Annotated in this window: 57 protein-coding genes (2 of these 57 cut by a window edge); 21 read left to right on the top strand and 36 right to left on the bottom strand. The window is 34.6% G+C overall.

Features of this window, described 5'->3' with window-relative positions:
• Together B6C84_RS01810 and folA are read left to right on the top strand one after the other, a co-directional pair.
• Nucleotides 1-803 carry the 3' portion of an MJ1255/VC2487 family glycosyltransferase gene (locus B6C84_RS01810; RefSeq protein ID WP_165754924.1) on the top strand. Its footprint begins 262 nt before the window's first position, so the window shows 803 of its 1065 coding nt (coding positions 263-1065); the start codon falls outside the window, past its left edge; its stop codon occupies nt 801-803.
• Nucleotides 804-813: 10 nt separating this feature from the next.
• Complete coding sequence (gene folA / locus B6C84_RS01805; protein ID WP_086320777.1) at nt 814-1314, top strand: type 3 dihydrofolate reductase; 501 nt, start codon at nt 814-816, stop codon at nt 1312-1314.
• A gap of 45 nt (nt 1315-1359) precedes the next feature.
• Here folA and relA read toward each other — a convergent pair whose 3' ends face one another.
• The 7 genes from relA to trmB all read right to left on the bottom strand — a co-directional run bounded on the left by relA (nt 1360) and on the right by trmB (nt 9965).
• The gene (gene relA / locus B6C84_RS01800) at nt 1360-3618 is read right to left on the bottom strand and encodes a GTP diphosphokinase (RefSeq protein ID WP_086320776.1); all 2259 of its coding nucleotides are present in this window, start codon (nt 3616-3618) and stop codon (nt 1360-1362) included.
• 5 nt (nt 3619-3623) lie between these two features.
• Entirely contained in the window at nt 3624-4955 is a 1332-nt protein-coding gene (gene rlmD / locus B6C84_RS01795; RefSeq protein WP_086320775.1) for a 23S rRNA (uracil(1939)-C(5))-methyltransferase RlmD, read from the bottom strand.
• A 15-nt stretch (nt 4956-4970) separates the two neighbouring features.
• Nucleotides 4971-5459: a pantetheine-phosphate adenylyltransferase gene (gene coaD, locus B6C84_RS01790; protein ID WP_034902026.1), complete on the bottom strand. Its 489-nt coding sequence runs from the start codon at nt 5457-5459 to the stop codon at nt 4971-4973.
• A 175-nt stretch (nt 5460-5634) separates the two neighbouring features.
• The gene (gene galE / locus B6C84_RS01785; protein WP_086320774.1) at nt 5635-6651 is read right to left on the bottom strand and encodes a UDP-glucose 4-epimerase GalE; all 1017 of its coding nucleotides are present in this window, start codon (nt 6649-6651) and stop codon (nt 5635-5637) included.
• A 708-nt stretch (nt 6652-7359) separates the two neighbouring features.
• Nucleotides 7360-8523, bottom strand: a complete 1164-nt coding sequence (agp, locus tag B6C84_RS01780) for a bifunctional glucose-1-phosphatase/inositol phosphatase (protein WP_086319762.1) — start codon at nt 8521-8523, stop codon at nt 7360-7362.
• The gene (nfsA, locus tag B6C84_RS01775) at nt 8520-9245 is read right to left on the bottom strand and encodes an oxygen-insensitive NADPH nitroreductase (protein ID WP_086319761.1); all 726 of its coding nucleotides are present in this window, start codon (nt 9243-9245) and stop codon (nt 8520-8522) included. The genes agp and nfsA overlap by 4 nt, the downstream gene beginning before the upstream one ends.
• 15 nt (nt 9246-9260) lie before the next feature.
• Entirely contained in the window at nt 9261-9965 is a 705-nt protein-coding gene (trmB, locus tag B6C84_RS01770) for a tRNA (guanosine(46)-N7)-methyltransferase TrmB (RefSeq protein WP_086319758.1), read from the bottom strand.
• A 259-nt stretch (nt 9966-10224) separates the two neighbouring features.
• On the opposite strand from trmB, the gene B6C84_RS01765 reads away from it, so the two are divergent.
• The gene (locus tag B6C84_RS01765) at nt 10225-11172 is read left to right on the top strand and encodes a ribose-phosphate pyrophosphokinase (protein WP_086319756.1); all 948 of its coding nucleotides are present in this window, start codon (nt 10225-10227) and stop codon (nt 11170-11172) included.
• 77 nt (nt 11173-11249) lie between these two features.
• Nucleotides 11250-11834, top strand: a complete 585-nt coding sequence (gene pth, locus B6C84_RS01760) for an aminoacyl-tRNA hydrolase (RefSeq protein WP_086319754.1) — start codon at nt 11250-11252, stop codon at nt 11832-11834.
• 89 nt (nt 11835-11923) lie between these two features.
• Here pth and B6C84_RS01755 read toward each other — a convergent pair whose 3' ends face one another.
• The 3 genes from B6C84_RS01755 to B6C84_RS01740 all read right to left on the bottom strand — a co-directional run bounded on the left by B6C84_RS01755 (nt 11924) and on the right by B6C84_RS01740 (nt 15011).
• Nucleotides 11924-12388, bottom strand: coding sequence for a DUF3597 domain-containing protein (locus B6C84_RS01755; RefSeq protein ID WP_086319752.1), 465 nt, complete (start codon nt 12386-12388; stop codon nt 11924-11926).
• A gap of 604 nt (nt 12389-12992) precedes the next feature.
• The gene (uxuA, locus tag B6C84_RS01745) at nt 12993-14174 is read right to left on the bottom strand and encodes a mannonate dehydratase (RefSeq protein ID WP_086320347.1); all 1182 of its coding nucleotides are present in this window, start codon (nt 14172-14174) and stop codon (nt 12993-12995) included.
• A gap of 75 nt (nt 14175-14249) precedes the next feature.
• Nucleotides 14250-15011 (bottom strand): GntR family transcriptional regulator, encoded by a 762-nt coding sequence (locus B6C84_RS01740; protein WP_086320346.1) that lies wholly within the window; start codon nt 15009-15011, stop codon nt 14250-14252.
• A gap of 280 nt (nt 15012-15291) precedes the next feature.
• Between B6C84_RS01740 and B6C84_RS01735 the strand changes: the two genes are divergently transcribed.
• The 7 genes from B6C84_RS01735 (at nt 15292) to rpmE (ending at nt 22317) form a co-directional block, all read left to right on the top strand.
• A complete protein-coding gene (locus tag B6C84_RS01735) occupies nt 15292-16767 on the top strand; it encodes a mannitol dehydrogenase family protein (protein ID WP_086320345.1) in 1476 nt (491 codons plus the stop codon).
• A gap of 40 nt (nt 16768-16807) precedes the next feature.
• Entirely contained in the window at nt 16808-18151 is a 1344-nt protein-coding gene (gene gntP / locus B6C84_RS01730) for a gluconate permease GntP (RefSeq protein ID WP_086320344.1), read from the top strand.
• A 266-nt stretch (nt 18152-18417) separates the two neighbouring features.
• On the top strand, nt 18418-18879 hold the full coding sequence (locus B6C84_RS01725; RefSeq protein ID WP_086320343.1) for a DUF721 domain-containing protein: 462 nt from the start codon (nt 18418-18420) through the stop codon (nt 18877-18879).
• Between the two features lie 50 nt (nt 18880-18929).
• Nucleotides 18930-19334 carry a Z-ring associated ZapG family protein gene (locus B6C84_RS01720; protein ID WP_086320342.1) on the top strand — a complete coding sequence of 135 codons (405 nt, stop codon included), beginning with the start codon at nt 18930-18932 and terminating at the stop codon, nt 19332-19334.
• A gap of 84 nt (nt 19335-19418) precedes the next feature.
• Nucleotides 19419-20798, top strand: coding sequence for a Do family serine endopeptidase (locus B6C84_RS01715; RefSeq protein WP_034902052.1), 1380 nt, complete (start codon nt 19419-19421; stop codon nt 20796-20798).
• A gap of 109 nt (nt 20799-20907) precedes the next feature.
• Nucleotides 20908-21960, top strand: a complete 1053-nt coding sequence (degS, locus tag B6C84_RS01710) for an outer membrane-stress sensor serine endopeptidase DegS (protein WP_065613939.1) — start codon at nt 20908-20910, stop codon at nt 21958-21960.
• Nucleotides 21961-22101: 141 nt separating this feature from the next.
• Nucleotides 22102-22317 carry a 50S ribosomal protein L31 gene (rpmE, locus tag B6C84_RS01705; RefSeq protein ID WP_034904595.1) on the top strand — a complete coding sequence of 72 codons (216 nt, stop codon included), beginning with the start codon at nt 22102-22104 and terminating at the stop codon, nt 22315-22317.
• 63 nt (nt 22318-22380) lie between these two features.
• Here the strand turns inward: rpmE and metJ are convergent, their stop codons facing one another.
• A complete protein-coding gene (metJ, locus tag B6C84_RS01700; protein ID WP_034904598.1) occupies nt 22381-22698 on the bottom strand; it encodes a met regulon transcriptional regulator MetJ in 318 nt (105 codons plus the stop codon).
• Nucleotides 22699-22878: 180 nt separating this feature from the next.
• Here metJ and metB point away from each other — a divergent pair, with 180 nt between their 5' ends.
• The gene (gene metB / locus B6C84_RS01695) at nt 22879-24045 is read left to right on the top strand and encodes a cystathionine gamma-synthase (RefSeq protein ID WP_086353829.1); all 1167 of its coding nucleotides are present in this window, start codon (nt 22879-22881) and stop codon (nt 24043-24045) included.
• 64 nt (nt 24046-24109) lie between these two features.
• Here the strand turns inward: metB and citX are convergent, their stop codons facing one another.
• The 7 genes from citX to B6C84_RS01660 form a co-directional block, all read right to left on the bottom strand.
• On the bottom strand, nt 24110-24697 hold the full coding sequence (citX, locus tag B6C84_RS01690) for a citrate lyase holo-[acyl-carrier protein] synthase (protein ID WP_086353830.1): 588 nt from the start codon (nt 24695-24697) through the stop codon (nt 24110-24112).
• 40 nt (nt 24698-24737) lie between these two features.
• Complete coding sequence (gene citF / locus B6C84_RS01685) at nt 24738-26267, bottom strand: citrate lyase subunit alpha (protein WP_086320339.1); 1530 nt, start codon at nt 26265-26267, stop codon at nt 24738-24740.
• Nucleotides 26268-26279: 12 nt separating this feature from the next.
• On the bottom strand, nt 26280-27167 hold the full coding sequence (citE, locus tag B6C84_RS01680) for a citrate (pro-3S)-lyase subunit beta (RefSeq protein WP_086353831.1): 888 nt from the start codon (nt 27165-27167) through the stop codon (nt 26280-26282).
• The gene (gene citD, locus B6C84_RS01675; protein WP_034902004.1) at nt 27164-27454 is read right to left on the bottom strand and encodes a citrate lyase acyl carrier protein; all 291 of its coding nucleotides are present in this window, start codon (nt 27452-27454) and stop codon (nt 27164-27166) included. Before citD ends, citE begins: the two co-directional genes overlap by 4 nt.
• A gap of 21 nt (nt 27455-27475) precedes the next feature.
• Nucleotides 27476-28510, bottom strand: coding sequence for a [citrate (pro-3S)-lyase] ligase (gene citC, locus B6C84_RS01670; protein WP_086353832.1), 1035 nt, complete (start codon nt 28508-28510; stop codon nt 27476-27478).
• 4 nt (nt 28511-28514) lie between these two features.
• Nucleotides 28515-29360 carry a fumarylacetoacetate hydrolase family protein gene (locus B6C84_RS01665; protein WP_086353833.1) on the bottom strand — a complete coding sequence of 282 codons (846 nt, stop codon included), beginning with the start codon at nt 29358-29360 and terminating at the stop codon, nt 28515-28517.
• Between the two features lie 84 nt (nt 29361-29444).
• A complete protein-coding gene (locus B6C84_RS01660; protein WP_065614125.1) occupies nt 29445-30776 on the bottom strand; it encodes a 2-hydroxycarboxylate transporter family protein in 1332 nt (443 codons plus the stop codon).
• Nucleotides 30777-31015: 239 nt separating this feature from the next.
• On the opposite strand from B6C84_RS01660, the gene B6C84_RS01655 reads away from it, so the two are divergent.
• The 8 genes from B6C84_RS01655 to B6C84_RS11520 all read left to right on the top strand — a co-directional run bounded on the left by B6C84_RS01655 (nt 31016) and on the right by B6C84_RS11520 (nt 37507).
• Nucleotides 31016-32605 (top strand): ATP-binding protein, encoded by a 1590-nt coding sequence (locus B6C84_RS01655; protein WP_086353835.1) that lies wholly within the window; start codon nt 31016-31018, stop codon nt 32603-32605.
• 20 nt (nt 32606-32625) lie between these two features.
• On the top strand, nt 32626-33327 hold the full coding sequence (locus B6C84_RS01650; protein ID WP_173795327.1) for a response regulator: 702 nt from the start codon (nt 32626-32628) through the stop codon (nt 33325-33327).
• A 159-nt stretch (nt 33328-33486) separates the two neighbouring features.
• On the top strand, nt 33487-34443 hold the full coding sequence (locus B6C84_RS01645; RefSeq protein ID WP_086353836.1) for a glutathione S-transferase family protein: 957 nt from the start codon (nt 33487-33489) through the stop codon (nt 34441-34443).
• A gap of 22 nt (nt 34444-34465) precedes the next feature.
• On the top strand, nt 34466-35206 hold the full coding sequence (locus B6C84_RS01640; RefSeq protein ID WP_065613951.1) for an amino acid ABC transporter permease: 741 nt from the start codon (nt 34466-34468) through the stop codon (nt 35204-35206).
• Nucleotides 35203-35961: an amino acid ABC transporter ATP-binding protein gene (locus tag B6C84_RS01635; RefSeq protein WP_086353837.1), complete on the top strand. Its 759-nt coding sequence runs from the start codon at nt 35203-35205 to the stop codon at nt 35959-35961. The genes B6C84_RS01640 and B6C84_RS01635 overlap by 4 nt, the downstream gene beginning before the upstream one ends.
• Nucleotides 35962-35979: 18 nt before the next feature.
• Entirely contained in the window at nt 35980-36405 is a 426-nt protein-coding gene (locus B6C84_RS01630; protein WP_065613954.1) for a GNAT family N-acetyltransferase, read from the top strand.
• A 63-nt stretch (nt 36406-36468) separates the two neighbouring features.
• On the top strand, nt 36469-37290 hold the full coding sequence (locus B6C84_RS01625; RefSeq protein WP_086320333.1) for a transporter substrate-binding domain-containing protein: 822 nt from the start codon (nt 36469-36471) through the stop codon (nt 37288-37290).
• 58 nt (nt 37291-37348) lie between these two features.
• A complete protein-coding gene (locus tag B6C84_RS11520) occupies nt 37349-37507 on the top strand; it encodes a hypothetical protein (RefSeq protein ID WP_165755135.1) in 159 nt (52 codons plus the stop codon).
• A 209-nt stretch (nt 37508-37716) separates the two neighbouring features.
• Here B6C84_RS11520 and citG read toward each other — a convergent pair whose 3' ends face one another.
• From citG to B6C84_RS01545, 16 genes are all read right to left on the bottom strand, one after another.
• A complete protein-coding gene (gene citG, locus B6C84_RS01620) occupies nt 37717-38616 on the bottom strand; it encodes a triphosphoribosyl-dephospho-CoA synthase CitG (protein ID WP_086353838.1) in 900 nt (299 codons plus the stop codon).
• Between the two features lie 26 nt (nt 38617-38642).
• Complete coding sequence (locus B6C84_RS11770; RefSeq protein WP_086353839.1) at nt 38643-41612, bottom strand: DNA translocase FtsK 4TM domain-containing protein; 2970 nt, start codon at nt 41610-41612, stop codon at nt 38643-38645.
• A 90-nt stretch (nt 41613-41702) separates the two neighbouring features.
• Entirely contained in the window at nt 41703-42233 is a 531-nt protein-coding gene (locus B6C84_RS01610) for a gamma carbonic anhydrase family protein (protein WP_086353840.1), read from the bottom strand.
• A complete protein-coding gene (locus B6C84_RS01605) occupies nt 42230-43477 on the bottom strand; it encodes a Bcr/CflA family multidrug efflux MFS transporter (protein ID WP_217332073.1) in 1248 nt (415 codons plus the stop codon). Before B6C84_RS01605 ends, B6C84_RS01610 begins: the two co-directional genes overlap by 4 nt.
• 66 nt (nt 43478-43543) lie before the next feature.
• Nucleotides 43544-44233, bottom strand: coding sequence for a 16S rRNA pseudouridine(516) synthase RsuA (gene rsuA / locus B6C84_RS01600; protein ID WP_034901248.1), 690 nt, complete (start codon nt 44231-44233; stop codon nt 43544-43546).
• Between the two features lie 15 nt (nt 44234-44248).
• The gene (locus B6C84_RS01595) at nt 44249-44986 is read right to left on the bottom strand and encodes a class I SAM-dependent methyltransferase (protein WP_065651462.1); all 738 of its coding nucleotides are present in this window, start codon (nt 44984-44986) and stop codon (nt 44249-44251) included.
• Nucleotides 44973-47000, bottom strand: coding sequence for an oligopeptidase A (prlC, locus tag B6C84_RS01590; protein WP_086353841.1), 2028 nt, complete (start codon nt 46998-47000; stop codon nt 44973-44975). The genes B6C84_RS01595 and prlC overlap by 14 nt, the downstream gene beginning before the upstream one ends.
• Nucleotides 47001-47095: 95 nt before the next feature.
• Nucleotides 47096-47353 carry a BolA family protein gene (locus B6C84_RS01585; RefSeq protein ID WP_065651460.1) on the bottom strand — a complete coding sequence of 86 codons (258 nt, stop codon included), beginning with the start codon at nt 47351-47353 and terminating at the stop codon, nt 47096-47098.
• An 82-nt stretch (nt 47354-47435) separates the two neighbouring features.
• Complete coding sequence (locus B6C84_RS01580) at nt 47436-47708, bottom strand: STAS domain-containing protein (RefSeq protein ID WP_086353842.1); 273 nt, start codon at nt 47706-47708, stop codon at nt 47436-47438.
• 6 nt (nt 47709-47714) lie between these two features.
• Nucleotides 47715-48359, bottom strand: coding sequence for a phospholipid-binding protein MlaC (mlaC, locus tag B6C84_RS01575; protein ID WP_065651458.1), 645 nt, complete (start codon nt 48357-48359; stop codon nt 47715-47717).
• A gap of 2 nt (nt 48360-48361) precedes the next feature.
• The gene (gene mlaD, locus B6C84_RS01570) at nt 48362-48946 is read right to left on the bottom strand and encodes an outer membrane lipid asymmetry maintenance protein MlaD (RefSeq protein WP_086353843.1); all 585 of its coding nucleotides are present in this window, start codon (nt 48944-48946) and stop codon (nt 48362-48364) included.
• Nucleotides 48947-48957: 11 nt separating this feature from the next.
• Entirely contained in the window at nt 48958-49737 is a 780-nt protein-coding gene (gene mlaE, locus B6C84_RS01565; RefSeq protein WP_034901265.1) for a lipid asymmetry maintenance ABC transporter permease subunit MlaE, read from the bottom strand.
• Nucleotides 49737-50552: a phospholipid ABC transporter ATP-binding protein MlaF gene (gene mlaF / locus B6C84_RS01560; protein ID WP_081299991.1), complete on the bottom strand. Its 816-nt coding sequence runs from the start codon at nt 50550-50552 to the stop codon at nt 49737-49739. The genes mlaE and mlaF overlap by 1 nt, the downstream gene beginning before the upstream one ends.
• A gap of 252 nt (nt 50553-50804) precedes the next feature.
• Nucleotides 50805-51404, bottom strand: a complete 600-nt coding sequence (locus tag B6C84_RS01555) for a methionine ABC transporter permease (protein WP_065577664.1) — start codon at nt 51402-51404, stop codon at nt 50805-50807.
• Between the two features lie 98 nt (nt 51405-51502).
• Nucleotides 51503-52546, bottom strand: a complete 1044-nt coding sequence (locus B6C84_RS01550) for a methionine ABC transporter ATP-binding protein (RefSeq protein WP_065613972.1) — start codon at nt 52544-52546, stop codon at nt 51503-51505.
• A gap of 13 nt (nt 52547-52559) precedes the next feature.
• Nucleotides 52560-53696: an amidohydrolase gene (locus B6C84_RS01545; protein WP_086353844.1), complete on the bottom strand. Its 1137-nt coding sequence runs from the start codon at nt 53694-53696 to the stop codon at nt 52560-52562.
• A gap of 183 nt (nt 53697-53879) precedes the next feature.
• Here B6C84_RS01545 and B6C84_RS01540 point away from each other — a divergent pair, with 183 nt between their 5' ends.
• On the top strand, nt 53880-54728 hold the full coding sequence (locus B6C84_RS01540) for a MetQ/NlpA family ABC transporter substrate-binding protein (protein WP_081298764.1): 849 nt from the start codon (nt 53880-53882) through the stop codon (nt 54726-54728).
• Nucleotides 54729-54756: 28 nt separating this feature from the next.
• On the opposite strand, the gene B6C84_RS01535 is transcribed toward B6C84_RS01540, so the two are convergent.
• Nucleotides 54757-55089 carry a rhodanese-like domain-containing protein gene (locus B6C84_RS01535; protein ID WP_081298763.1) on the bottom strand — a complete coding sequence of 111 codons (333 nt, stop codon included), beginning with the start codon at nt 55087-55089 and terminating at the stop codon, nt 54757-54759.
• Between the two features lie 151 nt (nt 55090-55240).
• A protein-coding gene (pepN, locus tag B6C84_RS01530) for an aminopeptidase N (protein ID WP_086353845.1) crosses the window boundary here: on the bottom strand, nt 55241-57671 show its 3' portion. 203 nt of this gene lie beyond the right edge of the window; 2431 of the gene's 2634 nt are visible here — the last part of the coding sequence; its start codon lies beyond the right edge, outside the window — the gene reads right to left on this strand; the stop codon is at nt 55241-55243.

Genomic DNA, 57671 nt, shown 5'->3' with positions numbered 1-57671 from the left:
ATTTAGATTTATCTGCATATGACTGTATTATTAGTGATTTTGAACCAGTTAGTGCTTGGGCTGCACATCATCAAAATCGAGAATGTTTAGGTATCAGTAATCAGTCTGTTTGCCAATATCTCAAGCCTAAAGAATATGGCACGATAGCAAATGTGATTATGAAATACTATGCTCCAGTTACACAACCTATTGGTTTACATTGGTTCCATTTTGGTCATAAATTGGTTCCGCCAATGATTGATTCATTTGCTACACCACCAACTGAAGATGGTAAAATTGTCGTTTATTTGCCTTTTGAAGATTTAACTGAAATTACTGGATTATTAAGTCAATTTTCGCAATATCAATTTAGTTGTTTTCACCCTGAGATAAAACAATCTTCTGCGCATGGTAATATTTTATTGCAACCGCTAAGTCGAGATAATTTTACTCAAGCTCTATTAAGTTGTTCTGGTATTATTTCAAATACTGGATTTGCTCTAATTTCAGAAGCATTATCTTTGGGTAAAAAGATTTTAACTAAACCAGTAGCAGGTCAATTTGAGCAAGTTTACAATGCCCAATGTTTGCAGTCTTTAGACATGGCAACCGTTATGGAACATTTAAATAATATGAAGTTGAAATACTGGCTTGGTCTACCGTCACCTAAAGCTATTATTTATCCTGATGTGGCGACTGAATTAGCGAATTGGATTGTTTCAGGTCAAAAAGAGACATTACTTTCTTTAAGCCAAAGACTGTGGTCGCAGACTAAATTTCCGAGTAATGTAAGTGAATGCATCAAATCTTTAGGTTATGTATAAAGGAACTACAATGATATTAAGTATAATTGTTGCAATGGCGGATAATCGTGTAATTGGTATGAACAATCAAATGCCATGGCACATGCCTGCAGATTTAGCGTGGTTTAAAAAAAATACATTAAATAAACCGGTGATTATGGGGCGTAAAACGTTTGAATCTATTGGTCGACCATTGCCTAATCGCCACAATATTGTCATCAGTCGACAGGCTGAGAGTAATACGTCAATTAATCCAAATGTTAGTTGGGTTAAATCGATTGATGAGACAATATCAATTATTAATCAACAACAAGTAGAAGAAGCCTTTATTATAGGCGGTGGTAATATTTACCAACAGGTATTACCTTTAGTTAATCGACTTTATTTAACTCATATTGATGCCAAATTGACGGGCGATACTTATTTTCCTGATTATTCACAAACATCATGGCAACAAATTTATTCAGAAAATCATAAAGCGGATGATAAAAATTGTTATGATTACCAATTTGAGATTTTACAGCGAAGTTAATCAATAGATAAGGTTGCCACTCACATACTAGCGGCAACCGAATTATTATGCTTGTAAGCGTTTTGCTTCCAGCACGTCAGAAAGTTGTTTAATTTTATTCATAACTCTTTCAAGAGAGTCCTGATCAAAAATTTGCATATCCATATCAATCGTTGCAATTTGTTGTTTCATATCTATGCGACTCGAAACACCTAAGACATTTACTTTTTCATTAGCTAAAATTGTTGTTATGTCTCGCAATAAACCACTTCTATCACTAGCTATGATGCGAATGACCATCGTATAACTTGCGTTATGATTACCACTCCATACCGCACTGGTGATTCGTTCTGGAGCATGATTTTTTAGCTCTTGCAACTGTTCACAGTCTGAACGATGGATTGAAATACCTCGTCCTTGGGTAACAAAACCGACAATTGGATCACCGGGGATAGGGCGACAACAATTAGCAATGGTGTAGAGTAAATTATCTACACCTTCAATAATAATTTCACCACCTTTTATCGATGATATTTTATTGGTATTTTTGGCTTGAGAGGTTGATTTTTGGGTGATCTGTTTAAGAACAGCTTCATCTTCCTCTTCAGCTGTTGGCTTATTAAATTGGGCATTAATAAAATTAACCAGTTGGTTAATTCTAACATCTCCACTACCTATCCCAGCTAATACTTCGTCAAACGAATGGGCGTTATATTTACTAATCAGAATCTTTTCGACACTTTTTAGGCTAATATTTAACGGTTCTAATTCATTTTCTAAAATTTGTTGACCAGCAGCTATATTTTTATCTCGATCTTGTTTTTTAAACCAAGCTTGTATTTTTGCTCGTGCACGGCTGCTATTTACAAATCCAGTATTTGGATTTAGCCAATCGCGGCTTGGATTAGGTTGTTTTTGGGTGATAATTTCAACTTGATCGCCCGTTTTTAATATATAGGTAAACGGTACTATGCGACCCGCAACTTTAGCGCCGATACAACGGTGACCAACATCACTATGAATGTGATAAGCAAAATCTAACGGTGTTGAACCGGCAGGCAAGTCAACAACATCACCTTTTGGTGTAAATACATAAACGCGATCATCAAAAATTTGACTACGCACAGTTTCCTGAATTTCACCACTTTCTGACATCTCTTGTTGCCAAGTTAATAATTTACGTAGCCAAGAAATGCGCTGATCGTAGGCAGTCATTTTATCTGTACTACCTTCTTTGTATTTCCAATGCGCTGCTACACCTAATTCAGCATCATTGTGCATTTGTTCGGTACGTATTTGAATTTCAATAGTTTTATCATTTGGACCATAAACCACGGTATGAATTGATTGATATCCATTGGGTTTTGGATTGGCAACATAGTCATCAAATTCTTTTGCAATATGTTTATAATGGCTATGTACGATGCCTAAGGCATTATAGCAGTCTTCGATTCGATCACAGATGATGCGTACCGCTCGAATATCATATAAATCTTCAAATTGTAGATGTTTACGTTCCATTTTTCGCCATATGCTATAGATATGTTTAGGGCGACCGTAAACTTCGGCACGAATATGATCTTTATTCATCATATCCTGTAAATTTTTAACAAATTGATTGATATATGATTCGCGATCTAGACGTTTTTCATGTAATTTATGGGCAATAAAACGATATTGGTCAGGATGTAAATAACGGAAACAGAAATCTTCAAGCTCCCATTTTAATTGACCAATACCGAGTCGATTCGCTAAGGGGGCATAGATATTAAAACACTCTTTAGCAGCTAGTACTTGATCTTCTTTGGGTGCATGCATCAAATTTCGTAAATAAGTAATACGCTCAGCTAGTTTAATGACTACACTACGGAAATCATTAACCATCGCAAGTAACATACGGCGAATACTATCAATTTGTTCGTTTGTTGCATGACCATTACGGATAGCACGGAGTTGCCTAATGTCTTTCATTTTGACAACACTAGAGAGAATATGAATAATTTCACGGTCAAAATTTTCAGGTAGATCTTCACGGCAGATAATTTTAGTATCAAAGAAAGGTAGTAAAAGGGCGGTTGCTAAACTATTAATATCCATATTTAAGGTTGATAAAATTTCAACCATTTCAATTGCATTTTGGAAGCAATTGACTTGCTCTGGTGCACCAGCGCTATGCTCAAAACAAAAATCCCAAATATCTTTAAACTTTTGATAAGATTCAATATTGGTTAATAACAGTTCTTGTTTTGCCCATTGTTCAACATCAAACTGTGCGAGAGTATAATGCTCGTCATTTTGTTGATGGGCGCCTCTAATTGATACCATAATTATTATCCTGATTTAGTTAACATCAACATTGATTCAATGTGCTTAGTTTGTGGAAACATATCCAAAATAGCAACTTTTGCAATGTTGTATCCTTCCTCAATAAATAGCTTGCAGTCCCTAGCTAATGTAGCAGGATTGCATGAAATATAAACTATTTTTGTAGGCGATATCTTAACAATTTCTGCTGTAGCATTATAAGCACCGGCTCTAGCAGGATCTAATAATACTTTATCAAATTTTGACTGATTCCATATTGAAAATTGCTGTTTATCTTCTAAATTACAGGTGAAAAACTGGGTTTTAGCTACAATTTTATCTTTATTTAGTTTAGCATTGATCTTGGCTTTTTCCACCAGAGCATCAACACCTTCAATACCTGTTACTGATTGGCTGTTTATTGCCATAGGTAACGAGAAATTACCCATACCACAAAATAGGTCGAGTATTTTATCATCTGAAGTTATATCTAACCACTCTAAAGCCTTATCAATCATCTTTTGATTAATTTGACTATTAACTTGTATAAAATCAAGTGGACTGAAAGTTAATTTTAGATGATTAATCAGATAATAATGTTCAGTGGTGCCACTGATATGGATCAGTTCATGACCATGAAAATAGAGTGAAATATTGTGAGCTTCAGCGAATTGTTTTAATAAAATGCTATCTTGCTCTGTGAGTGGCATGGTGTGTCTTAACACAAGGATAATGCCACTATCGACGGCAATTAATTCAATATGTCCAAGCGATTTTTTTTGTTTAATTTGTCTTAAACAAGATTGTAATGGCATTAATAATTTATCTAATTGTTCAACTAATACCGGACAGTGTTCTATATTTATAATTTGGTTTGATTCTGCCTGCCTAAAGCCGATAAATAATTCACCTTTAACAAAATTAATTGATAATCTAGCTCTCCTACGATAATGATATGGTTGGTCGGCAATGATATTAGGTGAATTGTCTTTATAGTTCAACTCCGCCCCAGCTTCTTTCTGCAATAGTTTGATTAAGGCTTCATATTTAGTTTGTTGCTGTAAATTTGATGAAATATGTTGTAATTCACAGCCACCGCATTTTGTATAGTACTTACATTGTGGTTTAACTCGCTGTTGGCTGTGATTGTGGTATTTTATAACTTTTGCTTTGGCATAATTTTTTTTATCATCAGTTAATTGGATATCAACTGTTTCATCGGGTAAAGCTGATTTTACAAAAATTGTTTTACCTTTATGATTTGCCACGCCTTGACCGAACGCATCTAAATTAGTGACAGTAACTGTCAATTTTTGTGGAGTAAACTTCTTTTTTGTGGGGGTGTAAAAATTAACCATATTAATAAATTGAAATTATGTTAGCCGTTTTAGTAACTCTGTTTTGACATGTAAAGGTACTAAATTAGAGATGTCTCCACCATGGAAAGTAACATCTTTAACAATAGTCGATGAAATAAATCCCATTGCAATAGATGGCATTAAAAAGATAGTATCTAAATCAGGTTTTAATGCTCGATTCATTTCAGCTAATTGTCTTTCGTATTCAAAATCGTGAGTTGTTCTCACTCCTCTGACTATCACTGTCGCTGCATGTTTTTGGGCGAAGTCAGCCATAAGATTATCAAAGCCAATCACTTCCACATTCAATAAGTGTTCAACCGATGTTGAGGCTAAGTTTACTCGTTCTTCTAAAGTAAACAGCGTTTTTTTATTTGGATTTTGCGCTATAGCTACAATTAAACGGGGAAACAATTGCGATGCACGGGTAATTAGGTCGATATGACCATTAGTAATTGGATCAAATGTTCCCGGAAAAATCGCTGTGAGCGCTTTGCTTTTCATCTATCTTATTATCCATTAGTGAATAGGGGAATATCATACCTAATTTTAACCTAGATTGTTAGGTTAACTATGTAAAATCTTCGATTTTATAGCGATGATGAGGATGATAAATGGAATTAAAAATATCCATTTATGTCTCTTATTGGTTATTTTCCTATTATTTGCCAAACATTAATTAATCAGGATAGCCTTGAGGATTGCTAGATTGCCAATTCCATGAATCTTTGACCATATCATCAAGGGTTAATTTAGTTTTCCAGCCCAATTGTTGTTCTGCTTTCTTTGTATCTGCCCAAAATGCAGCTAAATCACCAGCACGTCTTGGTGCAAAATGCCAATTAAGTGGTTTTCCAGAAGCTTTTTCAAAGGCTTTTATCACTTGTAGGACACTGAAACCAACTCCTGAACCTAAATTATATATATGTACTCCAGCTTTATTTTGATCGGCTTTGAGTGCTGCAATATGACCATCAGCTAAATCGACGACATGGATAAAGTCACGAACACATGTTCCATCAGCTGTTGGATAATCATCACCAAACACAGATAGTGAATCTCGTTTGCCAATCGCAACTTGAGTAATATATGGCATTAAATTATTAGGGATACCAAGTGGATCTTCCCCCATTAAACTACTAGGGTGAGCACCAACTGGATTAAAATAACGCAATAAGGTAAGAGACCAATCAGGTTCAGCAACAGCTAAATCCATTATACATTGTTCAACCATCAGCTTACTTTTACCATATGGACTAGTCGGTAATCCTTGTGATAAGGTTTCGACATAAGGAACGGGAGCTAATTCACCATAAACAGTAGCTGATGAGCTAAACACTAATTGTTTAACTCCAGCCTCACGCATTGCTTTCATTAAAATAATAGTACCATAGACATTATTTTCATAGTATTCGAGAGGTTTATATACTGATTCACCTACGGCTTTTAAGCCAGCGAAATGAATAACAGCTTTGATGTCATGTTCGTTAAAGATTTTTGCTAGTAACTTAGCATCACAAACATCGCCATGATAGAAATCAACTGATTGTCCAGTAATAGTTTGTATTCTTTCTAAAACCGAAGCTTTACTATTGAATAAATTATCAATCACGACCGGAGTATAACCAGAAAGAATTAATTGGACACAAGTATGACTTCCAATGTATCCACAACCACCAGTTACTAATATTTTCATCTTAATATCTTAATTTATGCTAATTACGTTTATTGGGTTTAGATTAATTATCTGATTTATTAATTATATTTGTTTTAAATAAAGTTTTAAACTCTTGACCTGATAATGTCAACGAAGCATTCTGCGCAAAGCACAACCTAATTTAGCCTAGCCTAGCACTAAATAAGTCCGTTCAAAACTAATATTAACAAAATACTCATCTATAGTTAGTTGAATTAAACATGATAGACAGTTGTTTTGCAATAAAAATTTTTAACAGATATAAAGTTGTCGATAATTGTACACGAAAATGAATTATGATGAATTTTACTATAGGATTTCTTTGGATAACATGACAAAGTAGGGGCAGTTATTCTCATTGAGGCAATAGCTTTAGTAAGTAATAATGTACATTTATTATTTATTAGCATAAAACTAACTGAAGAAAAAACTAATAGTGATACTAAAAGTAATATTTAATTTTAGTAATATGCTAATAGAAAAATAAAAATTTACTTAAATACAATGGTAATCATTCAAACTAGATACTTTTTTCAATCATAATTTATAATAGATATTGATCTAAATAACTGTTTGTCTAATTGAAACAAAATAAAAATATATTCCAATTTACTTTATGAAATTAGTTTAAATGTATTAGTAATATAAAAGAGATGTTTAGATTGTCTAATTGTTTAAATTTAAACTTTTATAGACAATCTAATTTATTTATTTTTTAAATTCTTTTAGGCGGGTTTCAAACTCTTGCCACTGATAAAAACCATCACTATTTGCTACTGCATTTTTTAGTTGAAGTTGGTAATGCTGTGGTGGATTATTAATATCAAGTGGTTGGGCGGTGTAAAGTTGTTCAAAACTTTGATAAACGTATTCAGCTTTAAACAAGTATTCTTCCGATGCCTTATTACGATAGCGTTGTAATATAACCATGCCACCAATTGGTGTATTTTCACATTGGTTAGGAAGTTGATATTCGGCAAAATCCAAAGCACCAAGTAGCGCAGCAATGGTACTATCATGGCCGACGAGTAAATTTACCTTGTTGTTCTTTCGGTGTAACAGATCATCTATCATATTAATTAATAACGCACTATTTTTTCGAGCTATAGATCTGGAATGAAAAACTAAATTAATATAGTGGTTACGAATTTGTATAAGTTGTTGCCATTGTTCGTGGCTGGTTATTTTTCCCCATGCAATTTGTTCTTTAGGAAAAGCTGAATAGTACTGTAATAAGAAAGCATCAACCGCACAAATGCCAATTGCTAGAGGCCCTAATAATTCTGGTTCTTCATCTTTTACAAAGTGAAGATCATAAGGAATATCAGCAAAATCACATTGATATTCAGCATATAATTGTGAACTTTTATAGTCCAAAATATCCGATAGCATCGCATAAGCTGGCGCTAAATTTTTGAAAATTGATTCAGCTTTATCTGCATCATCAATATCTTTTAATAATGCTTGTTTAGATTCTGGTGAATCATCTTGTACACTTGGATCAAATATAGGGTCCATTTTTTCAATGGTATATTTGTGGTTAACCGGGATATCATAACCCGCAAAAGCCCCTGTAACTAAGAATTGCGCGGTGGCAACTGTTCTTTGAAGACTATTAGCATAAACATATATATCAGGATTTTCCGGTGTAAGGCTAATGTTTTGTTGTTCAAGCCATTGCGATAGATAATGTCCAAAATAAGATTCTAAAACACCTCCTCTGGTAGTTAAATAACCATAAGCATGATCCCAACTTGGCCATTTTAATGGGCTAGCTTTTTCTAAAAACTCTATGGTGTTTGCTAATGGAGTGCGTATTCCATGACGACTTAGTATTACAACTTTATCTAATTGGTATTGATCTTTTTTCATTTAGTTATCCATCCTTGTTTATGCAAATAATTTAAAACGAAATCTCGTTGCCCTTTGCTAATTGTTTCTGCAATTTTATCACTCCAACCATTGGTTTTTTGATTAGTCAGTCGATGCTCATAGTATTGACGCATCTGAGTATCATATTGAGCTAATAATTGGTGATTGATTGGTTGATAGTGATTTTCAAAAAAAACTAATTCTTTCGGTAATCTTGGTTTTAGATCTGGATTTTGGTCAGGATAACCGATACAAAGTCCAAATAAAGGAAGAACATATTTAGGTAGCGCAAGTAATTCGGTCACTTTAGCAATATTATTGCGTAAACCGCCAATGTACACCGTACCTAAACCTAATGATTGTGCTGCAATAACCGCGTTTTGAGCCATAAGTGTGGTATCAATACAACCCACTAGAAGTTGCTCGGCTTTTTCAAGTGGAATAGTAGCATCAATTTGAAAATGGCGGTTAAAATCGGCACAAAATACCCAAAACTCTGGCGCTTGAACGATATAACTCTGATCGCCTGAATAATGAGCTAATTCTGATCTTTTCTCACTATCAGTGATTCTAATGATGGTTGCGCATTGTAAAAAGTTTGAACTTGGAGCCGATTGTGCTGCTTGAATAATTTCATTAATCTGTTCACTTGTTAATGGTGTTGATTTATAAGTTCGAATTGAACGACGCTGGCAAATTAAATCAATTGTCTTATTTGGCATAACAGCTCCTTAATATCACTGTTTTTTTATAAATTGCAAATCCCAAACACCATGCCCCAGATTTTGACCGCGTTTTTCGAATTTGGTAATAGGGCGATCTTCAGGTCTTGGAATATAGTCATTAGTGGCAGATAAATTTTTAAATCCCTCCGCTTGATTTAATACTTCAAGCATATGCTCTGCATAGTGTTGCCAATCGGTAGCTAAATGTAAAATACCATCAGTCTTTAATTTTCTATGAATTAAAGCAACAAAATTAGGTTGAATGATTCGACGTTTATTGTGTCTTGCTTTATGCCATGGATCGGGGAAGAAAATTTGCACCTTATCTAATGAGTTATCAGGTATCATGTTTTCTAACACTTCAACGGCATCATGGCACATAACTTTTAAATTAGATAATTGATTTTCCTCAATTGCCATTAAACAAGCTCCAATGCCCGGTTTATGGACTTCAATACCTAAAAAGTTCTTGGATGGGGCATTTTTTGCCATTTCAATTAATGAAGCGCCCATTCCAAAACCGATTTCAAACACCACTGGTTTATTATCTTCAAAAACAATTGGCAAGGTAGCATTGTACTCAATACCATAGATAGGCCATAAATGCGTTAAAGCTTGTTGTTGTCCTTTAGTTAAACGGCCTTGTCTTAATACAAAACTTCGTATTGTTCGTTTAGATTCTGTTACTTGGTTATTTGTGTTTAATTGTTCACTCATTGCGTATCTGCTGTTAGGTTAAATAGATTATTAAGATAATTGAACTCTTAGCTATATAGTAGTTTACCTGATTTTTAATTCACTTCAAAAAAACATCTTATTAACTTAGTTTTTTATAGATTAATGTGATGAATGTAAAATATTTTTAATAAATTTTTATAATGTGGTTGAGCATAATCTGCAAATGATTATATAATTGTGATCCCGATTTAACCGATTACGTTTTATGTAATCATGATTACATGCTTGAGGATTTCTCGTGCCTGATATGAAGCTTTTTGCTGGTAACGCCACACCCGAACTAGCAAAACGTATAGCTAATCGTCTTTATACTTCTCTTGGTGATATTATTGTTAGCCGTTTTAGTGACGGTGAAGTAAATGTCCAAATTAATGAAAATGTCCGTGGTGAAGATGTTTTTATTATCCAATCAACTTGTGCGCCTACCAATGACAATTTAATGGAATTATTAGTGATGATTGATGCGATGCGTCGAGCATCTGCTGGTCGTATTACTGCTGTTATTCCTTATTTTGGTTATGCAAGACAAGATCGTCGCGTACGTTCAGCCCGTGTGCCTATTACAGCCAAAGTTGTTGCTGACTTTTTATCGACTGTAGGTGTTGATAGGGTTTTAACCGTTGATCTTCATGCTGAACAGATTCAAGGCTTCTTTGATGTACCCGTTGATAATGTGTTTGGTAGCCCTGTTATTTTAGAAGATATGTTACAACGTGATTTTGAACGCCCAATCGTGGTATCTCCGGATATTGGTGGTGTGGTTCGTGCACGTGCGATAGCTAAACTTTTAAATGACACTGATATGGCTATTATCGATAAACGTCGTCAACGTGCTAACGAAGCAGAAGTGATGAATATTATCGGTGATGTTGCTGATAGAGATTGTATTTTAGTTGATGACATGATCGATACGGCAGGAACACTTTGTAAAGCGGCTGATGCATTAAAAGCTCGTGGCGCAAAACGTGTCTTTGCTTATGCGACCCACCCAATTTTCTCAGGAAAAGCTGTAAGTAACATTAAAGACTCTGCTATTGATGAAATTGTAGTTTGTGACACAATTCCATTAACTGCGGAAGTTAAAGCATTGAAAAATGTGCGTCAACTTACATTATCAGGTATGCTTGCTGAAGCAATTCGACGTATTAGTAACGAAGAATCGATTTCAGCAATGTTCCATCAATAATCTTTTCTTCTGAATTAGATAAATGCCCCTATTAGGGGCTTTTTTGTAATAACAGGATAATTAACGATTAAACTATTATGTCAACAATCAAACTAATTGTAGGGTTAGCCAATCCGGGTAATGAATATGCCGCAACTCGCCATAATGCGGGAGCTTGGTATGTTGATTTACTTGCTGAACGTTATAATCAACCATTAAAAAATGATCCTAAATTTTTTGGATATAGTTCTCGAATTAACATCAATGGGCATGATGTTCGTTTGTTAGTACCAACTACCTTTATGAATTTAAGTGGTAAAGCAGTGCAAGCAATGGCTTCTTTTTATCAAATTAAGCCTGATGAGATATTAATTGCTCATGATGAGTTAGATCTTAATCCAGGGATTGCCAAATTAAAATTTGGCGGTAGTCATGGTGGCCATAATGGCTTAAAAGATATTGCCAGTAAACTTGGTAATAATCTGAATTTTTATCGGTTGAGAATTGGAATTGGCCATCCAGGAGATAAAAATAAAGTAGTTGGTTATGTCTTAAATAAACCCTCTAAACCAGAACAAGAATTAATTGATAAAGCTATTGATGAATCAGTCTATTGTACTAATATTTTATTAACAAATGGAATAGAAAGTGCGATGAATCGTTTGCATGCATTTAAAGCTTAAAGTTGTTAACAATAGCGTGTTTTAATTAATTGACTATAAAAAAATCCACCTGATAAACAGGTGGATAACAAATCACGTATCAATTCTGATTAAGAAAATAAATGAGAAACATTACCACCTTTTTCAGCTATTTTCTTCATTACTTCTTTTATTAACCATGTATTCATCGATGCGGTATCGTCAGTACTGCCGGTATAATTAAGTTCGGTGGCGAGTTTTTTACGTGCATCTAAACTACTATCGATACCTAATAATTTCAATAAATCAACAATAGATGTTTTCCAATTAAGTTTTTCTGGGAATTTTTTAGCCAAATTATCCAAAATTGACATGACATCGATCTCAGATATCGGCGCTTTGTTGTCCGATGTGTTTTGTTGATTTTGATCGGAATTACTATTATTTGTGTTATTACTTGAAGTATTATCTGAAGTTTTGTCTTTTACTGTGTCAGTGATTTTATCAACTTGCTCTTTCACTGCATCTTTAGCATGACCTACAGCGGCTTGTGCGTTTGGAAATATTTTTGAAAAAATATTATTTAAGATACCCATATTACACCCCTTATGTTTAAACTGCTTATTAAAAAACTGCTTAACGATATAGATGTAGAAAATATCCCCTTAAGTATAGCGGTTAAGTATAAATTATGTCAAAACCACAATCATTTAATAGCATTTTTTGTAATATCGATTACAAAAACAAAAATATTTACTGCTTTTATTAGGTATTCTTGTTTAGTCTATTTAACTATTAATTTAAACAGGTTGATCTTTTTGTTATGTAAATTTATTATACCAATTATACAAATTGGTGTGACAAATATCACATTTTTGGTAAATAATTATAATATGTTGTTTAAAATTAGTGGTATATTTGGTTTGCCAATTGTAGTATAGACTTTATTAATCAACCTTAAATAATAGAAAATACCTATAAACTAAGAAATTAGGTTGCAAATTTTATTCTTTAATTTGATTTAAAAGTGTTTTAAGTAGTAGATATCAATAATAATTCTTTTTAAGAATTATTTATAGTAAAAACATCCTAACTATATAAGGAAAATAGCGTGTATATCACGCTATTTTTATATGTAAATTTAGAAAATAAAAAAGCCCATAATCATGGGCTTTCAATACAGAACAGATAAATTATTTTTTATTCGAAAAATGCGCGTCTAATTGCGTATTCAACACCACGGATTTCAGCTAAGCCTCTTAAGCGTCCTATTGCAGAATAACCTGGATTAGTTTTCTTTTTAAGGTCATCAAGCATCTGGTGGCCATGATCTGGACGAACGGGTATTAAACGGTTTATACCAGCTTTTTTGCGACGTTCTTCTTCCGCAATAAGTACCTTTATTACGCCATACATATCAACGTCCCCAGCTAGGTGATCACCTTCGTGGAAAGATAATGGATTATCTTCACGTACTGTTGCGCGTAGGTGAATAAAATAAACTCGATCGGCAAATTTTTCAGCCATAGTAACTAAATCATTATCACTACGAACACCATAAGAGCCAGTACAAAAGCAAAAACCATTATGGATACTATCAACAGTCTCTTTTATCCATTGCATATCTTCAATCGTTGAAACAATGCGAGGTAAACCTAAAATCGGTCTAGGAGGATCATCTGGATGAACAGTTAATACAACTCCAACTTCTTCTGCAACAGGTACAATAGCTTTTAAAAAATAAGCATAGTTTTCGCGTAATTTAGCTTTATCAATACCATCATAAGTTGCAAGATGAGCTCGAAACTGATCAAGTGAATAACCTTCTTCAGCGCCAGGTAAACCAGCAATAATGTTTGCTACCAATTTATCTTTATCGGCTTGTGTCATTTGTTCAAAGTAGTTTTTTGCTGAATGGACATCTTCTTGACTATAATCTTTTTCGGCATTAGGTCGTTGTAAAATATGAATATCAAATGCTGCAAAGGCAATTTGATCAAAGCGCAGGGCTCTTGAACCATCCGGTAATTGATAACCAAGATCGGTACGAGTCCAGTCTAATACCGGCATAAAATTATAGCAAACCGTATCAATACCACAAGCGGCTAAATTACGAATAGATTGTTGATAATTAGCAATATGTTGTTCAACATTACCTGAATGGGTTTTTATCTCTTCATGAACCGGAATACTTTCGACAACAGACCAAACGAGGCCCTTATCTTCGATTATTTTTTTTCGTTTTTGAATTTCATCAATAGTCCATATTTCACCGTTAGGTATATGGTGTAATGCTGTAACAATTCCGGTAGCTCCGGATTGTCTGATATCATCCAATGATACTGGGTCGCTAGGTCCATACCAACGCATTGTTTGTTCCATCAAAAATCTCCTTAATGATTCTTTATTTAATAAGTCATTCCTAAAGGAAGATCCATTAACAATGCATATTTGCCGCTATTGGTTAACAATAGTGACCGGAATAGAGTCAAATAAATAACCATCAAAATTTGGATCTTCACTGTCAGAAACTGTCATTAATGTTTGTTTAACATTTTCTAAGTGTTGCCACATAGCATGGCGTGCAGCCATAGCATCTTTTAACTGTAATGCTTGTAGAATTTTTTCGTGATCATATAGCCACTTTTTACGATAACTATGATCGGTGATTCTACTTTGTAGCTGATCCCACATTTTACTTGTGGATCGTTTAGCCCATAGATCTGCCAATAAACGTTCAAGTACTGAATTTTTGGTAGCTCTAGCTATTGTTATATGAAACATCTCGTCAGCGGTGTAATCATATAGTTTATTTTGTTCAAATGTGCGCCGTTCTTGTTCCAATATTGCTCTTAATTCAACAATATCTGCTTTGACTATCTGTGAGGCTGCAAAAGCGGCAATATTGCTTTCAATTAATTGTCTAGCTTGTAATAATTCAAATGGACCTAAATCTTCTTCTTCAATTTTCCTATCTTTTTCAGATAAGACTTCATCTGGTAAACCAATTACATAAACACCAGAGCCTTTTTTTACTGCAACTAAATTTTCAAGCTCTAACATAATTAATGCTTCACGAACTACTGTCCTACTAACATTAAAAGTTTCAGCAATGTCTCTTTCTGGTGGAAGCCGATCACCAATTTTAAAGGTTCCACTTTTTAATAATGATTTCAATTCATTACCAATTTCTTGATAAAGTCGATTGACCATTGGCATAATCTATAGTCCTTAGAATACTTTTAAGTTTAATGTAGATAATTATACGCTAATTATTACAACTCCTCTAAGCCTATAATAACAGAAAGTCGTTTCAGTTTTTATATTGGTTTACCAATATTATTGGAATTATAATGTTTTTTGTAAAAACCCTCATAATATAAGCCAAAAAACGTGATATAGGTCACAAAAATCAAAAAATAAAGGTGAAAATTTTATCAACAAATGAAAACATGTCTAACCAATAAATACTGTTAACTCGTTAATTATGGTGTGTTACATGTTAAATTTATCAAATACTCCCCAATCAATCGAACACCAGCCTCTATATAACCGAGAAAAAATGGTAGCGCGGATTGTTCATATCGGTTTCGGCGCCTTTCATAGAGCGCATCAGGCATTATTTACTGATCGCCTATTAAATAAAGGCAATAGTGATTGGGCTATTTGTGAAGTGAATATTGTTGGAGGTGAGGAGTTAATCAATGATATTCGCAAACAAGATCATCTCTATACAGTGCTAGAAAAAGGGGCAATATCTAAACAAGCCTATATTATAGGTAGTGTTAAAGAGTCATTGTTAGCTCCAACTGATGGTATAGAAACAATTTTAGAAAAAATGGCTGATCCGGTAGTCGAGATTGTTTCATTGACGGTAACAGAAAAAGGTTATTGTATGTTACCAGGAGGTACTGGCTTGGATTTAAATAATCAATTCATTAAATCTGATCTGATCTCGCCAACTAAACCTATGTCAGCTCCTGGCGTGATTGTTGAGGCCTTATATAGAAGGATGCAACGAGGTTTAAAATCATTTACTGCTTTATCATGTGATAATATGCCTGAAAATGGTTTGGTATTAAAAAAAGCGATTTTAGACTTAGCAAATGCACGTGATCCAGAGTTAGCTCAATGGATTGAAACCAACACCACTTTCCCTTGTACCATGGTCGATCGTATTGTACCTGCTGCGACAGCCGAAACATTAAATGAAATTCAAGATGTACTAGGCGGTATGTTTGATCCTTGTGGTATAGCTTGTGAACCATTTATTCAATGGGTTATTGAAGATAATTTTGTTACTGATCGTCCTAATTGGAATGAAGTTGGTGCTGAATTTGTTGATAATGTTGTGCCATATGAAGAGATGAAACTTCGAATGTTAAATGGTAGCCATTCTTTCTTAGCTTATTTAGGTTATTTAGCTGGTTATGAGCATATTAATGATTGTATGAAAGATGAGAGTTTTAAACAGGCAACTTTATCATTAATGCTACAACAACAAGCTCCAACTTTAAATGTTCCACCGCAGGTTAATTTACAACAATATGCAGAAAAACTCATTGAAAGATTTAGTAATCCATCACTAAAACATCGAACATGGCAAATAGCCATGGATGGAACGCAAAAATTACCACAACGCATGCTTGATTCTATTCGTTGGCATATCAAACATAATTCTGATTTTTCATTACTTGCTTTAGGAGTAGCCGGATGGATGCGTTATGTAGGTGGAATTGATGATAATAATCAGATAATTGATATTAGAGATCCCATGTCAGAACAATTACGAAAAGTAGTGAATACAACTATTGATGGTGCTGAGCGAGTTGACCAACTATTAAAGTTAAAAACAGTATTTGGTACAGATTTACCTAAAAATGAAAAATTAAAAACGCTATTAAAAAATTATTATTTGGCATTAATGAAAAATGGTGTCAAGTCAACGCTAGATAGTTATGTTACATCGAATTAACCTTTAACCAACAATTAAATTTAAAATAGGAGTTATATTCATGGAATTTCTAAATATTCTTTGGGTTATTCTTGGAATTGGATTAATGTTACTTTTAAATATTCGTTTTAAAATAAATTCAATGATTGCCCTGCTAGCTGCTGCAATATTTGTTGGTTTGATGGCTAAGATGGATTTATTAACCATACTTAAGACTATAAAAACTGGATTTGGTGGAACTCTTGGTGAATTAGCAATAATTGTTGTATTTGGAGCAGTTATTGGCAAATTAATGGTAGATTCTGGTGCTGCCCATCAAATTGCTCAGACATTATTAAGAAGACTAGGAATTAAATATGTAAAATTAGCGATCATAATTATGGGTCTTATATTTGGACTTGCTATGTTTTATGAAGCAGCATTTATTATTTTGGCTCCATTAGTGATTGCTCTAGCACATGAAGCTAAAATACCTTTTTTAAAATTAGCAATACCAGGCGTCGCAGCGGCAACTACAGCTCATTCACTATTTCCACCACAACCAGGACCTGTTGCATTAGTTAACGCGTATGGCGCTGATATGGGAATGGTATATATTTATGGACTAATTGTGGCTATTCCATCTGTAATTTTTGCTGGCTTAATTCTTCCTAAATTCTTAGGTAATCTTGAGAGACCAATACCACAATTTTTACAATCGGAAGACCCTATAGATGAAAATAATCTTCCTTCTTTTTTTACATCAATCACTATTCCTTTAATTCCAGCTTATATTATGATCGCGACAACAGTTGCAAATATTTGGTTGGAAAAAGGCACAACTTTATATTCAATATTTAATTTTCTTGGTTCTTCTCAAATAGCAATGTTTATTGCTATGATTACTGCATTTATATTTTTTGGAAAAAAGCTTAACCATTCTATGGAATGGGTTATGCACTCATTTGATAATGCTGTAAAAGGTATTGCTATGGTGGTATTAATTATTGGTGCAGGTGGAGCTTTAAAACAAATTATAATTGATACAGGGATTGGGGATAACATAGGCCAATTAATGTCAACTGGAGGTGTATCACCTTACATTATGGCGTGGTTAATTACTGTGTTAATTCGTTTAGCCACAGGGCAAGGTGTTGTCTCTGCTATGACTGCGGCAGGTATAATTGGTGCAGCAGTTATTGATCCATCCACAGGAGTTATGCACGATGTTAACCCTGCATTACTTGTTCTTGCTACTGCAGCTGGCTCCAATACTTTGACGCATATTAATGATGCTTCTTTTTGGTTATTTAAAGGTTATTTTGACTTATCGATCAAAGATACTTTAAAAACCTGGGGGTTATTAGAATTAGTTAACTCAATTGTTGGATTAATAGTTGTGCTTATTATTAGTTTAATTGCATAATAATAACTGTTTGAAAATAGATTAATAGTAATTTAGCTATTAATCTATTTTTATATCTTTTAAATCGACTTATTAAAGATAAAATCTTCCTGTTGCTATTTAAATTAATTATATTATCTGTATAAAATCATTTTTTAATCAAATGCAATTTTTTCAGTAAGACATTTCACACTAATTGCGGTAACATTATATAAAATTGAATATCACTTTTTTAGATTGAGTTAGTTGCTATTAATTTTAGCAGGAAGAAAGGATAAGCCTGAATTATGCGTGATAATGAACCCAAAGTGTTGACCTCTTTGTTGTCACAAGGGGCCTTATTATCAAAAATAAAAGATAGAACCATTGCTTTAAGTCAATTGACCAAAATTATTGATGAATTACTTCCACCACCATTAATTCAGCAATATCGAGTTGCTAATTATCGTCAAGGTGTGCTTATTCTTGAGGTTAGTTCGGCCAGCTGGTTAACAAGATTAAAATATGAACAAGGTAACTTATTATCAGGGATACGCCAAAAAATTTTACCATCTTTATCTTCCATTCAATATAAAATTAATCCAACTATAGCAACTAATTATTCGCAATCAGTTATTTTGTCTGATAAGAATGTTAAAATTAGTAATGTTATTAGTAAGCAAACAGCAATATATTTAAATGCAATTGCAGAGCAAGCACCAGATAAATTAAAAAAACAATTGATTAAACTTGCGAACCATGCAAAATAAACTAAACAATATGTTCAAGTTATATAATTAAGAGCTATAAGGAGTGAAATATGGATAATAATATGATGACTTATATCGTCATTGGCCTAGTAATTGGATTTATTTTAGGCATGATTTTCATGAATTTTATTTCGCCAAAAGGGCGCAAATATATCAAAGCACAACGTGAATTAGAACAAACTCAAGAAGAGTTAGCTTCACAAAAACAAATGATGGTTAAGCATTTTTCACATAGTGCTGAAATTTTAGATAATATGGCCAAAGAATTCCGTCGTTTATACCAACACATCGCTGAAAGTTCAGGACAATTTGTAAATAATGAAAATATGCCTACTGTTGATCTAGAGTCAAATAATGACATCAGTATTAAACAAGAGTTAACGCTTGAAAAACAGCCTAAAGATTATTCAGATAACCCATCTGGATTATTCAAAAGTGAAGATATTAAACCATAATCAATTTTTAAATATTTTTGATAAGATAATATTAATCAGATTTATATTGTCAATATTAAATCATTCAAACAAGAGAGTTTTATAATGAGTCATTCTTTACGTAAACCAAAAAATTTATTAAGCATAATTGCCTTAAGTTTAGGTTTAAGTTTAGCTACATTACCGAATGCTTATGCTGCTTTTCCGTTTATTCCAACGGATAATAATTTACAACAGCAACAACCTTCATTGGCACCAATGTTAGAAAAAGTACTCCCTTCAGTTGTAAGTATTAACGTTGAAGGCACTGCAAAAATGCAAAGTAATATGCCAGAAGAGTTTAGACGATTTTTTGGTTATCCTGATAGTCAGTCTAGATCATTTTCTGGATTAGGTTCTGGTGTAATTATTGATGCTGAAAAAGGATATATTGTTACTAATAATCATGTTATTGATAATGCAGATAAAATTACTGTTTCGTTAAATGATGGTCATGAATATCAAGCGAAATTAATTGGTAAGGATCCTCAAAGTGATATTGCTTTGTTAAAAGTTGATGATGCTAACAAATTAACTGCTATTAAAATTGCTGATTCAGATAAAACAAGAGTTGGTGATTATGTTGTTGCGATTGGTAATCCATTCGGGATTGGTCAAACGGTAACATCAGGTATTATTTCCGCCTTAGCTCGTAGTGGGCTAAATATGAATGGATTTGAAAACTTTATTCAAACTGACGCATCTATTAACCAAGGTAATTCTGGTGGTGCGTTAGTTAATTTAAATGGTGAACTAGTTGGCATTAACACCGCTATTATTGCGCCAAGTGGTGGTAATGTCGGTATTGGTTTTGCTATACCAAGCAATATGGTTAAAAGTTTAACTTCTCAGCTTATCGAATATGGTGAAGTTAAACGAGGTGTTTTAGGTATAAAAGGTAATGAATTAACTTCAGATATCGCTAAAGCCTTTGATCTTGAAGTACAGAAAGGTGCCTTTGTTAGTGAAGTTATTGCTGATTCAGCAGCCCAAGAGGCGGGCATAAAATCCGGCGATGTCATTGTTTCTATGGATGGTAAACCTGTTGATAGCTTTGCTGAATTACGAGCTAAAATTGCCACAACAGGAGCTGGTCGTACCGTTAAATTAGGTTTAATTCGTGATGGTAAAGAGATTTCTGTTGAAGTTAAATTGAAGAACAGTGACCAATTAAGTACCGAGGCTAAATCTCTTCATCCAGCGCTTGATGGAGCAACATTGACTAATGGTGATGTAAAAGGTCAAAAAGGTGTATTGATTGAAAGTATTGCTAAAAATTCACCAGCTTCTCGTTTAAGCTTACAAGAAGGCGATCTTATTACAGGAGTTAATAAGACCAGAGTCGAAAGTATTTCTGATCTACGTAAAATTATTGACAGTAATCCTTCTGCTATTGCCTTAAACATTGTTAGAGGTGATAGTCGTCTTTATCTAATTTTACGTTAATTATTTAGCCAAATATCGTCGGTGCTTCGCATCGACGAAAACGCCTTTTTAACCCTCAGTTATATATGATAGAATCTTATCAATCATTCTCATCCTGCTTGTGACAATTATGCTTAAAAAAATTCTATGGCCGATATTAATCGGTGCTGTTTTAGCGATAGTGTTACTCATTATTTTTCCTTCTTTGAGAAATGGATCTCAATCTGATTTTTCAAGATCCATTTTTAATGATGAACCTATGAGTTATTCTAGTGCAGTAAAGATAGCTGCGCCTGCTGTGGTTAATATTTATAGCCGCTCAATTAATTCAGTACCTGAACAATCACAAGATAGTCCAATAACACCATTAGGCTCTGGTGTCATTATGAGTGAGCTTGGTTATATCGTTACCAATTATCACGTTGTTGATGGTGCAGAACAAATTATCGTTGCTTTGCAAGATGGCAGAATTTTCGCCGCATTACCTGTCGGTTCAGATAAATTAGTTGATATTGCTGTACTTAAAATTGAAGCATCTAATCTTCCGATAATACCGATTAATCCTTCCCGCGATCCGAAAATTGGTGATGTCGTTTTAGCCATTGGCAATCCATATAATATTGGGCAAACTATTACCCAAGGTATTATTAGTGCTACTGGCCGTGATGGACTCAGTCCATATCGTCGACAAAATTTTATCCAAACTGATGCTTCAATTAATCATGGTAATTCTGGTGGTGCTTTAGTTAACACTAAAGGTGAATTAATGGGTATTAATACTCTGACATTTGCCAAAAATCTAGGTAATGATGTTCCTGAAGGTATTGGTTTTGCTATTCCAACAGCATTAGCTGTTAAAATAATGAATAAATTAATTCAAGATGGCAAAGTGATACGAGGCTATATTGGCATTGATGGTTTAGAATTTGCTCCAACACAAAATACTAGTGATCTCCCAAAAGTGTTGGGTATTTTAGTCACTAATGCTGAAGGTCCTTCTTTGCAGGCAGGTGTACAAGCTAATGATATTTTAATAATGGTTGATAATAAACCAGTAAGATCGATTGTTGAAACCATGGATCAAATTGCAGAGTTGAAACCGGGTACCATCGTCCCCATAATTGTCTTGCGTAATGGAGAAAAGATTCAACTGCAAATTACTATTGGTCAATTGCCGGTTTAGATTGGCCTTTTATTGCTTGATTATCTTTGATATAGGACGTATAATTCGCACCCTTATCATGTTATTTAACACTCGTATGGTGTATAGATTTTGCGGTTAAGCCATTTATATAGCGATACGAACAAACTTTAGAGGTTTATTATGAAAGAAGGTATCCATCCAGAATACACTGCAATTACAGCAACTTGTTCTTGTGGTAACAAAATTGAAACTCATTCAACTATTGGTCATGACATTCATCTTGACGTATGTGGTGAATGTCACCCGTTCTATACAGGTAAACAACGTGATGTAGCAACTGGCGGACGTGTTGATAAATTTAAACAACGTTTTGCAATGGTTGGTGGTAAAAAATAGTTTTACTAATTTTTACGTTGTAAAAAAGGCGCTTTAAGCGCCTTTTTTGTATCCATGATTTAATCATTCATCAATTAAATCAGGATCTATACCTAAAGCTCGCATCATTTTCTGTGCTTGTAATGGAATGCCATCATCATGATCTTTCTGTAAATCTTCATCACAAGGCAATGGCTGACCAGTATAAGCGTGTAGAAAAGCTTCACATAAAAGTTCACTATTCGTTGCATGACGTAAATTATTGACTTGTCGTCTAGTTCGCTCATCAGTTAATATCTTTAATACTTTTAACGGAATTGAGACTGTAATTTTTTTTACTTGTTCGCTTTTTTTACCATGCTCAGCATAAGGGCTAATATAATCGCCGTTCCATTCCATCATTTATTCACCAAATCAATTACATCACAAATAATGTGGATAATTTTAGCGTTTTTTTTGCTTAGCTGCAATCTATACACCAAGATAGTTAGACGTCTAGACATGTTGACGTCTTTTGTTATTGTGTTATTCTTATACAACTAAAATCTAAAAATAAATAAAGTGGTTTGTAGGAAGGTTATTATGGCTCATAAATCTAAAAATCTTAGCCAAGATACTATTGCTGTTCGTGGTGGATTAAATACAGATGACCAATTTGGTAGCGTAGTTCCTGTTATTACGCCTTCAACGTGTTATCGCTATCAATCATTTGCAACACCAAGGAAATTTGATTATGGTCGCAAATCTAATCCAAGTAGACGATTAGTTGAGGAAACGGTAGCAGAATTAGAAGGCGGTGCAGATGCCATTTTAACCAATTGCGGTATGTCAGCAATACATCTAGTCAGTGTAGCCTTACTTGGCCCAAATGATGTCGTGGTTGCACCTCATGATTGTTATGGTGGTAGTTATCGATTATTTAATAGTTTGAGCCAAAAAGGGTATTTTAAAACCAAATTTGTAGACCAATCCGATCCTGTTGCTTTAAAAGAAGCGCTGAATTTAAAACCTAAATTAGTATTGATTGAATCGCCAAGTAATCCATTATTAAGAGTCGTTGATATTACTGATATTGCACGTCAGGCGCATGAGGTTGGAGCGTTAGTTCTGGTTGATAATACCTTTATGACACCAATTTTACAAAAACCACTGGAATTAGGGGCTGATATTGTTAGTCACTCTTGTACTAAATTTTTAAATGGCCACTCAGATCTATTAGCCGGAATATTAGTATTTAAAGATCAACAATTAGCTACAGATGTATTGTGGTGGGCAAATAATATCGGAACATCAACTTCATCATTTGATAGTTATTTATTATTGCGTGGTTTAAGAACCCTTACTGCAAGAGTTAGATTACAACAAGAAAATGCAGAAAAAGTCGTCAAATTTTTAATTAATCATCCTAAAATTGCTAAAGTTTTTCATCCTTCGTTACCAACAAATTTAGGTCATGACATTGCCAAAAAACAACAAAAAGGCTTCGGTTCACTATTGAGTTTTGAATTAGCTTGTGCTGCCGCTGATATGCCTAAATTCTTACATGCGTTGAATATTTTTACCTTAGCGCAATCACTTGGTGGCGTAGAAAGTTTGATATGTCATCCTGCTACAATGACCCATTCAGGAATTAGTGCTGAAGCACGTAAAACGGCGGGTATATCCGATCAATTATTACGTATTTCCGTGGGTCTCGAGGATATCGATGATCTGATTGGTGATTTAGAGCAAGCGTTAGCAAATATTTGACCGTCATCAATTTATCAGTAGAGTTGGAAAATAGCTTATTTTTCGACTCTATTAATATAGATAGCTATATATTTAAGTTCGTTTCATTATTTCGATAATCATTGACTTTATTGGCAATGGCGCTGAGGATCTCGTTAATGGAATGCCGTTTACTTCGACCACAAATTTTAGCATTATCATGGCAAACTAAACATTGTCGAGAATGATGCTCGAATTTAGACCGAGAAATACTTTTTTGTGTAACAGGGTCAATGACATCTATATCCCATAATCGTCCTAAAAAATGCCTCTCCTCAATTTTTATACACAGTTGTTTAAGCATATCAACGTTATGATCAATTGATAATAATGCTTCATCACCAGTTATGCTTTCATAAAGTTTTTCATGGATAATAGAAATATTATGTTGGCTTAACATCTGATGGATAGCTTGTACAGCTTCATTAAATAAGAATACAGTGCCACTACTTTTCTTGATTGGTCCAGGTATTACTAAACTTAATGATATTAGCGGATAAGGGTATTGCTCAAAAACTTGTTGCTGATTGTTTACGCGATTTTCTTTAGCCATTAACATTTGCTCAAGCGTTATGTTAATGCCATCGTCGAATCTTAATGTTGGATTATTCATAATGATGTTGAGTAATAGCATAACTAAGAATTTTGTTATGCTATTACTATTACAAAGTTAATTAGTCTTTGACTTGACGAACAACATCAATAATTGAGCCGTCACGGAAGTGAACAATCCCAACAATTTTATCGTTAAATTCAATTGGTTTTGGTTCACCTGTTAATGCAATAGCACGTTGATAAAGTTCTTCAATAGTCATTACTGGTAAATTAGCCGCTTTTAATCGTTCGGCGATTTCAGGACGAGCAGGATTTACCGCTATACCATGGTCAGTGACTAACACATCTACACTTTCACCTGGTGTAACAATAGTGGTTACTTTTCTAATTACCGTTGGAATTCGGCTACGAATTAGTGGCGCAACGATAATAGTTAGATTTGCTCCAGCGGCTGTATCACAGTGACCACCGGATGCACCACGCATAACACCATCAGATCCTGTTAGTACATTAACGTTGAAATCTAAATCTACTTCGAGCGCACTGAGAATGACAATATCTAATTCATCAACACTCGCACCTTTTGAAGCTGGATTAGCGTAAACGTTGGTTGAAACTTCAATATGATCTTTATTCTTACCTAAAGATTGTCCCGCAGCTCCATCAAAACTTTGTGTATCAAGTAAACGTTTTACTAAGCCTTTCTCATGAAGATCGACGATACTTGCTGTAATACCACCTAGAGCAAATGATGCTGTGATATTTTTCGCTCGCATTCGATTTTCTAGAAAGCGTGTCGCTGCAGTTGATGATGCGCCAGAACCAGTCTGAATTGAGAATCCATCTTTAAAATAACCTGAATTTTCGATAACATCAGCGGCATAGCGGGCAATCATTAATTCTCTAGGGTTACTGGTGATACGTGCTGCACCAACGCTAATTTTAGTTGGGTCACCAACTTCGTCAACTTTAACAATATAGTCAACTTGATCTTGGCGGATACTTGCTGGATGGTTAGGATAACTAACAATATCTTCAGTAAGTAAAACCACTTTCTTAGCAAATTGAGCATCAACCATAGCATAACCAAGGGCGCCACATTGTGATTTACCTGATACGCCATTAGCATTACCTTGTTCGTCAGCAGTTGATACAGCTAAGAATGCGATATCAATATTAATTTCTCCGCTTTGGATTAATTTGACTCGACCACCGTGAGAATGGATATGTACCGGATTTTCCATTAGGCCGTGTGAAATCGCATCAGCTAATTTTCCACGTAATCCTGAGGTATAGATTTTAGTAATTACCCCAGATTCAATGTGAGGAATCAATGCTGCATTACAGCTTAATAATGAGCTTGAAGCTAATGTAAGATTCTTAATACCTAATTTACTAATGGTTTCAACAACTTTGTTGATAACTTTATCACCTTCACGAAATGCGTGGTGAAAAGAGATAGTCATTCCATCACGAAGTTCACACTTTTCTATTGCTTGCTCAATTGACTCACACAATTTACGGGTATATTTAGACTCATCTTTTAGATAAGGTGTGGTTGCATTAGCATCAATAAATGGTGTGATATTTTTAAGATCAGGATGCTGTTTTAATAAATCAGCAATTTTTTGGTTTATAGAAGTTGTCATGTTTCAATCCTATCAAATTTCTTTACGTACACCGGAGTATTTAGCTAGTTCAATGATTTTTTGCGCACGAGCAATAATTGGTGCATCAATCATTTTGCCATTCAAAGAAACAACTCCAAGCCCTTTTCTTTCACCTTCTTCAGCGGCTTCAACGACTTTTTTAGCATTTTCTACTTCACTAGCAGTAGGTGCATAAGCATTATGTAATAGCTCAATTTGTCGTGGATTAATCAATGATTTACCGTTGTATCCTAATTTTTTAATTAGGCTGACTTCTTTTAAAAAGCCTTCATCATCATTAACATTCGAATAAACAACATCAAATGCATCAATACCGGCTACGCGAGCAGCATGTAAAACAGCACAGCGTGCATAAAATAGTTCAGTACCATCCCCGCGTTCTGTTTGCATATCGACTAGATAATCAAATGCTGCAAGAGCGATACCAATTAAACGTGGCGATGATTTGGCAATGGATACGGCATTAACTACTGCTTGAGCTGATTCAATAGCCGCCATTAATTTAGTGCTACCCACTTTTCGACCACACTCTTTTTCAATTCGTTCAACATGCGCTTCAAGTTCATGAATATCTTCAGCACTATTGGTCATTGGTAAGCGAACAACATCAACACCTGCTCGTACAACGGCTTCTAAGTCTTTAAGACCAAATGGTGTATTTAATGCATTAATTCGAACTACAGTTTCAATGCCATGTTCTTTATAAACAGGTAATTTTAATGTTTGTGCGACGAGTAGACGTGCTGAATCTTTTTCTTTGATAGACACGGCATCTTCAAGATCAAACATAATTGAGTCTGGTTTATAGACAAAAGATGTTGATAACATTGCTGCATTTGCACCTGGAAGAAACAGCATACTTCGACGTAATTTTTTCATAGTAATTTACTCCAATCTAATTCAGTTTCTTCTGCACCACGTAACACAGCACATTGTACCCGTGCTTTTATTGCACAATCTAAAGCACCTTTATCGTCAATAATGATTAAACCATCAGTTAAGTTAAGTTCATTTAATGTGTTATTAACCACAGCGCGAATTTGATCGCCAAATTGTTTATTTACATCACTATTAATAACAATTTCGATGCCAGTATTTGGCATGACTTTAACTAACAAATCGCTGGATTCGAGAGTTCCTGCCATGGCTTCTTTTTGTATTTTCATGTTTTTACCTTTTGAAAAGAATTAAATATTTAATTTATCCAAATTAGCTGAAATATAATTCCAAGTTGTTGAAGGAACTAATTTCTTAACCTGTTCATAATTTTTTAATGCCAGTGAATTTCGCACTAATGATGCTGATATAATGTTTGATTCCTCGAGTTTTCGAGCAACCTCAATGACAGTAATCTTGGATGACAAACTAACTTTGTCATCTTCTAACCAATATTTCATCGCTTGGTTATAAGCATTAGTCACTTTACTATGTGGCTCTGTACCAACAAAACGGTGAGTTATATTTAATGCTGGAGCAATATAGTTACGGAAGATTAACAGATCGATTCCCATATAAGCATAGTCAATTTTGCTTTTATCTTTTAAAAAATAAGTAGGGAAGGTCGCTTTAGAAATAATGTATGACGAACTGGCATGAACCGTAACATTTTTAATATCTTTTGTGCCATCTTTTACTAACTGTAAACGTACCTGAAACGGAAACAGTGATACATCTTCATTAACCACAAATACATGTACCCAATCACATTGATTGGCTGCAAATTCAATAAGATATTGATGACCTTTAGTAAAAGGATTGGCATTCATCACTATACTGCCAATTTTGTTACCAGCCTTTTGGTATTGCGATAATTGTTTACAATATTGTTTAATCCCAACCGGTGTGTTTTCCATCAATACGACTAAATCAGAAATTTCAACAATAGGATAAAAACCGCATGCTTTGAAAAAAGCGATATTTTCAGGTTTAGTATATAAAAATAGATGAAAATAGCCGTTGTCATTGGCATATTTCATCGTATAGTCGATTAAAGTTAGATTTAGTTGGTTTCCGCGATAATCAGGAGCAATGGCTACACACTTGATAATATTGTGATCAAGACCGGCACAAGCGATACAATTATTATTCAGTTTTGCAACAATGAAAGTTGTGACTTGTGGATCTAAATCGAGGTCAGATTGCAATAGTAATTGCTTAATTACTTGATAATCTTGTTCAGATTTAGATATATCAACAACACTGTAATCAACTAAATCGTACATATAACTACCTTTTTTCTTCAACGATAAAGTTAGTTAGACGACCAATATTGCTAATTTCAACTTCAATGGTATCACCATCGTGCATAAATATTGGTGGATTTCGTTTTTTTCCAACCCCACCTGGTGAGCCAGTAAGAATAACGTCACCCGGTGATAATTTAGTAAATGTACTAATATACGAGATTAAATCAGGTACAGTATGTACTAAATTCTTGATGCTATCATGTTGCATCTCTTTTCCATTCAGATAAGTTGCTATTGATAGCGCTTTAGGATCGGGTATTTCATCTGTAGTTGTTAAACATGGTCCAAAAGCCCCAGTATTTGGCCAATTTTTACCAGCTGTGTACCAAGTATATTGCCAGTCACGAATCGAACCATCCATATAACAGCTATAGCCTGCGACATAAGATAAGGCTTCTTCTGATTTTATGCGGAAGGCCTCTTTACCAATAACAATTGCTAATTCGCCTTCATAATCCAGTTCATCGCTGATAGTTGGTTTAATGATATTTGTTTTATGTCCTGTTTGAGAATCAGGAAAACGAACAAATAAAGTTGGGGCAGAATTAGTTTCATTAAATTCTGCTCGTTTTTCCGCATAATTCATTCCTACACACAAAATTTTGTTTGGATTTGGAATTACCGGTAAATAAGTTATTGCTTGTTCATCGATATCACTAGGTGAGTCTAAAAAATTTTTTGCGTTAGCTAATCCATCTTTATCAGAAAGAAGGGATTTTAGATCTTGATATTTATCGCCTAGTTTTTGGCCTAAATCTACGATGCCATGATCAGTATATAAACCAAAACTTGGTCGACCAGAAACAAGGTAACTGACAAGCTTCATGAATACTCCTTAAAAGCTGTTTATTGAAACTACAAAATAAAATAGAACAACCCTAGTAATAACTAAGGTTGCTCTTGAAAAAAACTATACTAAGAAATTACCTAGAATGAGTAAGGATACGGATACGTTAATTGCACCACCAATACGAGTAGCAATTTGGGCAAACGGCATTAACTCCATACGTTCTGCTGCTGTCAGGATTGCAACATCACCTGTTCCTCCTTGACCACTTTGACAGCAAGAAATAACCGCCGCATCAACTGGGTACATACCTAGTTTTTTAGCAACAAAGAAACCTGTTGTGACTAAACTTACTACTGTACAAACAATAACTATTAGGTTGATTACGGTGAAAGCTGCAACGATTTTATCCCAAGGTGTGATAGCTACGCCCACTGCGAATAAAATAGGATAGGTTACCGATGTTTGGAAGAACTTGTAAACTACTTGCGAACCACTTAGTACTTTTGGTGAAACACCTGATACTAGTTTAACAAATACTGCAGCAAATAGCATCCCTACTGGCGCTGGAATACCTGTTACTTTGTGACCAATCATACCGACCATATAAAGGATGGCGGCTAATAATACACCAGATGCAAAAGTTGTCACATCAATAACTGATTCTGCTTTAGCTGTTTTATTGATAATTTGGTCATCTTCTGATGCTGGTAACAAGCGACCATTACCAGTTAAATGTGGATAAGCTTTACCAATACGGTTAAGGATACCACCACAAATAATGCCGGTTAAACCACCTAACATAACAATTGGTAATACTCTACCTAGAGCTTCACCTTGTTCCATACCTAAAATAGATGCATATCCGATTGATAATGGAATTGCACCTTCACCAACACCACCGGCCATGATTGGTAATACTAAGAAGAAGAATGTTTCAAATGGAGATAAGCCAAGTAAATAACCCACACCAACACCAACTAGCATACCAACAATTTCACCACATACCATTGGTCCGAAGATTTTTAAGAAGCCTTGAATAAGTGTTTTCTTATCCATGTTCATAATACTACCAACGATAATACAGCAGATATAAAGATATAAAATGTGAGTATCTTTATAGAATTTTGTTGTTGCTTGCACCACAGGAGCAGGCAAAATGCCATAATAAACTAATGCAGATGGAATAAAGGTTGCACAAATTGCTGCTGCCCCCATTTTTCCAACAATCGGTAAACGTTTACCTATTTCACCACATAGGAAACCAAAGAAAGCACATGTGACTACCATAACAACTATTTCACTTGGTAATTTACCTGTTACTAATACTTCAGCAAAGATAAGAATACCCGCGATAATAAATAATGGTAAAGGAATTACACCGATTTTATAATCATCCATAAGTTTCCACCATCCGTATGGCCAAAACTTTTTCGTTTGATCTTCGTGTTTTATCTCATGTTTTTCATTGTTGTTGTGCGTTTTTTCAACTGAATTGAAATCCACCATATTTTTTTTATCTCCAAAATAAATTTGCTTTGTTTTAATGGCGCATATGGTGACAAAATATTAATATCAATTTTGTGATATAAATCATAAATTAAGTGTGGTTTTTATGGTTTTAAAGGCTCTAAGTTTTTTTATGCTGTGTTACACTCCTTAGTAGATACAGCAATTATTTATTAAGTATAAAAATGCGAAAACGAATACATCTGTCATTTACGACAAAATTATTTTTATCTCTTTTAATCTTTTCATTGGTGGTTTTAGCATTGCTGCAAAGCTACATATGGAATGTGACAGAAAATGCCTTATATCGTAGTTTAGGCGAAAAAGCTCAAATTCAGGCGAAAGAGTTAGCTGTGATTCCTAGCTTAATCAAATATGTAGAAGATAAAGATACCGAACAAATCGCAAAACTTGTTTCAGATATTTTTGAACAAAGCGATGCGAGTTATATTGTTATAGGTGATGCTAAAGCTTATCGGTTATTTCATACGGCTAATAATTCAATATATTTACCCATGGTTGGTGATGACAATCAGGAGGTGTTAAGTGGTATTAGTAGCACCACAATAAGTCAAGGATCTTTAGGTTTAGCCCTAAGAGGTAAAGCGCCGATTATTAGCAATGGAAAAGTAATTGGTATTGTTTCGGTTGGTTATATGGTAGATGATATTTATGCGTCACATATAAAACAATTTATTCCATTCATTATTTTTTGTTCATTTTTATTCTTTGCTCTGTTTATATTTTCTTTATGCTTTGCTAGAGCTATCAAAAAACAGATGTTTAATTTAGAACCTCAAGAAATTGCACTATTGGTAAAAAGCCAGAAATCAATAATGGAATCAATCTTTGAAGGTATTATTGCGATTGATCTTGATTACAAAATTATTAATATCAACCAATCAGCAAGGCGCATGCTAAATATTGATATTGATGATAATAGTTTGCTTAATCATGATTTATCTAACTTTATTAAATCAACTGATTTTCTTTATGGTAGTACCAATCAGACCAAAGATGTGCATGACCATATTTGCTATTTCAATAATATTATTGTTATTGCTAATCGTATTCGCGTGATTGTTGATGATGAAATTCATGGATGGGTGATAACCTTCCGAAATTATGATGATATTAATTTATTAAGTATGCAATTAACCCAAGTTACGCAATATGTGGATAATTTGCGTGCGCTAAGACATGAACATCTTAATTGGATGGCAACGTTATCCGGTTTAATTTATATGAAACGATATGAAGAAGCGGAATCATTTATTGCGTTACATTCTGCTGATAATCAACAAAATCTAGATTTCATTACCAGTCATTTTCAGGTTCCAGCTATTTGCGGTTTATTAATCGGTAAATATTCTAAGTCACATGAAATTGGCTTAAAATTGTTCTTTGATCCTGCCTGCCATTTGGAGGCATTGCCTTCCAAGATAACTGAAGCCGAGTTTATGTCGATATTAGGTAATCTGCTGGATAATGCCTTTAATGCCTGTTTAAAAAATAATCAAGGTGATAAATCTATCTATTTATATTTAAGTGATAGAACCGATGAAATTGTTTTAGAAGTCAGTGATCAGGGTTGTGGTATAGATGATAAAATCCGCAATTCAATTTTCCAACCGGGGGTAACCTCACAAAATTCGAACGAACATGGTATAGGTTTACATTTAGTTTCAACATATGTGAAAAAAGCTAACGGATACATCACATTTGAAGATAATGAACCTTATGGAACGATTTTTTCTGTTTTTATACCTAAGTAGTTAACAGAGGTGAATAAAGTATGTATGAAATAAAAGAAGATACAATTAAAGTTCTTATTGTTGAAGATGAACCCATTTTAGCTGAATTAAATGCTGAATTTATTCAACGAGACACCAAAGTAGAAGTTATTGGTATCGCTGCAACTTTGGAAGAAGCGAAAGTGATGGTTGAAAAATTAAAACCAACATTAATTTTATTAGATAATTACCTCCCTGATGGAAAAGGAATTGAATTATTTGAATATATTATTAATAATAATTTAGATTGTTATGTTATTTTTATTACTGCTGCGAGTGATATGGATACCTGTAGTAAAGCGATACGTTTTGGTGCTTTTGATTATTTAATCAAGCCGGTATCTTATCAGCGTTTAAAACACTCTCTTGAACGTTTTGAACTTTTTTTATATCGTCAAAGTTTGCAAAAACATGTTAATCAAAGACGTATTGATGAACTTTTTAATCTACAAACTAAAGACTTTGTTGATATTAATCGCCACTCTAAAGGTATTGAAGAAATTACCTTACAAAAAGTTAAAGATCTATTTATGCAAACTAATGAACCGCAAACTGTAGATCAAATTGTCGAAAAAGCTAATATTAGTAAAACCACCGCTAGACGATATTTAGAATATTGTGTGCAAACTAAATTATTAACGGTTGAGCTTAACCATGGCAAAATAGGTCGCCCTGAAAGGCTTTATAAAAGATTAGGAAAGTAATTTTTTTCGCAAAGTTGGTTATTAATCCTACATTATATAATTTATGATTATATAAATATGCTTATTGGTTATTTTATTGCCTAAATATTTGATGCTAGATTGAATTAATCCAATTGTTGGATGATTTAAATTGCAGTATCAAATAATAGGAGTAAGCGTATGTCTATAGGAAAAGTAGTAACGACTGAAAATAATGAAATCAGTAAAGATGGTGCTTTTGTCCGTCAAACTAACCGATTTGACACTCCCTTTGGTAATGAACCTGGCTTGTTACCTGTTGAAGCAGGTCGTTATCGACTGATTTGGGCTGCAATTTGCCCTTGGGCTCATCGCCAAATGATAGCCATCAAGTTATTGGGTTTAGAGGATGTTATTAGTGTAGGTAAGGTTTCTCCTATAAGAACACCACATGGTTGGGAGTTTTCACTTGATCCCAATGGCGTTGATCCGGTGTTAGGGATTCGTTATTTACCGGAAATTTATGCTAAAACCGATCCAGAATATAATGGGCGAGCAACAGTACCTACCGTAGTAGACGTAAAAACTGGCAAAGTTGTTAACAACGATTATTTTAGATTAACTAACTATTGGGAAACTGTTTTTAAGCCATTTCATAAAGCTGGGGCACCAGATCTCTATCCAGAACATTTACGTAGTGAAATTGATGAATTGAATGATGTGATATTTCATGAAGTTAACAATGGCGTTTATAAAGCAGGCTTTGCTCGATCACAACCAGCTTATGAGCATGCTTACCATCTCGTTTTTAACCAGTTAGATAAATTAGAACAACGATTAAGCAAATCTCGTTATCTTTTTGGTGATAACATCACTGATTCAGATATTCGTTTATATGTCACTTTGGCTAGGTTTGACGTTGCCTATTATGCTGCATTCAACACTAATCGAAATCGAATTATCGATTATCCTAATTTGTGGGGTTATGCCCGAGATCTCTATCAAATTCCTGCTTTTGGTGATACCACTGATTTTGAGGCGATTAAAAAAGGTTATTTTTTGAGTAATAACGCCCATAATCCTTATGATATTTTGCCGTTAGGGCCTGATGTTAGTAATTGGAAAACGCCACATAATCGAGATAAACAATTTAATTAATTTAAATATTGGGATAATACAGATGCCAAATATTATTGATTTTGGATTGATTTTCACCCAAATACCGACGTTACTGGCTTATTTGCCAGTAACACTCTTTATCACCATCTTTTCGATGTTACTTGGCGTAATATTAGGTCTAGTTATTGCAATAATTAAAATGAATAAAATACCTGTCTTAACGCAAATAGCAGCGGTATTTGTTTCATTTATAAGAGGAACACCATTATTGGTACAGCTTTATTTGAGTTTTTATGGCCTACCAATTTTATTACGTTATGTTAATTACTTTTTTGATACAGATTTTAATATTAATGGGCTTCCGGCAATATTGTTTGTATTGATTGCCTTTTCTTTTAATGAAGCAGCTTATAACTCTGAAACAATTCGTGCCGCATTACAATCTGTAAATAAGGGGCAAATCGAAGCTGCACAATCGTTAGGTATGACATATAGTCAAGTTTTACGTCGTATTGTTATTCCTGAAGCATTTATAGTCGCACTGCCTAACTTAGGTAATACTTTAATCGGATTACTAAAAGGAACTTCACTGGCGTTTGTTTGTTCGGTAACTGAAATGACTGGTAGAGGTAAAACTTTAGCTGGTCATAGCTATCGTTATTTTGAAGTTTATATTTCACTGGCTCTAATTTATTGGGCGTTAACCATATTAATTGAATTATTAGTCAAATATTTAGAGAACCGATTAACGATAAGTGAAGATAAAAATACTCCAAGTTACCGAAGAGGGAAATGGCTATGATTCATGTTAATAATCTCACTTTATCTTTTCATAGTAATTGCATTTTAAATCAAATTAATTTTGCTATTAAACCACATGAAATCGTTGCAATTATTGGCGCATCGGGAGCAGGAAAATCGACACTGTTACGTTGTTTAAATTTATTGGAAAAACCTCAAGCTGGTAATATCACTATTGATAACATGTCGTTTGATGTTAATAAGTCTAAACGAGATCAAATTGTTAAATTTCGTCAACAAACAGCGATGGTTTTTCAACAATTCAATCTTTTCCCACAAAAGAATGCTTTAGAAAATGTTATGGAAGGGTTACTGATTGTAAAAAAATACTCTCGAGAGAAAGCTGAAAAAATTGCTTACGACAAACTAGTTGAAGTTGGTCTTGCTGATAGAGTAAACCACTATCCAAAACAACTATCAGGTGGTCAACAACAAAGGGTTGCTATTGCTAGAGCGTTAGCCATGAACCCTAAGGTCTTATTACTTGATGAACCTACCTCTGCATTAGATCCTGAGTTAGTCGGCGAAGTATTGGCAACCATAAAAATGGCGGCAAAATCGGGTATTACGATGATATTAGTCTCTCATGAAATGAGTTTTGTGCATGATATAGCCAGCCGAGTTTTGTTCTTAGATAAAGGGCAAATTATTGAAGATGGATCGCCTAAACAAGTTTTTTTAAATCCTGTTCATCAAAGAACAAAAGATTTTTTATCTAGATATTATTCAGCAATGCAAATGGATTATGAGATTTAATCAGTAAATGAGGTACTAATGGGGATTATTATTCAACAACATTGTGATGATATTAATTGGCAAGAAGTTGCTGATTTACTGGCATTTTATGGCCTAAGTTCGTTCGATGCGATAACTCAAGAACAAGTCTTTAAAAGAAGCTATGCGGTAGTTTTTTTATTGGAGAATAATCATGTGGTGGGGGTGGGTAGAGCACTATCAGATGGAATTTGTCAGGCAGCGATTTATAACATTGCTTTGGCAAAACACTTACATGGTCAGCAATATGGTAGGCTAATTGTCGATAAGCTTATCGAACAAGTAAAGGATTGTAATATTATTCTTTATACACATCCTCAAACGGTTGAATTTTATAAGAACTTAGGTTTTGATTTAATGAAAACTGGTATGGCCATATATCAAACAGATCATCGGCAGCAAATGAAAGAAATGGGATTCATTTAGATAGCCTAATTGACTAGCATTTTAATAATATTAACTAATTTTTAACTACAGAGGATCGGCGTTATGAATCTAAAAAAATGGTATAGCTTTTTGATCTTGGCTGTTTTATCACTTATTGGATGTGATAATCAAAACGCAAAAAACCAAAGCACTAAAGTAGAAAAAATCGTTATTGCAACATCAGGTGCACCAAGTCCTTTTACGACAGTCAATGATAAAGGTGAGCTGACGGGTTATGATATTGATGTGGTTAAAGCGATATTTGCCAAACTACCACAATATGAAATTAATTTTGAAATTACAGAATTTCCATCTGTACTTGCAGGACTTGATTCTCAAAGGTATCAAGTTGGTGCTAATAATTATGCAATGAATGAAAAACGTAAGGAGAAGTATTTTTATTCCGATCCAATCTTTAAAAATCAATATGTAATCGCAGTAGCTAAAAATAATAATAATATCAATCGTTTTAGTGATCTTAATGGAAAATCTACAGAAGTATCACCGGGACTAAACTATGCTACAGCTTTAGAAACCTATAATCAGCAAAATCCTAATAATCCTGTCAAAATTGTTTATAGTGAAGCTGATTTATTACCTGTTTTGCAACATGTTGAAAGCGGTCAATATGATTTTCAGCTAATTGATAAAGTAATGTTATCGCAATATATTAGTGAACATCATCTCAATTTAAAAATAATTGAACTGAGTAAGGAAGATGAAGATCGTATTGCTTCACCATTTAGTTATCTTTTAATTAGTAAAAGTACTAAAGGTGAACAATTAACCAAAGATATCAATGAAGCTATCAAAAAAATTATTAGTAGTGGTGAACTAGCACAAATTAGTCAGCGTTATTTTGCTGCTGATTATTCACCTAAATAATAAATATCAATGGTCTAACAGCGGTAAATAAACATCCGTTATCATCTGTTCTAGTTTAATGGTTGGACCAGCACTATTATGTCGATTAGGTGTTCCTTTTGAATTACGGGAAAAAATTTGTCGAATTATCCGAGTGCATCAAATACCATTTTATGCTTTAAGTGATGATAATAACTATAAATCACCGCAATGGTTAATTCATCGGCTTTCATGGTAATTTCCTCTATGGATATTATGTATGCAAGCTAAAGTAGATATACTAGGTCGTATTAGTGTTGATAAAGCTCCGGATGGTTGATGATGAAGTTGAACTCTTCGAATGATTAGCTTTAGCCGATGTGACAATCGTTACGGTGCTTTTATCAATAATTTATTGGTTACCGCTTAACCATCAATTTTTGTAAGAACTTTTATAAGCTAAATGAGTTAATTTGGATCTGCATAATGAGATAAAAACCAAGTAACGGCAATTAGATCGGCTGAGCCTCCAGGGCTTAAATGACGTTTTATCAGTTCATCATCTAACTTAGCAATCATTTCCAATCCATTTGGATGCATAATGCCACCTTGCTGGATTAAATTTCTTGCTTCATTTTGCACGAACTCTAATCCGGCCAAGCCTCCTCTAGAAACTAAGTTCGTGTCTTGATTGTAAGTTAGTAAGTATAGCATTGCTTGTAATAGGGCTGATTCTTCATTATAGCCACTATTCAACATTTCTTGATAAATTGGGAGTGATATCTCACGTGCGGTTGTATATCCTGATTCAGCTTCGCCTCTTGCACCAGTAAGATTATGTTGCTTAAAAAGCCGTTCTCCTACTGAGTGGCTGCGGTTATTTTGTGATAATTCGTTATTAACCATACCGTGGCAAATATTGGCTACTTCATTACAGATCATCGGAATAGTTGTTTGTAATTTAAGTTGCTCTAATTTACCAATGGCACTTAGTAATAGACCAAAGGCAAATATTCCACCTTTATGAGTATTAATCTGTTTAGTTGCACTAAACATCGCTGTTTCACATTCAAGGCCAATTGGTCGAATATTTGCTAAAAAATCAGGTGCTGCAACGTTGGCATTATGTTTACCATATTGATAGAAACGTTCAAACCAATTTGAAATAGCGTTAATACTTGTTATGAATGTTTGAAAATTCATATCGTGATGTGCGCCATTATTGTTCATATCAACCAATCCAGGTTTGGGTGATAAGCAGATCTCTCTAATTAACGCTTGTACCGCCAATATTGTCGGTGAGCTCAAAACATTGTGACTTATCAATTTCGATTCTAAGCTAATTACTTGCGCTAAATAATTACTCATGGAATAGGCTGCCTTTACAATTAAGATTAATAATTATTATGCGATGCTTGAGCAAGTACTTCTCGATTACCATTATGGGCAGGTGCACTTATAATGCCTTCCATTTCCATTTGTTCCACAATTCGTGCGGCTCGGTTATAACCAATTCTGAATTTACGTTGGACACTGGATATTGATGCTCTACGTGTTTCAATGACGAAAGAAACAACTTGATCAAATAGTGGATCGAGTTCTTCATCAATAGTATCAAAGCTACCACTTTCACTATCGTCGGTTGAGACGGTTACATTTTCAATATATTTAGGTTTACCACGCGCTTTCCAATCTTGAACGACGGCATGAACTTCTTCATCACGGACAAAAGCGCCATGAACACGAACAGGAATAGAGCTATTTGGCGCTAAATAGAGCATATCCCCCATACCAAGCAGAGATTCTGCACCCATTTGATCTAAAATGGTTCGTGAGTCAATCTTACTTGAAACTGTAAATGCAATACGGGTTGGTATGTTAGCTTTAATTAAACCGGTAATAACATCAACAGAAGGTCTTTGGGTAGCTAGTACCAAATGAATACCTGCAGCTCGGGCTTTTTGGGCAAGTCGAGCAATTAACTCTTCTACTTTTTTACCAACGGCCATAATTAAATCGGCAAATTCATCAACCATAACCACAATATATGGAAGTTTTTCAAGCGTCGGCATTTCTAGATCCATACTATCGGTTGGTTTCCAGAGTGGATCTGGAATTGGTCGTCCCATCTCTTCCGCAAGCTTGATTTTCTCATTAAAACCAGCAATGTTACGAACGCCTAAAGCTGACATTAATCGATAGCGGCGCTCCATTTCATTAACACACCAATTAAGCGCATTAGCCGCATCTTTCATATCAGTTACTACTTGGGTTAATAGATGAGGTATTCCTTCATAAATCGACAGTTCTAACATTTTCGGGTCGATCATGATGAACCTAACATCTTCCGGTTGTGATTTGTATAAAATGCTTAATATCATGGCATTAACACCAACTGATTTACCTGAACCTGTAGTTCCTGCGACTAATAAGTGAGGCATTTTTGCTAAATCAGCAACCACCGATTGTCCAGCAATATCTTTTCCTAAAACGACCGTAAGTGGAGATTGAGCGTTTTTGAATTGTGGGCTATCTAATACTTCTCTGAAATAAACGGTTTGGCGATTTTGATTAGGTAATTCAATACCGACATAAGGTTTACCTGGTATTACTTCTACAACCCTTACTGATGGCATAGATAAGGAACGAGCTAAATCACGATCCAGTGTTGATATTCTGGCAGCTTTAATACCCGGAGCCAATTCAATTTCAAAACGCGTAATCACAGGACCTGGTAAATAATCAACAACGCGAGCTTTTACTCGATAATCTGATAAACTTTTTTCAATTTGCTGTGCCATTGCATTTAACGCAACATGATCAACCTCAATTCTTGTTGTTGGTGGTGGCGTTAATAAACTCAACGAAGGTAGTGGAGTAGTTGGCTTGGGTAATGGTTTATCATTACGTTGTAATAACGGATGAATTAGGCTTTCACCCTCATCTTCATTATCTTCTTCGGCATCTTCATCGATAATTGTTGCCGTTTGAGTTAAAGATGTAAGTGCTTGTGTCGTTTCTTCGTTATCAACATCATTTAAATAAATATCATCAATAGTAGGATTTTCTTGTTTAAGAAGTGAGATATCAACATCCTCAGGTATTTCAAAGTTGTCTGGAATATCATTGAATTGATAATTATTATATTCTTGAGTAATACTTGGTGATATTTCATCCTCAACTGGTTGTATCACATTTGGTTCAATCGCACCCTCGCTATTAAAAGTAGGATGATTTATATTTATTTCAGGTTCATGATGTTCCATAGTAAATAATGGTTTACTTGGTGCATCGGCAATTGTGTACTTATCTTCTTCGAACGGTTGGATAATCTCTTGATTATCCATTTGGTCATTAGATTCCGCCAAATTAGTAGAATTAGTTGTATCACCATCATTCATATTTTTTAAAATATTTTCCATCCGCGCTAATATTGCGTCAGGATCAAGGTCTTTTTTGGCTGCTTTGTCAGTTACATCATGAGTTTCGTCTGTAGTTGCAGTGTTAGCTTCGATCGTTTGTAATAATTGTGCTGCCGTTTTTATGAATTTTTCATCATGTTGTAATGAAATCGGATCTATTGTTGATTCGGCTTTTTCCGTATCTATTTTGGTGGTTAATTCTTGATTATTCGTAGCCAAATTGGTTAGTTCAACACTATTTTGGCTACTGTCATCCATATCAAGATGTAAATCAATCTGTGGTTCTTTTTCTTTTATAGATGCTTCATCATTTTGATTTTGCGCAACTGATTGTGTCACTTTATCTGGTGTAAATAACCATTTTATTGGTGACAGTATTAACATAACCAACGCCCCGATTTTTTCAAATAGATAAAGCCACGAAAAGCCAGTTAGTAATGTAACACATGCTAAGGTTGTTGCCAGTAAAGCTAAAGAGGTTACTAAGCTGCTCATAACTGGTAACAAGCTTTCAATAACGATTGAGCCTAGATAACCACCAGCTTGAAATTGTTCCGGATCACGAATATTAAGGGTAAAAAAACCACAACAACTAAGTACAAAAGCTAATATACCAATAATTCGAAATGAAACACTGAAATAGTTAATTGGTTCATTACTATGACGATAAAAATAGCCCATTAACTGTAAACAAAAGAAAATGATAATAATAGGTAAACTAAAAGCAATCAGTCCAAAAAATTGAAATACGATATCAGCAGCATATGCACCAATATAACCGCCAAAATTGCTAATAGGATTATGCCAAGCAGTACGTGACCAACCAGGATCTGATGGGTTGTAAGTAAAAAGTGATAAAAATAAACAAACAGATAGTCCTATTAATGTTAATAGAATTAATTGAATAACAATCTGTCTTCTAGTAATTTTAAATTTTTTCAAACATGTACCTAAAAGCTATTTTAATTAAAATTTTACCTATTTTATCATAAATTAAACCCACTTATAGCGTGGATGAGAGATAAAAATAATTTATTGATATGAATCCAATTCGATTATGGTTTGATTAAATCTTTGCGCATTTAATACATAGTGTTGAGCATTTGTAATGTTGGCTAGAATTTCTTTCTCAGTCAATTTACGAATAATTTTAGCTGGAGATCCCATAATTAGACAACCTTCTTCATATGGTAAGCTGTGGGTAACTAGTGAATTAGCACCTACCAAGCAATTTTTAGCAATTTTAGCATTATTTAAAATTGTGCTGCCCATACCAATTAAAACATTATCTTCGATTGTACAGCTATGTAAAATGACATTGTGGCCAATAGTCACGTTTTTACCAATAATACATGGGACATCAGTTTCAATATGAATAGTAGTGTTATCTTGGACATTACTATTTTTACCAACATGTATCTTGGCGATATCGCCACGTAAAACGGCATTAAACCAGATAGATACATTTTCATCTAAAACCACATCACCAATAATATCGGCAGATTTGGCAATAAAGCAAGTTGGATTAATTTGTGGTTTTAAGTTGCCTAATTGATAAATCATGTTTTTTTCCTTGTTATATTTCTAACACTCAAAAATAAACCGACGGCTAAGAAGTTACAGATCACCATTGAACCAACCATTAACCATTCAGTTAAATTATTGGTAACCGAGGTTGTGGTATGTGTTGAAACGAGTGTAGAAAGTAAAACACCAATAGCGCCGGCAACAGCAAAGCGAATCGTGCCTGCAAGTGAGGAGGCGGTTCCGGCGATATGAGAATAACAATCAAGAATTACCGCCATGCAATTCCCTCCTATGGTTGAAATACAACCGATATAACCAGCAATAAATATGACTAAAAAGAAAAATCCTAAGTAAAATATACTGGTAATTGCCATACCAATTGTCATTACAAACTGAATTAATAATCCTAATTGTATCATTTTTATCGAGCCAACTCGTCGTACCAGACGGCTATTCAGGGTGTTCATAAATATCATAACTAAAATATTTATAGCAAAGTAATAACCAAAATTGATTGAAGCAACACCATGTAAATTAATATAAACAAATGGCCCCAGACTAAGAAATGAGAATAGTCCTGCTCCAGAAAATGCGCCAATCATCATATAAGTAAATACTTGCCTATGTCTAAATAACGCAATGAAATTACTTAAAATTCTAATTATGCTGAATTTATCACGTTTCGATTTAGCTAAGGTTTCAGGAATATTGATTGTTACCAATCCAAGGCAGATGATAGCCATTAAACTAAGAACATAGAAGTTCGCTTGCCAGTCAAACCAGAATAGAATAAAACCGCCAATAATTGGTGCAAGTAGTGGGGCAACATTGGAGATGAGCATGACAAAAGACATCATTTTTGAAAATTCATCACGATCACGATAAATATCTTTCATTAATGCATTAATGACAATTGTAGTTGCTGATGCTGCTATGCCATGAAAAAAGCGGGCAGTAATTAATTGATTTATATTGGCAGCTAGACCACAACATAATGCAGCAATGATAAAGATAATTAGCCCAAAAGTTAAAACTTTTCGTCGCCCATAGCTATCGGTTAGGGGCCCAAATAAAAGTTGGCCTAGTGAAAATCCTAATAAATAACAACTTATCGTTAATTGTACAGTGGAGTCGGCAACATTAAATTTTTCGGCAATAGTTGGCATACTTGGCAAATACATATCAATGGATAATGGCATCAACATTGAAATTAAACCAAGAATAAAAATGAGTGCTTGTTTAGAAACTTTGATTTCTATTTGCGGATCTTGTGTTTGCACGTCGTTATTCCTTTGGAGCTAAAATTTAGCAAAAAAATAATTATTTATTCAATCTAATCAAAAATACTAATTAAACGAATTGATCTCGTCCTGAGTAAGCGGCCGATATTCGCCTTCAGGTATATCAAGAACAATATTGCCGATCTGTTTGCGATGTAATTGGGTGACATGGTTATTTACCGCTGCGAACATTCGTTTTACTTGGTGATATCGCCCTTCGCTTATAGTGAGTTCTGCATGATAATCGTCAATGATAATCAATTTAGCTGGTTCGGTTAGAGTTTTTTCACTTTTTAACTGAATGCCTTGTTTAAATATATCAATAAGATTAGCGGTAAGTGGTTGTTCAACTGTCACTTGATAGACTTTTTCACAATGATGTTTAGGTGAAGTTATACGATGTGACCACTTACCATCATCGGTTAATAAAACCAAACCAGTGGTATCAAGATCCAGTCTGCCTGCTGAATGTAGTTTTTCTGCCATAGGTTCATCAATAAAATAGAGGATAGTAGGATGATCTGGATCATCAGTAGAACAGACATAACCTTGTGGTTTATTGAGCATAAAGTAGCGATTTTCGGTAATAGGGACGATTTCGAAACCATCATATTCTACAATTTGATCTGGTGAGATATGATAAGCCCCTGATTTAACAATATCACCATTAACGGTAACTTTTTGGGCTTTAAGTTCTTTATTGACTATTGTTCGACTCACACCTAAATGGTGAGCAAGAAATTTATCCAGTCGCATATTTAAATACTGTTCCTATATACAATCTAATGGTGTATAAATATCAAAACGATGATTTTTAGTTTTAATTTCAGCCGTTGGTTTTTGATTGGCTAAAAATGGTGCATAATCAGGCCGTTTGACAACAACTCGTTTTTTGGCTATTCGCCTTGCCGGTTCGAGCAAACTTTCGGCATCAAGATCACTACCGACTAATTGTTGAAAAATACGCATCTCTTTTTTGACTAATGCACTTTTTTGTCGATGTGGAAACATCGGATCAAGATACACAACATCAGGTTTATCTTGATATAAGCTGAGTCCATGTAAGCTTGAATTATAAATTAAACGTAACTGTTTTTGTAATAATTGACCAATAGTCGGATCTTGATAAGCACGATCAAGTCCATCAGCGAGTAAGGCGGCGACCACAGGATGACGCTCAAACATTGTAACCTGACAGCCAATAGAAGCTAATACGAAGGCATCTCGTCCTAATCCCGCAGTGGCATCTATAACGGTTGGTAAGTAATTACCTTTAACGCCAACGGCTTTAGCAATTGCTTCACCACGACCACCACCAAATTGACGACGATGTGCCATTGTGCCTGACACAAAATTAACTGCGACTGCCCCTAATTTTGGCTCATCGGTTTTTTGTAACTCAAGTTGATGAGCTTGACTAACTAAAACAAATGGAAGTTCGATATGATCGGATAACCACTGCTCAGCTAATTGTTTTAGCTGAGCAGAATTGATATTAGTGGATTCCATAGTGACGAAGTAATGCCTCAAGTTGTGGCTCACGGCCACGGAAATTTTTAAACAATGTCATAGGTTCATCACTGCCACCCTGCGACAAAATATTATCAAGAAATGCATTACCGGTTGATTCATTAAAAATCCCTTCTTCTTCAAAACGAGAAAATGCATCTGCTGATAAAACTTCTGCCCAAAGATAACTATAATAACCAGCCGCATAACCACCAGCAAAAATATGGCTAAACGCATGTGGGAACCGTCCCCAATCAACAGTAGGTACTACTGCAACTTGTTGTCTGACCTGTTTTAATGTCTCTAAAATATCCGGTGTTTTGTTACTATGTAGTTTAAAATCAAATAAACCAAATTCTAATTGACGTAAAATAAATAATGCTGCTTGGAAGTTTTTGGCATCTAGCATTTTATCTAACATCTCTTTAGGTAAAGGTTCTCCAGTTTGATAATGACCGGAGATAAATTCTAAAGCCTCAGGTTGCCAGCACCAATTTTCTAAAAATTGACTTGGTAATTCAACGGCATCCCATGGCACGCCATTAATACCTGCTACCGACGACACTTCAATTTCAGTCAACATATGATGTAATCCATGACCAAATTCATGGAATAACGTGGTGACTTCATTGTGGGTGAATAAAGCTGGTTTATCACCAATTGGGCGATTAAAGTTACAGGTTAAATAAGCTACAGCTTTTTGCAAGTGACCATCGGCAAAACGCATTTGGCCAATACAATCATCCATCCAAGCTCCACCGCGTTTATGCTCACGGGCATATAAGTCGAGATAAAAACTACCTTTTAATTCTCCATTGGCAGCATAAAGATCATAAAATTTTACCTCTGGCGCCCAAACTTCTACGTCTTGGCGTTGTTTAGCGGTAATACCAAAAATACGGCGCACGACTTCAAATAATCCACTAACGACACGTTGTTCTGGGAAATATGGACGAAGCTCTTCATCATTAATGGTGTAAAGATGTTGCTTTTGCTTTTCACTGTAATAAGCGATATCCCATGGTTTAATATCACTTGCACCAAAGTATTCATAAGCATATCTTTTAAGATCTGCTAACTCTTTTTCACCTTGCGGTTTGGCCTTGCTGGCTAAATCAGTTAAAAAGGCAGTAACTTGCGAGGTTGTTTCAGCCATTTTGGTTGCTAATGATTTATCAGCATAAGTCTCAAAACCGAGTAATTTAGCGAGCTCATCACGAAGTGATAAAATTTGTTTAATAATATCGGTATTATCCCATTTACCTGCATTAGGCCCTTGATCGGATGCGCGAGTATTATATGCTTGATAAAGTTCAAAGCGTAAGTCTCGATTATCACAGTAAGTCATAATCGGTAAATAACTTGGCATATCTAAAGTTAGTAACCAACCTTCTTGATTTTTAGCCTTTGCCTGTTCTTTTGCTGCGGCTAAGGCACTTTCAGGTAATCCAGACAAGTCGTCAACATTAGTAATTAGTTTGGACCATCCCATTGTTGCATCTAATACATTGTTACTATATTGCGATGATAATTCTGAAAGTTTCGCAACAATTTCACCGTAACGTTTTTGTTTATCATCTGATAAGCCGATTCCAGATAATTCAAAGTCACGTAAGGCATTGTCGATCACTTTTTTCTGTGCCTTACTTAAATTTTCATAATGCTTGCTATCTTTGAGTTGTTTGTAAGCTTGATATAGCGGTTTATGTTGTCCAACCCAAGTGCTGTATTCCGAGAGTAATGGTAAACAAGCTTCATAAGCTTCACGTAATTCAGGACTATTTTTCACTGAATTAAGATGACTAACTGGTGACCACGCTCGGCTAAATTTTTCATCCATTTCATCAATGGGTTGTATTAGGTTATCCCAAGTGTATTCACTATTTTGTTCCAATACTGATTCGATTGTTTTACGACAGTTGTTTAATGTCTTTTGAATAGCAGGCAGAACATGCTCAGGTTTAATTTTTGAAAATTGGGGTAATGATGAATTGCTTAATAGTGGGTTAGTCATACTGCGATACCTTATGCGAATGATTATGGTTCTTAATAAAACATTATGTTGTGGCTAAAAACCTTAATTCAAGTCAAAATGCTGATTGGGTTTAATTATAAACCCATTAATTTACGCTCACGTTGCCATTCAGTCGGCGTATAGGTTTTGATTGATAATGCATGGATCCGATTATCATTAATAAATTCGGCTAAAGGTGCATATATAGCTTGTTGTTTTTTTACTCGACTTAATTCGGCAAAGATTTCACTAACTGCAATAACTTGAAAGTGGCTGCCATCATCCGTCATTACATGAACATCATCGAGGTCGAGTGAATTTTTTAATTTAGCTATAATTTCTTGCTTATCCATTATTTAAACTCTTATTATCTATATCTTGTTTATTAAAAAATTTTGAGGAAAGGGGGTTTTTATTATGAATTTGCATTAACAGTTACTGATGAATGACCGTTTGCAAATCATAAAGTTCAATTAATGTTTGTAACTGGGGGCTGATCCCGGTTAATTTGATATTATATTGGTTACAAAAATAGACTAGTGTCGCGAGCCCAGAAGAGTCAACGCGGGTAACTTGAGTTACATTGATATCCGTTACACCATTTAAAAGTGTTTTTTGTGTTGACCATAAATCATTTAATGAGTGAGCATCAAGCTCACCGATTAAATTAAGTGTATTTTGTTGTTTTTCTGCTTGGATTCGCGACATGATGAACTAACCTTTTTGTTTAGCGTTTGGATCAATATTGCGATTAGATAGATCATTTAACTGTTTAGTTAGTGCGTCAATTCCATCTTGGCGTAAAATTGTTGACCATTCATTTTGTTTGGTTGTAATCATACTTACGCCTTCCGCTATTAAATCATAAGCTTTCCATTCACCAGTTACGGTATTTTTTCGCCATTGGAAATCAATCCGTAATGGTTGTTGATTTTTATCTGGTTGATTTAGTAATACACGGATAGAAATTAGCGATTTACCGGTTAAATCTTTTGAGGCTTCAACTTGATAAGATTGACCGTTATACATTGAAAGCGCTTGGGCAAAAGCTTGAACTAGATAGTTTTCGAAAGCGTTGAAATAAGCCGTACGTTGTGTATCAGTTGCCGTTTTATATGCATTACCTAAGATGAGTGCACCAGCATATTTAACTTGTACATAAGGTAGTAAGTCAGCTCTGACAATATCTTTAAGTTTATTTGGATTTGATTTAAGCGTCGCTGATTGCGCTTTCATGGTATTAAAAATTTTGTCGGCTGCAACTTGCATATCTTTATATGGGTCATTTTCTGCAAACGCTGCTGTACTTATCATTAATGCAAGTATTAAAAATAAGCTTTGTTTCAATCTGGTTAACATAATTACTCCTTACTTTCGTTAGTATCTTGTTTTTTGTCTTTATCTGACGAACCACCAGTACTATATAAAAATTGTCCAATTAAATCTTCGATAACCATTGCTGGTTTAGTATTGTTAATCACATAACCGTCTATAAGATAAACAGGCTTCTTGTTAACATTATTATTGGTTGGTGTAGAGGCCTTGTCTGCATCTAAAGCATCTAATTCCTGTTCAATGTTTTGATCTAATCCAAAATTAATATCAATGAATTGTTCACCTAATAAACCCGAGGTTTTGATAGAAAGTGAACTAGAGCTCGGAATTTTATCGTATTGGGCATCTAGATCCATAGTAACATAAGGTTTGTAAACATCATCATTGACTGATTTTAAGTTAATATTACTTACACGACCAATTACTACTCCACCAATTTTAATTGGTGATCTTACCTTTAAACCACCAATATTATCAAATACAGCATAAACACGATAAGAATTATGACTAGCAAAAGATGTTGGATCAGTAACTCTAAAGCATAAAAATAGTACTGAGCAGATCACCAGTACCATAAAAAATCCTACTGTAATTTCAACTTGACGACTCATGTTTAATGACCTCAATTACTAAACATTAATGCGGTTAATATAAAATCTAACCCCAAAATAACTAATGATGAATAGACAACAGTGTTGGTTGTTGCCCGACTGATTCCTTCTGAAGTTGGCACGCAATCATAACCATTAAATAGTGCAATCCAAGTACTAGCGATTGCAAAAGCAAAGCTCTTAATAAAACAGTTACCTAAATCGTGCCACCAATCGACATTGCTTTGAATGGAAGACCAGAAAAATCCAGCATCAATACCTTTCCAATCAACACCGACTAATACTCCACCTAAAATACCTACAGCGACAAAAATTGCGGTTAAAAATGGCATACAGAAAAATCCCGCCCAAAAACGTGGAGCAATAATTCTTCTTAATGGATCGATCGCCATCATCTCCATACTTGATAATTGTTCAGTGGCTTTCATCAAGCCAATTTCGGCTGTTAGGGCTGAACCAGCTCGTCCGGCAAAAAGTAATCCTGCAACCACAGGGCCAAGCTCCCGTAATAGAGCTAGGGCAACTAACATACCTAAGCTCGCTTCGGCACCAAAGGTAGTTAAAATAAAGTAACCTTGTAATGCCAATACCATACCTATAAATAGACCCGATACGATAATAATGGAAAGCGATTGTACACCGACAAAATAAAATTGTTTAACAAGTAATGGAAATTGTTTGCTAAATTGAGGTTTACCAATAAGTGCACCAAATAGCATAAGCCCTGAGCGGCCTAACATTGCAATAATATTAATTGTTGATTGCCCAAGTTTTGCAATTAAGTTCAACATTAGTTTACACCTCTACTTAGGTCTAATTTGTAATCAACAGCAGGATAATGGAATGGTACTGGACCATCGGCTAAACCATCTAGGAATTGTTTAACGCGTAAATCATCGTTATGACGCAATTCTTGAGATGTTCCACCGGCAATAATATGTTGTTCAGCAACAATATATGCATAGTCAGCAATACTTAATACTTCATTAACATCATGGCTAACTACAATACAGGTTAAGCCCAGCGATTGATTGAGTTCAGCGATGAGCTTAACGATCACTCCCATTGATATAGGATCCTGTCCAGCGAATGGTTCATCAAACATAATGAGATCTGGATCGAGAGCGATAGCTCTGGCTAACGCTGCACGTCGAGCCATACCACCAGATAATTCTGAAGGCATCATATTTGCTGCGCCACGTAGGCCTACTGATTGTAGTTTCATCAAGACTAAATTATGTAAAACTGGCTCAGGTAAATTTAGATGCTCACGTAATGGATAAGCAACATTATCAAATACCGATAAATCAGTGAATAATGCACCTGATTGAAATAGCATGCTCATGCGTTTACGGACTTCATATAGCCGTGATCGCGTCATACTAGGTACATCTTCACCATCAAATAAAATTTGACCAGCTTGTGGTTTTAATTGCCCACCAATAAGTCTTAATAGCGTAGTTTTACCAATCCCGGATGGCCCCATGATAGCGGTGACTTTGCCCTTGGGTACCGTTAGGTTCATATTTTTGTAAATAGGCCGAGTACCACGATAAAAAGACATATCGTGAATTTCGACCAAATTTTGCTGTAATGTGTCAGTCACAATGTGTTCCTACACTACCATAATTGAATTTTGAGTATTTTACTTGATTATTGTAAATAAACAAATGCGTTAAAATGAATTGATAATTTTCACTTTCTTAATTATAAAACATTAAGAATTTTATTGTTCGTCATTTTATGCTAAAACTTTATCTAAAAAACTTAGTAATAGTTGACGTAATCGGAGTTTTATTGAAATTTCATAGTGGTACTGTTAATTGAGTACCACTATATATCAATTTATTATAGGTCGTTATTCATGTCGAGCTTTGCGAGCTAAATAATTCCCTATGCTTTGTACAGTTTGTATTGCGATAACTAGAATCGCGACACAAATATAGATAACTGTATCATCAAAGCGTTGATAACCCTGTGAATAGGCTACATCACCAATACCGCCTGCACCAATAGCACCGGCCATCGCTGTAGCACCAATTAAACCAATAGTGGCGGTAGTGAACGTTAAAATCAAAGAGCTAAATGCTTCGGGTAGCATAAAATGCCAAATAATTTGTATTGGTGTTGCGCCCATAGATTCGGCTGCTTCAATAATACCACTCTTCACTTCTAATAATGAGTTTTCAACTAATCTAGCGATATATGGAGCAACATAAAATGTTAAAGGCACAATTGCTGCTGTCGTACCGATAGAGGTGCGAACTATAAAGTAAGTAAATGAATGAAGTGAAAAAAGTAAAATAATAAAAGGTAATGATCGAACAAAATTGATAATTGGATTGATAATTTGATAAACCCGTTTATTTTCAAGTAAGCCAGAAGGTCGAGTGGTAACTAAACAAATTGCTAATGGAATACCAATTAATGCGCCTAATATTAAAGAGAAAGCAACCATATATAGAGTGTCTAACGAAGCTTGTGCGTATTGTTCAATCGTTACTCGGCTTAAAAAATTAGTATTCAAATAATTGATAAAATCATTTACTACTTCCATTAGTTGTTCTCCCAATGTTGGATTTCTGTAACGTTGACTCCATGTTCACGAAGAAACTGTACCGATTGTTCGATATTACTATCACTGCCTTTTAGTTGAACAAACATGCTGCCCAATACAGTTTTTTCAATTTCTGACATATGAGCAAATAAAATATTGACGATGACTTTTTGTTGTAATATTAGTGAATTCATAACAGGCTCTGAGGCTGAGCGACCCAGAAATTCGAGTTTAAACAATTTTATATTATTTTTATCTCCTTCTATCTCTAGGAGATTTTCAACCACTCCAGCCGGAATTTGATCATTAATTACTGAGCTAACAAAATTTTGTGTGGTTTTATGTTTTGGATGACCAAACACATCAAGCACATTGCCATGTTCGATAATTTTACCTTTTTCCATCACCGCGACTTTATGACAAACCTGCTCTATAACATGCATTTCATGGGTAATTAATACCACGGTAATTTTATATTGATCATTAATTTTTTTGATTAATTCCAAAATCGATTGCGTGGTTTGCGGATCGAGTGCTGATGTAGCTTCATCACAAAGTAAAATATCGGGATCATTGGCCAAAGCCCGGGCAATGCCAATACGTTGTTTTTGGCCTCCTGATAGCTCTTTAGGGTAGCTATGAGCTTTATCACTTAAGCCAACAAACTCAAGCAGTTCATAGACTTTCTGTTTAATCGCTTGTTTGTCTTTTTTGATTAATACTAAAGGGATTGCAATGTTTTCATATACAGTTTTCGATTCAAGTAGATTGAAATGCTGAAAAATCATACCAATTTTACGACGTACTTGCCGTAGTTGTGGATTTGATAATTGATTTAATGATTGGTTTTGAATAATAACATCGCCTTGTGTCGGTTTTTCCAGAAAATTTATAAGACGTACTAGTGTACTTTTTCCTGCACCACTATAGCCAATAATGCCATAAATATCGCCTTTTTGGATGGTTAAATTAATGTTTTGTAATGCTTGAGTCGTAATTCCATTGCGTTCATATTGTTTCGATACATTTTCAAATTTTATCATTATGTTATACCTATCAATGTTGGGCTAATTCAATTAATCCGAGTTGCGCAAGATTTGCGAGATAATTAGCAGCTGGCATTATCATATTACGATTAACTAAAAATTTTGGATGGTGTAGTGCATAGGGGCTTTGTGAGCCAAGATTGATAAATGCACCGGGGACATGATGTAAGTAGTGAGCAAAATCTTCACCGCCGAGTTGTGGTTGAAAGTCTACCACCTCATAACCTTCCTGTTTAGCAATGTTTTGGCAAAAATTGACCCATTTAGCCACATTTATGATTGATGGTGGTCCATCAAACCATCTCAACTCGGCTTCAGCACCCATACTAAGAGCAATATTTTCGATAATACTGGTTAGTTGTTGCTTGACCTTTAGCCTTATATCGGGGGTAAGTGTCCTTACGGTACCTTCCATTTCAACTATTTCAGGGATCACATTCCAAGTGTTTCCACCTAAGAATTTGGTAATGCTAACCACAACTGGGTCGAGTCCACTTATTGTACGACTGGAAATTGTTTGTATTGCATTAACAATCTGTGCACCAATGACAATTGGATCAATACCTGATTCAGGTCTTGCCGCGTGGGCTCCAATACCTTTTACCGTAATTTCAATACGATCTACATTAGCTGAAAATGGGCCAGCTCGTGAAGCCATTTGGTTAATGGTTAAGTTAGGATTATTATGCATACCAAAAATAGCATCAACACCATTGAGTGCACCAATTTCGATAAAATGTAACGCGCCACTAAAATTTTCTTCGGCGGGCTGAAAAAGTAACCGAACTGTCCCTTTTAGTTGCTGTTCATTGGCTTTTAATAAATAAGCAGCCCCCATTAACACAGATGTATGCAGGTCATGACCACAAGCATGCATAACGCCTTGTTTGGTTGAACGGTATTGACAGTCAGATTGTTCATCTATGGGTAGGGCGTCAATATCTGCTCGTAAAGCAACAACTGGGCTTCCTGAGCCAATTTCGGCGATAACCCCAGTTTTTGCCCCCAGTTCTAAAATACGAATGTTAGCTTGTTCTAGGCAAGTTCTTAACCTTTTTGTTGTTTCAAATTCTTGATTGGAAAGTTCTGGATTTTTGTGTAAATCAAGAAAAAGTTGCTCAATAATAGGGGCAATCGTGTCAGTCATGGCATATCCAATAGCTATCAATTTTTGATACATTTACGGTAGCACAGCTGATTTTTTTGCTCTAATAATCGTTTTTTATAACTTATTCCAAAAAGTTATAAGATAGAAGTACATGGAATAAATGAATTGTTATTTCTATGTTAGAGTGTTTGTTAAATTTACATTTCACTGAGGATAGTTCAAATGAAAATAAGTTTTATCAAACAAAAATTTGTTAACAATGTTGCACTATTAGCATTATTTAGTTCTATTTTTTTAATTACTGCATGTGATAACTCATCATCTAAGGTTGATAATCAAACTAAAAAAGAGATCAGTATGGGAGTATCACCAGGGCCGTATAATGATCTGTTCAAAGATGCTGTTAAACCAATACTTGAAGCTGAAGGTTATAAAGTCAAATTAGTTAATTTTCCTCATTTATTAGAATCTGATGTAGCATTAAGTGAAGGAAGTATAGATTTAACTGTCGCTCAGCATACCGCTTATATGGACGTTTTTAATAGTCAACGTAAAGCTAACTTAAAACCGGTAGTGCATGTACCTTCAGTGCCTGCGGCAATATTTTCGAATAAATATACTTCAATCAAAAATGTCTTTTCTGGTGCTAAAATTGGTATTCCTCAAGATGCCTCAAATGCGGCTCGCTCATATAATTTATTGGAAAAAGCCGGTTGGATTAAGTTAAAACCAAATACTAATCCAATCATTGTTAGCAAAAATGATATTGCCGAAAATATTGCTGGTGTGGATATTGTTGAAATGGATTCTGCCAATATTCCTAGAGTCTTAAATGAGTTAGACTTTGCCGTAATTCCGGGAAGTATCGTTTATTCTGCCAATATAGATTCGAAAAAAGCGCTGTTATCAGAAACAATTATCCCTGATTTAGAAATCATGGTGGTGGTTAATGGTGGTAATGAAAATAGCCAGTGGGCAAAAGATATAAAACGTATTTACCAATCACAACAATTTAAAGATTATATGCAAACACATAATCAAAATGGTTATTGGGTTATGCCACAAGAATAATAAATTTGCCCGTTTAAACACGGGCTATTTAATATTTAGGCATACTGGTATCAATGAGTTGTGCCCACGCATCAATGCCACCAGTTAAATTATATAGAAAATCACTATCAAAACCGTTCTCGACCAGATAGTTAGCCACATTGAGGCTTCTTACGCCATGATGGCAATAAATTACAATATCTACTTCGTCAGGAATTTTATCTAAATAAAGTGGTATTAAATTCATTGGAATATGATTGGCGCCGTCAAGCATACAAATGGCGACTTCATTAGCTTCTCGGACATCAAGTAAATAGAGCGGTGCTTTACTCTCAATTTTTTGTTTTAGTTGTAATGGGCTAATTTCTTTTATCATTGTCATTTTTCAAACTCATTTTAATTTCGGCAAAAATTTTGAGGAACGGGGTTTTTGGTAGCAAATTTGCTGTTGTTTAATTAAAAATCCCACCTTAACTGAATCTTATTGACCAATAGCAAGATGGGATTTTGCTCCTTATAATGTTGTTAATTTATTATGCAGCTAACGCTTTAGTGATTTTTTCATATAGATCTTTAGATAAGTTATCTAGTTTTAATAAGCTTTCTAAAGCAGCTGTCATTTTTTTCTGACGATTTTCATCATAACGTTTTAATCGAATAAGTGGATCAATAAGTCTTGATGCCACTTGTGGGTTTTTCTGGTTTAGTTCCATTAATATTTCAACTAAGAAATGGTAACCACTGCCATCTTCAGCATGAAAAGCAACAGGATTATTGTTAACAAAAGCACCAATTAGACTTCTTATTCGATTTGGATTATTGAGTGAAAAAGAGCGATGATTAAGCAGTTTTTTCACTGTTGATAATACATTTTGCTCTGGACTTGTCGCATTTAAAGCCAACCACTTATCCATTACTAAACCATCTTGATACCATTTATCATCGAAATCGGAGAGTAATGTATGTCGACATGTTAATTGCGCTTTTACTGCTGTGGTAAGCGCCGCTAATGAATCTGTCATATTATTGGCTTGTTGATATTGTTGTTCAACTAAAGTATTTGCTAGCGATTTATCGTCAGCATAAGCTAACAATGATAAACAGCAGTTTTTCAGCATGCGTTTGCCAATGTCAGCATGTTCAATCTGATATTGTGCTGTTTGATTATGATGATAAACCGCTGTTAGTTCATCATAGAGTTCATTAGCAAAGATATTTAATAAGAATTGGCGAACTTGATAAATCGCTATCGGATCAACGATATCAAATAGATTTGCCAATTCATTTTCCGAAGGTAAAGTTAGTATTTGTGCGATAAGTGCCGGTTCAGCAGAATCGGATAATAATATTCCTCTAAAAGCATCTAATAGTGAATCAGGAATCGCCATTGGTCGATTTTGTTGATAATGGCTTACATTTAACCGCACATATTTTGCTAATAACATCTGCGCAGCATCGTAGCGACTAAAAGCGTTGCTAGCATGTTGCATTAAGAATATAAGATCCTGATCTTGATAATTGTAATTGAGTTTTACCGGTGCTGAAAAATCTCTTAATAGTGAAACAATTGGTTTTTCTGAAACTTGATCAAAAACAAATTCTTGTTTGGATTGGGTTACATTTAGTACATGATGAATAGGTTTATTTTGATATTGCAATGCAATCACATCACCATTTTGCTGATAAAGTTCGATATCCAATGGAATATGTAGTGCCTGTTTTTCACTTTGATCTTGCGTTGCTGGCGTATGTTGCTCAACAGTTAAGGTATATTGTTGATTTTGTGGATTATAACTGTCAGTTATTGTTAATACTGGTGTGCCTGATTGACTGTACCATAATTTAAACTGAGTTAAATCAATACCTGATGCATCTTGCATAGCGGCAACAAAATCATCACAGGTTGCCGCACTACCATCATGACGTTTAAAATAGAGTTTCATACCAGCCTGAAAGTTCGCTTCACCTAATAATGTATGCATCATACGAATTACTTCAGCACCTTTTTCGTAGACAGTAACTGTATAGAAATTATTCATTTCAATCACTTGTTCTGGACGAATAGGGTGAGACATCGGGCTCGCATCTTCAGCAAATTGTACGGTGCGCAGTAGTTTGACATCGGCAATGCGTTTAACTGCTCTAAGCCCTTGGTCAGAAGTAAATTCTTGATCCCTAAATACCGTTAATCCTTCTTTTAAACTAAGTTGGAACCAATCGCGACAAGTAACACGATTACCGGTCCAATTATGAAAATATTCGTGACCAATTACCGATTCAATACCGATATAATCATCATCGGTCGCGGTCTCGGGTTTGGCTAGGACATATTTAGAATTGAAAATATTTAGCCCTTTGTTTTCCATTGCCCCCATATTGAAGAAATCAACAGCTACAATCATGAAAATGTCTAGATCATATTCTAAATCAAAACGGCTTTCATCCCAGCGCATAGCGTTTTTTAAGCTGGTCATTGCCCATTGTGAACGATCTAAATTGCCTTTATCTACATAAATTTCTAAATCAATTTTTCGATTAGAACGAGTGATAAACTGATCCTTTAAAATATCAAAATCACCAGCTACTAATGCGAATAAATAGGCCGGTTTAGGAAATGGATCTTGCCATTGCACCCAGTGTCTACCGTCGGAAAGTTCTCCTTGTGCAATGCGATTACCATTAGATAATAAATAAGGATATTGTTGTTTATCAGCGGTAATTCTAGTTGAAAATCGTGCTAGAACATCAGGTCTATCAAGGTAGTAAGTAATATGGCGGAAACCTTCTGCTTCACATTGCGTGCATAGTGCATCACCAGAAACATATAGTCCTTCAAGTGCTGTATTATCGATAGGCTTAATTTGATTAACGATAGTTAAGGTAAATTCGGAAGGGACATTTTTAATTGTTAATCCCGTTTTAGTGATTTGATAATCAGACCATGGTTGTTCATCAATATTCACT

It is taken from the genome of Gilliamella apis (genome assembly GCF_002142155.1).
Lineage (GTDB): Bacteria > Pseudomonadota > Gammaproteobacteria > Enterobacterales > Orbaceae > Gilliamella > Gilliamella apis.
The sequence above is the reverse complement of the archived record's forward strand: the minus strand, read 5'-3'. Positions and strand labels throughout refer to the sequence as shown.

Coding starts and splice junctions, on each gene's coding strand:
- folA (WP_086320777.1), top strand. CDS start 814: ATGATATTAAGTATAATTGTTGCAATGGCGGATAATCGTGTAATTGGT.
- relA (WP_086320776.1), bottom strand. CDS start 3,618: ATGGTATCAATTAGAGGCGCCCATCAACAAAATGACGAGCATTATACT.
- rlmD (WP_086320775.1), bottom strand. CDS start 4,955: ATGGTTAATTTTTACACCCCCACAAAAAAGAAGTTTACTCCACAAAAA.
- coaD (WP_034902026.1), bottom strand. CDS start 5,459: ATGAAAAGCAAAGCGCTCACAGCGATTTTTCCGGGAACATTTGATCCA.
- galE (WP_086320774.1), bottom strand. CDS start 6,651: ATGAAAATATTAGTAACTGGTGGTTGTGGATACATTGGAAGTCATACT.
- agp (WP_086319762.1), bottom strand. CDS start 8,523: ATGAAAAAAGATCAATACCAATTAGATAAAGTTGTAATACTAAGTCGT.
- nfsA (WP_086319761.1), bottom strand. CDS start 9,245: ATGCCAAATAAGACAATTGATTTAATTTGCCAGCGTCGTTCAATTCGA.
- trmB (WP_086319758.1), bottom strand. CDS start 9,965: ATGAGTGAACAATTAAACACAAATAACCAAGTAACAGAATCTAAACGA.
- pth (WP_086319754.1), top strand. CDS start 11,250: ATGTCAACAATCAAACTAATTGTAGGGTTAGCCAATCCGGGTAATGAA.
- B6C84_RS01755 (WP_086319752.1), bottom strand. CDS start 12,388: ATGGGTATCTTAAATAATATTTTTTCAAAAATATTTCCAAACGCACAA.
- uxuA (WP_086320347.1), bottom strand. CDS start 14,174: ATGGAACAAACAATGCGTTGGTATGGACCTAGCGACCCAGTATCATTG.
- B6C84_RS01740 (WP_086320346.1), bottom strand. CDS start 15,011: ATGCCAATGGTCAATCGACTTTATCAAGAAATTGGTAATGAATTGAAA.
- B6C84_RS01735 (WP_086320345.1), top strand. CDS start 15,292: ATGTTAAATTTATCAAATACTCCCCAATCAATCGAACACCAGCCTCTA.
- gntP (WP_086320344.1), top strand. CDS start 16,808: ATGGAATTTCTAAATATTCTTTGGGTTATTCTTGGAATTGGATTAATG.
- B6C84_RS01725 (WP_086320343.1), top strand. CDS start 18,418: ATGCGTGATAATGAACCCAAAGTGTTGACCTCTTTGTTGTCACAAGGG.
- B6C84_RS01720 (WP_086320342.1), top strand. CDS start 18,930: ATGGATAATAATATGATGACTTATATCGTCATTGGCCTAGTAATTGGA.
- B6C84_RS01715 (WP_034902052.1), top strand. CDS start 19,419: ATGAGTCATTCTTTACGTAAACCAAAAAATTTATTAAGCATAATTGCC.
- degS (WP_065613939.1), top strand. CDS start 20,908: ATGCTTAAAAAAATTCTATGGCCGATATTAATCGGTGCTGTTTTAGCG.
- rpmE (WP_034904595.1), top strand. CDS start 22,102: ATGAAAGAAGGTATCCATCCAGAATACACTGCAATTACAGCAACTTGT.
- metJ (WP_034904598.1), bottom strand. CDS start 22,698: ATGATGGAATGGAACGGCGATTATATTAGCCCTTATGCTGAGCATGGT.
- metB (WP_086353829.1), top strand. CDS start 22,879: ATGGCTCATAAATCTAAAAATCTTAGCCAAGATACTATTGCTGTTCGT.
- citX (WP_086353830.1), bottom strand. CDS start 24,697: ATGCTATTACTCAACATCATTATGAATAATCCAACATTAAGATTCGAC.
- citF (WP_086320339.1), bottom strand. CDS start 26,267: ATGACAACTTCTATAAACCAAAAAATTGCTGATTTATTAAAACAGCAT.
- citE (WP_086353831.1), bottom strand. CDS start 27,167: ATGAAAAAATTACGTCGAAGTATGCTGTTTCTTCCAGGTGCAAATGCA.
- citD (WP_034902004.1), bottom strand. CDS start 27,454: ATGAAAATACAAAAAGAAGCCATGGCAGGAACTCTCGAATCCAGCGAT.
- citC (WP_086353832.1), bottom strand. CDS start 28,510: ATGTACGATTTAGTTGATTACAGTGTTGTTGATATATCTAAATCTGAA.
- B6C84_RS01665 (WP_086353833.1), bottom strand. CDS start 29,360: ATGAAGCTTGTCAGTTACCTTGTTTCTGGTCGACCAAGTTTTGGTTTA.
- B6C84_RS01655 (WP_086353835.1), top strand. CDS start 31,016: ATGCGAAAACGAATACATCTGTCATTTACGACAAAATTATTTTTATCT.
- B6C84_RS01650 (WP_173795327.1), top strand. CDS start 32,626: ATGTATGAAATAAAAGAAGATACAATTAAAGTTCTTATTGTTGAAGAT.
- B6C84_RS01645 (WP_086353836.1), top strand. CDS start 33,487: ATGTCTATAGGAAAAGTAGTAACGACTGAAAATAATGAAATCAGTAAA.
- B6C84_RS01640 (WP_065613951.1), top strand. CDS start 34,466: ATGCCAAATATTATTGATTTTGGATTGATTTTCACCCAAATACCGACG.
- B6C84_RS01635 (WP_086353837.1), top strand. CDS start 35,203: ATGATTCATGTTAATAATCTCACTTTATCTTTTCATAGTAATTGCATT.
- B6C84_RS01630 (WP_065613954.1), top strand. CDS start 35,980: ATGGGGATTATTATTCAACAACATTGTGATGATATTAATTGGCAAGAA.
- B6C84_RS01625 (WP_086320333.1), top strand. CDS start 36,469: ATGAATCTAAAAAAATGGTATAGCTTTTTGATCTTGGCTGTTTTATCA.
- B6C84_RS11520 (WP_165755135.1), top strand. CDS start 37,349: ATGGTTGGACCAGCACTATTATGTCGATTAGGTGTTCCTTTTGAATTA.
- citG (WP_086353838.1), bottom strand. CDS start 38,616: ATGAGTAATTATTTAGCGCAAGTAATTAGCTTAGAATCGAAATTGATA.
- B6C84_RS01610 (WP_086353840.1), bottom strand. CDS start 42,233: ATGATTTATCAATTAGGCAACTTAAAACCACAAATTAATCCAACTTGC.
- rsuA (WP_034901248.1), bottom strand. CDS start 44,233: ATGCGACTGGATAAATTTCTTGCTCACCATTTAGGTGTGAGTCGAACA.
- B6C84_RS01595 (WP_065651462.1), bottom strand. CDS start 44,986: ATGGAATCCACTAATATCAATTCTGCTCAGCTAAAACAATTAGCTGAG.
- prlC (WP_086353841.1), bottom strand. CDS start 47,000: ATGACTAACCCACTATTAAGCAATTCATCATTACCCCAATTTTCAAAA.
- B6C84_RS01585 (WP_065651460.1), bottom strand. CDS start 47,353: ATGGATAAGCAAGAAATTATAGCTAAATTAAAAAATTCACTCGACCTC.
- B6C84_RS01580 (WP_086353842.1), bottom strand. CDS start 47,708: ATGTCGCGAATCCAAGCAGAAAAACAACAAAATACACTTAATTTAATC.
- mlaC (WP_065651458.1), bottom strand. CDS start 48,359: ATGTTAACCAGATTGAAACAAAGCTTATTTTTAATACTTGCATTAATG.
- mlaD (WP_086353843.1), bottom strand. CDS start 48,946: ATGAGTCGTCAAGTTGAAATTACAGTAGGATTTTTTATGGTACTGGTG.
- mlaE (WP_034901265.1), bottom strand. CDS start 49,737: ATGTTGAACTTAATTGCAAAACTTGGGCAATCAACAATTAATATTATT.
- B6C84_RS01555 (WP_065577664.1), bottom strand. CDS start 51,404: ATGGTTGCTTTCTCTTTAATATTAGGCGCATTAATTGGTATTCCATTA.
- B6C84_RS01550 (WP_065613972.1), bottom strand. CDS start 52,546: ATGATAAAATTTGAAAATGTATCGAAACAATATGAACGCAATGGAATT.
- B6C84_RS01545 (WP_086353844.1), bottom strand. CDS start 53,696: ATGACTGACACGATTGCCCCTATTATTGAGCAACTTTTTCTTGATTTA.
- B6C84_RS01540 (WP_081298764.1), top strand. CDS start 53,880: ATGAAAATAAGTTTTATCAAACAAAAATTTGTTAACAATGTTGCACTA.
- B6C84_RS01535 (WP_081298763.1), bottom strand. CDS start 55,089: ATGACAATGATAAAAGAAATTAGCCCATTACAACTAAAACAAAAAATT.